Origin of the sequence: Xanthomonas sp. LMG 12461, assembly GCF_009192935.1 — a bacterium.
Classification (GTDB): domain Bacteria; phylum Pseudomonadota; class Gammaproteobacteria; order Xanthomonadales; family Xanthomonadaceae; genus Xanthomonas_A; species Xanthomonas_A sontii.
Window position 1 is genome coordinate 1 of the sequence record NZ_NQYT01000051.1, and the last position, 54072, is coordinate 54072.

A 54072-nucleotide genomic window follows, 5' to 3' on the forward strand; every position below is an offset into this window, starting at 1 on the left:
GGGATTGGGGATTGGGGATTGGGGATTCGCAAGAGCGTAGCGCCAGGCGGTTCGGCGCAATGACCTGCGACGTCATGCCGCAACACGCGCCGCATGCAGCGGGCGACATCCGACCGGACGTGGGGCCTCGCCCTTGCGAATCCCCAATCCCGGCTCTCAACAGCCGCAGGCTGGTCATTCCCGATCCCGCGCTTCAGCGCCGCCGCCGCCCCGGCCCCAGCTTACGGGTGACGGTGTTGCGGCCCACGCCCAGGCGGGCGGCGGCTTCGGCGCGGCGGCCCTGAGTGAAGCGCAGCGCCACTTCCAGCAGCGCCTTGTCGAAGCGTTCGCGGGCCTCGGCATGCAGGCCCTCGGCGCCGTCGGACAGGCGCTGCTGCGCCCAGGCCGACAGTTGCGTGTCCCACTCGCCGCCGTCGCCGCTGCGCTCGCGGCGGCCGCCGCGCAGCAGGGCGGCCTCGACGTCGCCGGCATCGATGATTTCCGCCGGCGCCAGCGCGGCCAGGCGCCAGCACACGTTCTCCAGTTCGCGCACGTTGCCCGGCCACGCATAGGCGCGCAGCGCGTCCAGCGCCGCCGGCGCCAGCCGCTTGGGCGGGGTGTCGAGCTTGCGCGCGGCCATCGCCAGGAAGTTTTCGGCCAGTTGCGGCACGTCGGCGCGACGCTCGCGCAGCGGCGGCAACTGCAATCGCACCACGTCCAGGCGGTGCAGCAGGTCGGCGCGGAAGCGGCCCTGTTCGACCAGCGCTTCCAGATCCTGGTGGGTGGCGGCGATGACCCGCACGTCGACCCGGATCAGTTCGCGCCCGCCGACGCGGAAGAACTCGTTCTCGGCCAGCACGCGCAGCAGCCGGGTCTGCAGCGGCAGCGGCATGTCGCCGATTTCGTCGAGGAACAGGGTGCCGCCGTCGGCCTGCTCGAAGCGACCGATGTGGCGGCGCTGCGCGCCGGTGAAGGCGCCGGCCTCGTGGCCGAACAGTTCGCTCTCCAGCAGTTCGGCCGGGATCGCGGCGGTGTTGAGCGCGACGAACGGTTTGCGCGCGCGCGGCGACTCGGTGTGCAGCGCGTGCGCGACCAGTTCCTTGCCGGTGCCGGTCTCGCCGTTGATCAGCACCGACAGCGGCGCCTGCGCCAGCCGGCCGATGGCACGGAACAGCGCGCGCATCGCCGGGGTGTCGCCGATCAGTTCGGTGCTGCCCTGCCCGGCCGGCGCCACTGGCGGTGCCGCGGCGATGGCGCTGCCGGCATCGGGCAGCGCGCGTGCGGCCAGCGCCACCGCGTCGTCCAGGTCGAACGGCTTGGACAGGAACTCGTGGGCGCCGCCGCGGAACGCGCCGGCGGTGCTGGCCACGTCGGTGTAGGCGGACATCACGATCACCGGCAGTTGCGGGTGCGCGGCCTTGAGCTTGTCCAGCAGCACCAGGCCGTCGTCGCCGGGCATGCGCACGTCGGTGAACAGCAGGTCGGGCATGGGCCGCTGCGCCAGCGCCTGCAGCGCGGCGGCGGCGCTGTCGAAGCCGTCGACGCTGTAGCCGGCGTCGCGCAGCGCGGTGGACAGCACGAAGCGCACCGAACGGTCGTCGTCGACCACCCAGATACGTTGCGTTCCTTGCAGAGAGTCGGTCATCGCAGTGCTCCTAATCGGTGTCCGCTGCGCGCTGCGGCAGCAGCAGGGTGAACACGGTGTGGCCGGGGCGGGAGCGGTAGGTCAGCGAGCCGGCATGCTCGCGCGCCACCTGCTGGGCCAGCGCCAGGCCCAGGCCGCTGCCTTCGGCGCGGCCGCTGACCAGCGGCAGGAACAGGTGCTCGGCCAGTTCCTCGGGCACGCCGCGGCCGTCGTCGACGATCTCCAGGCGCAGGCCGCGCGCGTGCACGCGGTCGCGGATGCGCTGGCCGTGCTCGACGCGGGTGCGCAAGGTGACCTGCGCCGCGCCGGCCTGGATCGCGTTGCGCACCAGGTTCCACACCGCCTGGGTGAGGCGGTCGGCATCGCCGAGGAATTCGGGGATGCTGGGGTCGTAGTCGCGCTGCAGGCGCACCGACCAGCCGCCTTCGTTCTCGGCCAGGCGCAACACTCGCTCCAGCACCGCGTGGATGTTGAGCATGGCGTGCGGGCGCGCCGGCGCCGGCGACAGCAACTGGTCGAGCAGGCTGTTGAGGCGCTCGATCTCCGCGCCGATCAGTTCGATCAGTTCGCGCTCGTCCTCGTCGCGGTGCTGGGCGCGGCGCGCCAGCAGCTGCGCGGCGCCCTTGAGCCCGGCCAGTGGATTGCGCAGTTCGTGGGCCAGGCCCTTGAGCGCCGCGCTGAGCGCGTTCGGCAGGGCCTGCGCCGGGTCCGGCGTGGGGAACTCGTCGACCGGGTGCGCTTCCAGCAGCCAGCCGCCGTCGTCCAGCCGCGACAGCCAGCCCTCGGCGAAGCGCGGGGGTTCGCCGGGCACGGCCAGGGCCATGCGGTGCAGGCGCAGCACGTCGCGCTCGTCGTTGCGCAGGAACCGGGCCAGCGCATCGCCCTGTACTTCCAGCGAGGCCAGCGGCTGGTCGAGCAGGCGCCGCACGCTGACCCCGAGCCAGCGCGCGAAGGCGGGATTGGCGCCGCGCAGACGGCCGTCTGTATCGGCCCAGACCACCGGGGTGCCAAGGGCGGAAAGCGGGGGCGGCGTGGTGTTCATGGCCATTGCACCAATGTAGTGCAAAGCCGAGCAGGCGGCACGGGCGAGCGGCGCATGGCGCGGCCGCTGCCCTCGCGGATGGCGCGTCGCGCAGCCGCCTGACGACCAGTGGGTGGTGCCACCCGGCCCTGCATCGCGACGCAACCAGGAATCTTGCGGAAAGCCGGGGGTGTGGCGAGGCGAGTGGCCACGCGGAATACCTCGATCTTTTGAGAATGGCCGGCGCTTCCCCCCAGGAAGCGCCGGCGAAGGCCGCGGCCGCGTGGACCGGCCACCAGCGCCGGCCACACGTCCTGCGACAAGGCCCGCGACCGCCGTCGCGGGCCGGCGAACCTCACAACTCGTAGGCGGATTCGCCATGCGAGGTGATGTCCAGACCCTCGCGCTCGGCGTCTTCCGGCACGCGCAGGCCGATCACCAGCTTGGCGATCAGGAAGCCGACCACCGAGACCACGCCGATCCAGCCGACGGTGATCAGCACGCCTTCGGCCTGCACCAGCACCTGGTGGCCCATGGTCACGCCCTCGGCGTAGCCCATGCCGCCCAGCGCCTTGTCGGTGAACACGCCGGTGAGGATCGCGCCGACGATGCCGCCGACGCCGTGCACGCCGAACACGTCCAGGGTGTCGTCGGCATTGAGCAGCTTCTTCAGCCCGGTCACGCCCCACACGCAGATCACGCCGGCGGCCACGCCGATGGCGATGGCGCCGAACGGCCCCACGGTGCCGGCGGCCGGGGTGATGCCGACCAGGCCGGCGACCATGCCCGAGGCCACGCCCAGCGCCGAGGACTTGCCCTTGATCACCTTCTCCGTCAGCGACCAGGCCAGCACCGCCGCGGCGGTGGCCAACAGGGTGTTGAGGAAGGCCAGTGCGGCGGTGGCGTTGGCTTCCAGCGCCGAGCCGGCGTTGAAGCCGAACCAGCCCACCCACAGCAGCGAGGCGCCGACGAAGGTCAGGGTCACGTTGTGCGGCTTCAGCGCGGTGTGGCCGAAGCCCAGGCGCTTGCCGACGAAGTACGAACCGACCAGACCGGCCACGCCGGCGTTGATGTGGACCACGGTGCCGCCGGCGAAGTCCAGCGCGCCCTTGCCGAACAGGAAGCCGGGGGCCGACCACACCATGTGCGCCAGCGGCAGGTAGCCGAAGGTGAACCAGATGACCACGAACAGCAGCACCGCGGCGAACTTCACTCGCTCGGCGAAGGCGCCGACGATCAGCGCGCCGGTGATGCCGGCGAAGGTCAGCTGGAAGGCGACGAACACGTACTCCGGCAGCTTGAAGCCCTTGGAGAAGGTGTCGGCCAGCGTGGTGGTGTCGACGCCGGCCAGCAGCGCCTTGTGCAGCGTGCCGATGAACGGACCGCCGTCGGCGAACGCCAGGCTGTAGCCGTACACCACCCACAGCACCGCGATCAGCGAGAACACCACGCCGACCTGGATCAGCACCGACAGCACGTTCTTGGCGCGGACCATGCCGCCGTAGAACAGCGCCAGGCCGGGCACCACCATCAGCAGCACCAGCAGCGTGGAGGTGAGCATCCAGGCGACGTCGCCCTTGTCCACCACCGGCGCCGGCGTGGCCGCGGCCGCGGCCGGCGCGGCGGCCGGTGCAGGCGGCGGCGTCAGTTGTTCGGTGACCACGTCCGGCGTCGGCGCCGGGGTGGTTTCGGCCTGGGCGAAGGCCTTGCCGGGAATGCCGACCGCCATCGCGCTGACCAGCATCAGCATGCATACCGCGTAGAACCGGGCCTTCCACCCGGCGAACAGACCTGTCTTCATGAAGGGCTCCAAGGTGGGGTTAGAGCGCATCGGCGCCGATTTCGCCGGTACGGATGCGGACGACCTGCTCGATGGCGGTGACGAAGATCTTGCCGTCGCCGATCTTGCCGGTGCCGGCCGCGCCCTGGATCGCCTCGACCACGGCGTCCAGACGCTCGTCGGTCACCACGGTCTCGATCTTGATCTTGGGCAGGAAGTCGACGACGTACTCGGCACCGCGATACAACTCGGTGTGGCCCTTCTGCCGACCGAAGCCCTTGACCTCGGTGACGGTGATGCCGGACACCCCAGCCTGCGACAAGGCCTCGCGGACCTCGTCGAGCTTGAATGGCCGGATGATGGCGGTGATCAGTTTCATGCGCATACCCCGTTGGTGGAAGGAACCGGCCGCCGAAGGCCGACCGGCACTGGGCTCATCGACCGCGCCGCGAACGGCGCGGGTGCTGCTGCGCGATGCGTTCCGTGGATCACGCCGTGGCCCACCGCACCCAAGGTGCGGCGGCGACGGCGACGTGGGAGGGAACGTGGCCCACGGCACGCAAGCGCTCTGTTGCGCGGTCCATCCCCTGGACACTCGATGACGCGATGGTGGGCGCGGACCACCTGCGCGGCTCCCCAGCCGGGCAGGTGGCGGCGATGGCGAAGGAGGGAGGGGAAGCCTTCGCCATCGCCGCGCGTGGAACTCAGTTGGCGTAGTACAGCTGGTATTCCAGCGGGTGCGTGGCCGCGCGGAACTTGGTCACTTCCTGCATCTTCAGCGCGATGTAGCCGTCGATGAAGTCGTCGGTGAACACACCGCCGGCCTTGAGGAACTCGCGGTCGGCATCCAGCGCTTCCAGCGCCTGGTCGAGGCTGGAGCACACCTGCGGGATCTGCTTCTCCTCTTCCGGCGGCAGGTCGTACAGGTCCTTGTCGCTGGGCGCGCCCGGGTCGATCTGGTTCTTGATGCCGTCCAGGCCGGCCATCATCAGCGCGGCGAAGGTCAGGTAGCCGGACTGCAGCGGATCCGGGAAGCGGATCTCGATGCGGCGCGCCTTCGGGTTGGACACCCACGGAATGCGGCACGAGGCCGAACGGTTGCGCGCCGAGTAGGCCAGCATCACCGGCGCCTCGAAGCCCGGGACCAGACGCTTGTAGCTGTTGGTGCCGGAATTGGTGAAGGCGTTGATCGCCTTGGCGTGCTTGAAGATGCCGCCGATGTACCACAGCGCCATCTGCGACAGGCCGCCGTAGCCGTCGCCGGAGAACAGGTTGGTGCCGCCCTTGGCCAGCGACTGGTGCACGTGCATGCCCGAGCCGTTGTCGCCGACGATCGGCTTGGGCATGAAGGTCGCGGTCTTGCCGTTGCGGTAGGCGACGTTCTTGATGATGTACTTCATCATCATCAGCTCGTCGGCCTTCTTCACCAGCGAGTTGAACTTGGTGCCGATCTCGCACTGGCCGGCGGTGGCCACTTCGTGGTGGTGCACTTCGACTTCGATACCGACCTGCTCCAGGGTCTTGCACATCTCGGCGCGCAGGTCCTGCAGCGAGTCGGTCGGCGGCACCGGGAAGTAGCCGCCCTTGACCGCCGGACGGTAGCCGCTGTTGCCGCCTTCGATCTTGCTGCCGCTGCTCCAGGCCGCCTCTTCCGAATCGATCTTGAAGAAGGTGTGGCCCATCTCGTTGCCGAAGCGCACGCCGTCGAAGATGAAGAATTCCGGCTCCGGGCCGAAGAACGCCTGGTCGGCGATGCCGCTGGACTTCAGGTAGGCCTCGGCGCGCTTGGCCACGCCGCGCGGGTCGCGGCCGTAGCTCTGCATGGTGGCCGGGTCGAGGATGTCGCAGGTCAGCACCAGGGTCGGATCGGCCATGAACGGATCGACGAAGGCGGTGTCGGCGTCGGGCAGCAGGACCATGTCCGACTCGTTGATGCCCTTCCAGCCGGCGATCGAGCTGCCGTCGAACATCTTGCCTTCCTCGAACAGCGCCGGCTCGATGATGCTGACCGGGAAGGTGACGTGCTGCTGCACGCCGCGCATGTCGACGAAGCGCAGGTCGACGAACTCGATCTTGTTGTCCTTGACCAGCTTCTCAATAGTTTCCGCAGACATTCGATGCAACCTCGGGTTGTGAAGGGCGTGGGCGAGTATCAGCAATCGCCATGCCAAGCGTGTGGCACTCACAAGCCCTTGATTCTGCTGAAGCGTGCACGCGAAGGATGCAAATGCACTGCACTTTAGTGGTGCATTCACACCTGAACGCACCAAATTTGTGCGCGAGGCGGATGCTCTATCCTTGCGCAGCTTCCCCTCCCCCAAAGCGACCCTCTCCTCCATGAGCGATCTGTTGTCGGCCCTGCTGCTGGGCATCATCGAAGGCCTGACCGAATTCCTGCCCATCTCCAGCACCGGGCACCTGTTGATCGCCGAGCGCTGGCTCGGCCACCGGTCCGACTTCTTCAACATCGTGATCCAGGCCGGCGCGATCCTGGCCACCACCCTGGTGTTCCGGCAGCGCCTGTGGGATCTGGCCACCGGCCTGGGCGACCGCGCCAACCGCGACTACGCCTTCAAGCTGGGCGCCGCCTTCCTGGTGACCGCGGTGGTCGGTCTCATCGTCCGCAAGGCCGGCTGGCAGTTGCCGGACAGCGTGCAGCCGGTGGCCTGGGCGCTGGTGATCGGCGGCGTGTGGATGCTGGTGGCCGAGTACTTCGCTGCGCGCATGCCGGAGCGCGAGACGGTGACCTGGACGGTGGCCATCGCGGTCGGCCTGGCGCAGGTGGTGGCCGGCGTGTTCCCCGGCACCTCGCGCTCGGCGGCGACGATCTTCCTGGCGATGCTGCTGGGCCTGAGCAAGCGCTCGGCCGCGGCCGAGTTCGCCTTCCTGGTCGGCATTCCGACCATGTTCGCGGCCAGCGCGTATTCGTTCCTGGAGCTGTACAAGGACGGCGGCCTGGGCAGCGAGAACTGGGGCGACGTGGCCCTGGCCTTCGTCGCCTCGATGGTCACCGGCTTCGTGGTGGTGAAGTGGCTGCTGGGCTACATCAAGTCGCACCGCTTCACCGCGTTCGCGGTGTACCGCATCGTGCTGGGCGCGGCGTTGCTGCTGTGGTTGCCGGCGGCGTGAGGGGTTGAGTCGGCGGGGCGCTGCGCGCTCCTTACCCTCACCCCAACCCCTCTCCCGAAGGGAGAGGGGCTATGGCTTCTCCCTTCTCCCCTCGGGACCATGGCCCCCTTTTCGGGGGAAGGTGCCCCGAAGGGGCGGATGAGGGTACGGGCGAAGCCTCGCAATGACAGATCGGCGAGGCGCTGCGCGCCCCGACCCTCACCCCAACCCCTCTCCCGGCGGGAGAGGGGCTCTGGCTCTTCCCTTCTCCCCCCGGGAGAAGGTGCCCCGCAGGGGCGGATGAGGGTGCGGGCGAAGCCTCGCAATGACAGATCGGCGAGGCGCTTCGCGCCCCGACCCTCACCCCAACCCCTCTCCCGGGGGAGAGGGGCTTTACGGCTTACTTCGCCGCCGGATTGAGGCTGTAAGTGCCGTGCAGGCTGGCTTCGGCCAGCACGTGGCCCTGCATCGCGCGCAAGGCGTCGGCGGCGGTGAAGCGTGCCGGCACGTCGAGCTGCGCCACGTCCAGGGCGAACAGGCGGAAGAAGTACCGGTGCACGCGCAGGTCGTTGGCCGGCGGATACGGGCCGTCGTAGCCGTGGTAGTCGCCGCCCATCGCCGCGTCGCCGGCGAACCAGTCGGTGTAGCTGTTCAACCCCTGCCGCGCGCCGTCCAGGCCGGGCGGTTGCTGCTTGCCCTTGGCCACCACGCCGTCGCTGGCGCTGCCTTCGGCGATCTCGCGCAAGTCGGCCGGCAGGTCCACCGCTACCCAATGCACGAATTCGGTGCGCGGTTGTTCGACCGGGATCTGCACGTCGTCGCGGCCGACCATCTCGGCCACGGTCGGCACGTCCGGATCGACGCACAGCAGCACGAAGGACTGGGTGCCGGCCGGCACCGCGTCCCAGGCGAGGTGGGGATTGCGGTTGCCGCCGAAGCCGTCGGCCTGGCCCATCGCGTAGGTCGCGGCGATGGGCTGACCCGGCTGGATGCTGTCACTGCGAAGACGCATGCGTGAATCTCCTTGGGGAATCAGGTTTCAGGGTAGCCAAGGCGCACCGCGACCGGCGTCAGCAACGCGAACGCGGCGGCCAGCGGCGTGGCGTAGGCGCGCCAGTGGCCGGCGGCCAGGCGCGGCGGGCCGACCGTGGCGATGGTCGGGAACGCCACGCCGAACGCCTGCTCCAGCGCCGCCGCCACGCCAGCCGGATCGTGCTCGGTCCCGTCCAGGCGCACCAGGTGGTGCGGATACAGGTCTTGCTCGTGCAGGTCGGCGACCTGCGCCAGCACCGCCGCCAGCCACTGCGCACCGGTCTCCGGCGAGGCCAGGCCCAGCGGTGCCGGGGCGCCATTGGCCAGCCAGTCCAGCAGCATGTCGCGTGGGTCGCGCAGCACGATCAACAGCCGTCCTTCCGGCAGGTGCGGGCGCAGCGCGCGCAGCAGCGCGTTGTCCCACCACAGCAGCCAGTCGACGATGTTGCCGTCGCCGACGCCGCGTGCCGGCAGTTGCGCGCGCCACTCAGCGACCAGCGCCGCACCGTCCAGGGCGCCGCTGTCCAGTTCCTCGACGCTGCGGAAGCGCTGCAGGCCGTCGGTCGGCGGCTGCGGACCGAAGCGGTCGCCGCGCAATACCGGGCTGGCCGCGTCGATCACCGCGATCACCCGCTCCACGCCGCTGCCCGGCGGACCCCAGACGAACAGCGGGCGGGCCTGGTTCTGCGGGTCGACAGTGCCCAGCGGCGGCCACTGCGCCGGGGCCTGGCCCAGCGGCGGCAGCGGCAGGCGGTGCGACAGCTGTTCCTCCTGGAAGGCCACCCAGGTCGCCAGCGCGTCGTCCGGGCGCCCGGCCGCATCCTGCACCGCCGCCAGCCAGGGCCGCACCACGGTGCGGTCGCGTTCGGGCATGCGCTGCATCAGGCCGTGCACGTGGGCGATGGCGGCGTCGTGCTCGCTGCGCTCCAGCAGCGCCTCGACCAGGCGTTCCTCGCCGCTGAGCCGGCCCGGTTCCAGCGCCACGATGCGCTGCGCCACGGCCTCGCCCTGATCGCGCTCGCCGGCCATGTCGTGCACCCGCAGCTGCGCTTCCAGCGCCGGCACGTGCGCCGGCATCGCCGCCTGCCAGCGCGCGATCAGCGCGCGTGCCTCGGGGCCGCCCACCGGCTCCAGCGCCAGCCGCGCCAGCCACAGGTCGTGGGCGTCGGTGGTGGTGGCCAGCGCCGCTTCCAGGGTGGCGCGGGCATCGTCGATCGTGCACAGGCGCTGCCAGGCGATCAGCGCCGCATGCAGGGTGCGGCGGTCGGCCGGGGCCACCGCCAGGGTGCGGCGCAGGTGGTCCAGCGCCTCGGCCGGGCGGTCGGCCTGCAGGGCGTACTCGCCGGCCAGCCGGCGCATGTTGGCGGTATCGCCGGACGGATCGGCCAGCACCGTCTCCAGCGCGGTGATGGCGTCGTCCAGGCGGCCCTGGCGGTAGGCCAACTGCGCGACCAGCGCCATCATCGCCGCGCCGGTGCCCGGAGTGAGCGCGGCGACGCGGCGGAATGCGGTCTCGGCGAAGGCGAAGTGCTGCTTGTCCAGATAGGCGAAACCCAGCGCGTAGAGCAGGCGGGGATCGTCCGGCAGCGCGTTGCTGGCGCGCGAGAGCAGCGCCAGCGCGCGGTCGGCGTCGCCGCGGCGCAGCGCCAGCATGCCGTCCACGCCGAGCAACTGCGGATGCTCCGGTTGCAGGCGCGCGGCGGTGCGGCTGAGCCGCTCCACTTCGTCCAGGTCGCCGCGGCCCAGCGCCAGGTGCGCGCGCATCACATAGGCGAGGAATTCGTTGGGATCCAGCGCCGCGGTCTGCGCCAGGGCGTCCTCGGCCTGGGCCAGGTCGTTGGCGCTGACCAGCATGCCGGCGTGCAGCAGGTGCAGGCTGGCGTCTTCCGGCGCCAGCGCAATCGCGCGGCCGATGCTGTCCAGGGCGGCGGCGGTCTCGCCGTGCTGCTGCTGCGCCAGCGCCAGCCAGCGGAAGGCCTGCGGGTCGTCGGCGGCCTCGGCGGCCCAGGTCTGGGCGAGACGCAGCGCGTCGGCGGTGTCCTGGCGGCGCAGGGCGTCGAGAATGGGCTGGTGCATGTGGGTCCGGCGTTGGGGCAAACCCGCATTGTAGCGGGAGCGCCCGGCCGCTCTGCGGTGGCGCCTGCGGGCACGGCGGGCGGCGTCGGACCGCGCTGAAGCTGCGTTGTCGCCGGACGCTGCGGGCGGACTGAGGCGACGCGCCTGCGAGGTTTGCCGAGCATGCCGGCCGCGTAGATGACCCGTGCGCCGGGCAGCGCTACGTGGCGGCGGCGGTGATGGTGCGGGAACGGCGGAAGGAGCATCGACGCGTGCCACACCCGGGAATCCCGGTGCGCCCACCTTGCTGACCGCCTGCCGCACGCCGGCGCGGGCGAGGTCGCCCGCCGGCCTGCGCGCAACGCCGCTTAGGCCTCCACCAACCCCTCGGTCAGCCGTTCGGCCACCCAGCGTTCGGCGAAGCCGTCGCCGCGCGCGTTCTCGATGAAGCCGCAATGCCCGCCCCAGCGGGCGATTTCCAGCCGGGCGATGTCGGGCAGGCGCCAGCTGCGGAAGTCGTCCAGGGGAATCACTGGGTCGTCCTCGGCCATCAGGATGTCGGCCGGCACGCGCAGGCCGAGCAGGCGCTCGCCGGCAATGCAGTAGCTGTCGAAATAGGCGTCCAGGCTGGCGAAGCCGGCATGGCGCTCGGCCAGCCAGGCCATCAGCCCGCGCATGTCCAGCGCCAGGGTGGCGTCGTCGTAGCCGTGGCGGTCGGGGAACAGTTCGCGCTTGCGCAGCAGCGACTCGCGCCACTTGCGGCGGAAATACCAGTCGTAGAACTGCGGGCCGTTCTCGATCCGCTGCATGGTGGTGGCCGGGTCCAGCAACGGGCACACCGCGGCCACGTGCTGCAGCGGCAGCCCCGCCGCCGGCGCGCGCAGCGCCAGGCGCAGGGCGAAGTTGCCGCCCAGCGAGTAGCCGGCGGCGAGCAGGGTCGGCGCCGGGAAGCGCCGCCACAGGTCGCAGGCGGCGTTGACCACTTCATCCAGCCGCTCGGAGTGGAACAGGTCCACGTTGAGGTGGTGGGTACCGCCGTGGTCGCGGAAGTTGAGCCGGAACACCTGGTAGCCCAGCGCCAGCATCTTCGCCGCGGTCAGGCGCATGTAGCTGGAATCGGCGCTGCCTTCCCAGCCGTGCAGCAGCAGCACCGTGCCGCGCGGCGCTTCGCCGGCCGGCACGCTGAGCCAGCCCTGCAGGCGCACGCCATCGCCGCCGTCGAGGATGTGCGAGGTGGTAGTGGCGCCGCTGGCGGCGAGCAACTGTTCGCCACGGCGCACGCGCAGCAGGCTGGAACCCAGTACCGATTGGACGTGCGGGTTGCGCAGCCAGCGTGGGGGGGAGTAATCGGTTGCGTTCATGGGCAGCGAGCTTGCACCCGTCGACTGGAGTAATCGGTCAGGAGCGGCGTGGTCGGTGTCCCGCTGTTCAGGGTTGTGCCATCGCCGTGACGATGCGCGCGCGCGAGATCTCGGCGATGCGCCGGCGCCCTTCCACGTCCTGCAGCCGGATCGGTTCCAGGAAATGCACCTCGGCCACCCGCCCCGGCTCGCCGAGCAGGCGCAGGAAGTTGGCGAAGAAACTCTCGTGAGGACCGAACGCGACGATCTGCTGCGCAGAGCCGCCGGCACCGTAGCGCAGCGCCACCGGCTGCACCGCCACCTCGGCCTCGACCGCGGCCTGGAAGATGCGCGCATGGAACGGCCCCACGTCCTGGCCGCCGCGGGTGCGCCCTTCCGGGAACACGCCGACCGAGCACCCGGAGCGCAGCCGCTCCAGCATCGCCTGCAGCACGCCGCCCAGCGACTCGGTGCTGCCGCGCTGGTGGAAGATGGTCTGCCCGCGCGCGGCCAGCCAGCCGACCAGCGGCCAGCCGGCGATCTCGCGCTTGGCGACGAAGCCCATCATGCGCTGGCTGTGCAGCATCACGATGTCGATCCAGCTGACATGGTTGGCGACGAACAGCACCGGATTGGGCAGCGGCGCGCCGATGCGGCGCACGCGCAGGCCGAAGATGCGCAGCAGCCAGGTCGACCACCAGCAGACCATGCGGTCGCCGAAGGATTCGGTGCCGGCGCGGCCGGGCGACAGCGCCATGCACACCAGCAGGAACGGCAGCGACAACAGCACGTGCAACGCCAGCAGCGGCACGCGGTAGCCGTAACGAACCCAGCGCAGCGCCCCACCGTATTGGCGCATGGCGGGTGGGGAGAACTCGCTCATTCGAACAAGGGTACCGGAAGCGGGGGCCTAGCGGACAATTGTGTCACCCCGAAGACGCGGCCGCAGACACGTCGCCCGTGACCGCCGAGGCAGGGTTCAGCCCGGGACCGGGCTCAGCCGCGGTCGACCACCGCCAGGGTCAGCCGCGACACGCACACCGGCTTGCCGGCCGCGTCCTCGATGTGGATCTCCCACACCTGCGTGGTCCGGCCCACGTGCAGCGGCCGCGCGGTGCCGGTGACCACGCCGCTGCGCGCGGCGCGCAGGTGGTTGGCGTTGATTTCCAGGCCAACGCAGATCCGCCCCGGCTCCACGCACAGGTTGCCGGCGGTGCTGCCCAGGGTCTCGGCCAGCACCACCGATGCGCCGCCGTGCAGCAGCCCGTACGGCTGCCGCGTGCGCGCGTCCACCGGCATCGTCGCCCGCAGCCAGTCCGGCCCGGCCTCGGTGAAGACGATGCCCAGGTGCGCGATCAGGGTGTCGCGGCAATCGGCGTTGAGGACGGCGAGATCGGCAGGTTCGCGGAAGGGCATGTGTTGGACTCCATGCAGGGGGAAGAATGTCGAAGTGCCGGGACTCGGGGCCCGGGACCCGGAACCCGGGAGAAGCAAGCGCCAAGGCATGCGCCGCATCCGGGCCGACTCCCCCAACCCCCGACGCACTGCACAGTGATGCGCCCGGCGTCCGCTTTTTGCTTATCCGGGTCCCGGGCCCCGGGTCCCGACCTTTCAGAGAATCGGCACCAGCCCCGAGCCGAACGCGGTCAACATCCGCACCAGCAGCCACTTCGGGCCGACGTTGACCTCGGGGAAGTCGCCGACCGCGCTGTAGCAGCGGTGGAAACCGGGGTCGCGCCGGGTCAGCGGCGCCGGGCAGTCGGGGCCGGGCTGGAATTCGTAGTCGGTGGCGTAGCGCCATGGCCAGAAGTCCAGCACCGGCAGCGCCTCGGAAACCTTGCCCATGCTGTAGTTCAGGCCCGACAGCACCGGCGGCTTGACCCGCGGCGCCACCACCCAGGAGTTCTCCGGCTCGATGTCGCGGCCGATGCTGGCCGCCAGCGCCTGCGCGAACGCCGGATCGTCGACGATCACCGCACCCTCGGTGTTGTAGGTCTCGCTGCGCGGGTCGAAGTTGTGGGTGCCGATCACGCCGACGCGGCGGTCCACCACCAGCGACTTGGCGTGCAGGCCCATGCGCGCGCCCTCGCGGGTCACCGGCAGCGGCCGGTTGGCGATGCGCCGGCTCAGGTACGATGGACGGGTCTCGGTGCGCAGCACGCGGCGCGCGACCTGGCTGCCGTCGCCGCGGCTGCCGGACGGCCCGCCACTGCCGCTGCCCAGCAGCGAACTGCGTCCGGCCGCGCTGCCGCCCAGCAACGTGGTGCGGCCGCGGCCGGGATCGCCGGCGCTCTCGCCTGCGTTGTCGCCGCTGGCCGGCGTGGCCGGCACCTCGCCCTGCAACGGCGCCGGCAGCAGGTTGGCGTAGTCCACCGGCGCATCCAGCGGGAACGGCTTGTACTCGTAGATGTCGAAGCCCAGTTCGCGCAGGTTGCGGCGCTTGTACTTGTAGGACAGTGCATACACCACCGGGTTGTCGGTGGCGGCCAGGCTGTTGGTGGCCACCACCACGCGCGGTGGCGGGGTGCGCTTGCGCAGGTCGCGGAAGATCTCCTGCGCGGGGTCCGACAGCACCAGGTACGGCGTCTGCAGGATGATCTCCTGGCGTGCGTCGGCAATCAGCCGGTCGAGCTTGGGCGCGGTGGAGATGGCCTTGGGGCCGTGCTCGCGGCGGTGCTTCTGCGGCAGGTCGGCGACGTAGTCCACATGCTTCACCGGCAGCGCCGGCAGCACGAAGGCGTTCTCCACGAAGGCCGGATCGGACGCCTCCTCGCTGACCCGCTGCACCCGCTCCGGGCGCAGGAACTGCGCCGGCGGCATCGCCGGCACGCCCTGGCGCAGCAGCAGCTTGCCGACGTCGTTGAGCCGCGCCACCGGCACGCTGCGCCGGGCCGCCCAGTAGGCGTCGAAATTGGCGGCCATCGACCGCGCCACCGGGCCGGCGACCAGCACGTCGCGGTCGCGGAAGTTGTACTCGGCGTCCCAGTCGAAATAGTCGTCCTGGTAGTTGCGCCCGCCGACCACGCCGATCGCATCGTCGATCACCAGCAGCTTGTTGTGCATGCGCTGGTTGAAGCGGCGGAAACAGCACAGCACGCTGGCGGCGTAGTGGAAGTAGTTGGGCTTGGCCAGGCCGAAGGTGGGGTTGTAGATGCGCAGCGAGAAGTTCTCGTGCGCGCCGGCCAGCGCGCCGAGGATCTGCAGGTCGGAGATCGCCGAGAGCTGGTCGATCAGCACGCGCACCTGCACGCCGCGCCGCGCCGCGGCCAGCAGCTCGTCCATCACCAGCCGCGCGCTGTCGTCCTTGTCGAAGATGTAGGTCTGCAGGTCGATGCTGCGGCTGGCGCTGCGGATCAGGTTGACCCGCGCCACCAGCGCTTCTTCGCCGTGGTCGAGGATGGTGGCGTAGTGGCGCGGCGCGCCGTCGCCGGACTGGGCGAAGGCCTTGCCGGCCAGCCCGCGCAGCGGCGAGGCCAGCGCGCAGTGGTCCCCGCGCGTGCAGTCGACCTGGCGGTCGCGCGCGGCCTCGGCGATCGCCACGGCGCGGCCGTGCTGCGCCTGCGACAGGCTCGCGCAGCCGCTGCCGAGCAGCAGCGCCACCACCACCAGCACCCGCATCAATTTCGATATCACCGAGTGGCCGCCTCGGTCAGGCGTGCGCGCAGCACGAAGGTGACCCGGTCGCTCAAGGCCAGATCCCACTTGTCCATTCCGTAACGTCCACGCAATACCGTACCGCGGCTGATGACGTCGCAATCATAGCCTGCGCGGGCGCATGCGGCCGGCATGACGGTCAGCGTCTCGGCGTGGCTGATCCCGCGGATGCTCAGGATGCCGGGGATCGGCCCGCCCTTGCCCAGCACCTGCGGCGAGAACGGCTGCGAGTCGAAGGACACGGTGGGGTAGCGCGGCGCGTCGAAGAAATCCTCGCCGCGCATCCAGCCGGTGTAGCGCGGCTTGCCGGGGATTTCCACGTAGGCGGTGAACAGGCGCAGGTGCACCTGATGGCGGCCGTCGGGCAACACGTGCACGGTGCCCTCGTAGCGCGGGAAGAAGCCTTCGATGCGCTGGCCGAAGCGGGTGCGGATCTCGAACCCGAAGCGCGACTGCGCCGGGTCCAGGGCGTATTCGCCGGGCGCCAGCAAGGCCGGCGTCACCTGCGCGTGGCCGACGGCGCACCACAGACACAACGGCAGCAGCGCGGCGCACAGCGCCGGCCGCAGGAGCCTGCGCAGCGGGCTCAGGGCCACCAGAACGCGGTCAAGCGCGCCACGCCCGGCTCGATCGCCGCGTCGTGCGGGACCCCGAGTACGGCGACGCTGGCGGTGGGCATGCCGCGGTAGTCGCCGGACTGGCCGCTGTGCATCAGTGCCGCCAGCCGCTCCAGGCCCGGGTTGTGGCCGACCAGCAACAGCCGCTCGACGTCGCGGTGGCCGTCCAGCAGATCGGCCAGGGTGCCCGAGGTCGCCTCGTAGATGCGCGGCTCCAGGCGCTGCTCGACGTAGCCGGTCAGCTCCAGCACCGCCTCCAGGGTTTCGCGCGCGCGCCGCGCCGGCGAACACAGCACCCGGTCCGGCACCAGCCGCTGCTCCAGCAGCCAGCGCCCGGCGGCTTCGGCCTCGGCCAGGCCGTGCGGCGACAGCGGCCGGTCGAAATCGGCCTGGCCGGTGTCGGCCGGTTCGGCGTGGGCATGGCGCAGCAGGATCACTTCTCGCAAAACGATGGTCATCGGTCAGGCCTTCTTGAGCCACTTGAGCAACGGTTCCCAGTCCTGCTGGTGGTCGCGGACCTGGACGGAGTGGTAATCGAACAGGCTGCGGCCCAGCCCCACCAGCACCACGTAGGCCTGGCTGTCGCGCAGTTGCGCCACCACCGGGTAGGGCCATTCGGCGAGCATCTGCAGCGCCTGCTGGGTGGCATTGGTCCAGGGTTTGCTGCGGTTGAGCACCAGCCCGACCGGCAGCTTGCGCTGGTGCACCCGCGGCACCTTGGCCAGGGTGTTGAGGAAGCCGACGGTGGCCTCGATGTCCAGCGCCGAGGGCATCACCGGCACCACCACCGCGTCGGCCTCGTCGAGGAAATGGGTCAGGTCCTCGGCCATGGCGCCGGCGGCGGCGTCGACGATCACCCGCTGCGCGTCGTCGGGCAGCGCCGCGCGCCAGCTGCGCTTGCGGCTGGCGTCGATCGGCAGCACCGCGCTGTCCAGGCCGGCACGGCGTTCGGCCCAGCGGGTCGAGGAGCCCTGCGGATCGGCATCGGCCAGCACCGTGCGCTTGCCTGCCAGCGCGTAGGACGCCGCCAGGTGCGTGGCGACCGTGGTCTTGCCCACGCCGCCCTTGGAGCCGGCCACCAGGATCGTCTTCATGCACGCCTCGCTTCCGGGGGAAGAAGCCGGAGCGTACACCGGCCCTACGTCAGCCGGTAGTCAACGCGCAGCACGCCGCCAGCCGCCGGGCTTGCTATCGTGGCGGCCCCCTTCGCCTTCCGATGCCATGAGCGAGCTGCAGGACCTGGTCGCGCTGATCCGCGCCAACACGCCCCTGATCGTGATCGAGACGCAGGAGGAGGCGCGCATCGTCGACCTGTTCCGGCAGGCATTGATGCAGGTCTGGCGCGCCCTGCACCGCTGGTCGATCACCGAGGGCCTGCGCCGCATCGACCTGGACCGCGAGGACCCGCCGAGCGGGCCGCCGGACGCCAGCGCGGTGCTGCAGGCGATCAAGCAGGCCGATCAGCGCGGCATCTACCTGCTGCTCGACGTCACCCCGTACCTGGGCTACGCCAGCCACCAGCGCCTGCTGCGCGACATCGTCGAGCGCCGCCACTGCCAGCCGCACGTGCTGGTGCTGATCGGCACGCGGATCGAGCTGCCGGCCGAGCTGGAAGCGCTGGCGACCCGCTTCAATCCGCGCCTGCCCGACGCCAACGCCCTGCTGAAGATGGTGCAGGAGGAAGCGCTGGGCTACGCGCGCGAGTTCGGCGGACGCCGGGTCGAGGTCGACGGCGAGGCGGTCAAGCAGATCCTGCGCAACCTGCGCGGGCTCAGCCTGATCGACGCGCGGCGCATCGCCCGGCAACTGATCTACGCCGACGGCGCGCTCACCGCATCCGATCTGCCGCAACTGGCCAAGCTCAAGTTCGAACTGCTCAACCGCAGCGGCCACCTGCAGTACGACAACGATGCCACGCGCTTCGAGGACGTGGCCGGTGCGCGCCGGCTCAAGCAGTGGATCGCACAGCGCCGCGCGGTGTTCGCCGGCACCGCGCCACCGGGGCTGGACCCGCCCAAGGGCGTGCTGCTGCTCGGCGTGCAGGGCTGCGGCAAGTCGATGCTGGCCAAGGCCACCGCGGCGGGGTTCGGCGTGCCGCTGCTGCGCCTGGACATGGGCGCGCTGTACGCCAAGTACCACGGCGAGACCGAGAAGAACCTGCGCGACGCGCTGGCCGCGGTCGAGCAACTGGCGCCGTGCGTGCTGTGGATGGACGAGATCGAGAAAGGCCTGGCCAGCGGCGGCGAGGACGGCGGCGTATCGCGGCGCGTGCTCGGCACGCTGCTGACCTGGATGGCCGAACGCGGCAGCGCCGACGGCAGCGCCGCGGTGTTCATCGTCGCCACCGCCAACCAGGTGCACGAGCTGCCGGCGGAACTGCTGCGCAAGGGCCGCTTCGACGAGATCTTCTTCGTCGACCTGCCCGACCCGCAGACGCGCGTGGAGCTGTTGCGCCTGCACCTGACGCGGCGGCAGCTGCATGCGGACGCGTTCGCGCTGCCGGCCTTGGCTGCCGCCGCCGACGGGTTCTCCGGTGCCGAGATCGAGCAGGCGATCGTCTCCGGGTTGTATGCCGCGCACGCCGAACAGCGACCCCTGGACACCGATCTGCTGATGCAGGAGATCCGCACTACCCGACCGCTGTCGGTGCTGATGGCCGAACAGGTGCAGGCGCTGCGCAGTTGGGCCAGCGGGCGGACGGTGCCGGCGGATTAGCGGCGGGCGGTTGGTGAGATCAGGGGATGCCGCTGTGCGAGGCTGCGCCCGACCCTCACCCCAACCCCTCTCCCGGGGGGAGAGGGGCTTACGCTTCTCCTTCTCCCCCCGGGACCACGGCCCCCTTTTTGGCGGAAGGTGCCCCGCAGGGGCGGATGAGGGTACGACGCGCGCACCATCCCACACTCGCCAATCCAGGCACCGCCCACGGCGCAGGCTCAACGCAACGCCCCCAACAACCACGCCCACGCCGGCAACGTGACCAGCGACAGCAGAATCCCGTAGCCGACCAGGGCCGCGGCCAGGCGCGGGGCCAGGCGATGCGAGATCGCCAGCAGCGCGGCGGTGATCATGGTCGGCATCGCCGATTCCAGTACGTTGGCCTGCAGCGCTTGCCCGCGCAGGCCCAGCACCCACGACAGCGGCCAGGCCAGGGCCGGCAGCGCCAGCAGCTTCAACACCAGGCCGGCGGCCAACGGCGCCAATTCTTCGCGCGGCAAGCGCAACTGGATCGAGAATCCCACCGCCAGCATCACCAGCGGCAACATCGCGTCGGCCAGGTGCTGCAGGCCGGAGGCGATCCACGCCGGCGGCTGCGCCGGCATCAGGGTCATCGCGAACAGCAACGCCCACAGCGGCGGGAACCGCGCCATGCGCAACAGCGTCTGCCGCGGCGATGGCGGCGCCTCGCCGCTGTAGCGCGCCAGCACGTACAGGCCGAAGCTGGACAGCAGCACGAAGGTGCCGAACTGGTCGTAGACCACCGCATACGGCAAGGCCGCCTCGCCGAGCAGCGCGCGCACCATCGGGTAGCCGATGAAGCTGGAATTGCCCAGCGCCACGCACAGCAGCAGCACCGCCTGCTGATCCCGGCGCAGCCGCAACGGCCGGCGCAAGCCCAGCATCGCCAGCGCGCTCACGCCGGTCAGCAGCCACGGCGTCAGCATCAATCCGAGCAGTTCCAGATTGAACTGCAGGCGCGGCACGTAGATCAGCACCGAGGCCGGCAGGCACAGGTACAGCACCACCCCGTTGAGCACCTCGGTGGTGTTGGCCGGCAGGACGCGCTGACGCGCGAACAGCTTGCCGAGCGCCAGCATGACCAACATCAGGGCGAACGCATCGAAAGCCATCGGCACAGCACGAAATCAGCGGGTACGCGGCATCATCGCATGGCATGTGCACGCAGGCCGTCGAGGCATCGCGCGACCGAAGCCGCACCAGGCCTGCGCCCAGCACGGGCCGGCGCTCCGCGCAGGCGCGGCGACACAGTGCGCTGCGCGACCGGCCACACCCGGACCCTAGATTGCGCCGGCCACCCGCGCAGGCCGCGTCGTGCTCCTGGACCCGCGTGCCTCAGGGCCAGGCCGGCGGCGCGGCCTTCCAGGCGGCCTGCACCTCCGCCAGGGTCGCGCGCTCGTCGTCGCGCCAGGCCGGCAGCAACGCCGCGAAATCGGCATTGGCGCCCCACTTGTCCGGCCAGGTGCGCGCCGCCGCGGCGTACCACTTCACCGCCTCGTCCTTGCGCTGCAGGCGCCACAACGTCAGCGCCAGGGTCGGCGGCAGCCAGTCCGGCGCCGCCGGGCGGCCGTTGACCAGTGCGCTCCACTGCGCCAGCGCGCGCGCCGGATCACCTGCGCGCAGCAGGTCCCAGCCATAGTTCCACTGCACCTGGCGCCGCTGCACGCCGGCGGGCAGCGCATGCAACGCGGCCTGATACAGCTGTTCGCCCAGTTCCTGGCGGCCGCCGGCCATGGCGATGCCGGCCAGCTGCGCGCGCGCCTCGTTGGCGTTGGGATCGCGCTGCACGGCACTGGCCAGACGATCCACCAGGGCCTCGCCGCTGCCGGCGATGGCGGTGACCGGACGGGTGGTGCCGCGGTCTTCGTCGAAGTAGAACTCTTTCGGTGCCGGCAATGCCTGCGCCCGCACGCTGGCCGCGGTGGCCAGGCCGATGCAGGCCAGCATCGCGGCCACTGCGTATGTGTATGCCTTCACTGCTGCAATCCCCTGGAGTGATCCCCTCACCCGGGTCCCATCCTACCCCGCCACGGCCGGCGTGGACGAGAACGGGTGCAAAAATCGCCGCTGATACAATCGGGGCGATCGCGCGCGGCAGGCGCTGCGCGCCCGCCAGCCTTCCATTTCCGGGCAAGCCATGAACCGCATCGCCGATCCGCGTCCGTCGTCCTCCCTCGCCGCAGCGGCCGCCGACGGCATGGACACCCGCTATACGCTGGAAGACAAGTACACCCGCACCGATGGCCGCATCTATCTGTCCGGGGTGCAGGCGCTGGTGCGGCTGCCATTGATGCAGCAACTGCGCGACCGCGCCGCCGGGCTGAACACCGGCGGCTTCGTCAGCGGTTACCGCGGCAGCCCGCTGGGCGGTTTCGACCTGGAACTGTGGCGCGCGCGCAAGCATCTGGACGCGGCCAACGTGGTGTTCAAGCCCGGACTCAACGAGGACCTGGGCGCGACCATGGTCTGGGGCACGCAGCAGACCAACCTGTTCCCCGGCGCGCGCGTGGATGGCGTGTATGCCATGTGGTACGGCAAGGGCCCGGGCGTGGACCGCTGCGGCGACGTGTTCAAGCACGGCAACGCCGCCGGCACCTCGCGCCATGGCGGCGTGCTGGCGCTGGCCGCCGACGACCACGCGTGCCGCAGCTCGACCCTGCCGCACGGCTCGGAAGACGAGTTCGTCAGCGCGATGATGCCGGTGCTCAATCCGGCCGGGGTGCAGGACATCCTCGACATGGGCCTGCTCGGCTGGGCGATGAGCCGCTACACGGGGCGCTGGATCGGCTTCAAGACCATCGCCGAGACCGTGGAATCCTCGGCCTCGGTGCAGGTGGATCCGTTCGCGCGGCAGATCGTGCTGCCGGAGGATTTCGAGCTGCCGCCGGGCGGCCTCAACATCCGCTGGCCGGATCCGCCGCTGGACCAGGAAATGCGCCTGCATCGCTACGCGGTGCGCGCGGCGCAGGCCTTCGCCCGCGCCAACGGCATCGACCGCACGGTGATGGATGCGCCGCAGGCGCGGCTGGGCATCGTCACCACCGGCAAGAGCTACCTGGACGTGCTGCAGGCGCTGGAATACCTGGGCCTGGACGCGGACGCCTGCGCGCGCATCGGCATCCGCGTGTACAAGGTCGGCATGACCTGGCCGCTGGAGCCGCTGGGCATCGCCGCGTTCGCGCGCGGGCTGCAGGACATCGTCGTGGTAGAGGAGAAGAAAGCCTTCATCGAGCGGCAGATGAAGGAGCAGTTCTACAACTGGCCGGCCAGCGCCGGCCCGCGCCCGAGCATCGTCGGCAAGTACGACGAGGCCGGCGAATGGATCCTGCCGTCCACCGGCGAACTGACCCCGGCCACCATCGCCGGGGTGATCGGCCGGCGCATCCTGCGCCTGCCGCAGTCGGCCGCGGTGAACACCGACTCGATCGAACAGCGGCTGCGCTGGATGGAAGCCAAGGAAGCCGAGATGGCGCTGCCGCGCGCCAACTTCCCGCGCGTGCCGCACTATTGCTCGGGCTGCCCGCACAACACCTCCACGGTGGTGCCGGAAGGCTCGCGCGCGCTCGGCGGCATCGGCTGCCATTACATGGTGACGTGGATGGACCGCGCCACCGACACCTTCACCCACATGGGCGGCGAAGGCGTCACCTGGGCCGGGCAGGCGCCGTTCACCGACACCCCGCACGTGTTCCAGAACCTGGGCGACGGCACCTATTTCCACAGCGGCTCGCTGGCGATCCGCCAGTCGATCGCCGCCGGCGTCAACATCACCTACAAGATCCTCTACAACGACGCGGTGGCGATGACCGGCGGACAGCCGGTGGACGGCACCCTCAGCGTGCCCGACATCGCCCGGCAGATGCGTGCCGAAGGCGTGCACACCATCGCCCTGGTCAGCGACGACATCGGCAAGTGGACGCGGCGCCGCGAGCTGTTCCCCAGCGAGGTGGACTTCCACGACCGCAGCGAGCTGGACGCGGTGCAGCGGCGGCTGCGCGAGGTCAAGGGCACCAGCGTGCTGATCTACGACCAGACCTGCGCCACCGAGAAGCGGCGCCGGCGCAAGCGCGGCAAGCTGCCCGATCCGCCCAAGCGCGTGCTGGTCAACTCGCTGGTCTGCGAAGGCTGTGGCGATTGCGGCGAGAAGAGCTTCTGCGTGTCGGTGCTGCCGAAGGAGACCGAGTACGGGCGCAAGCGCCAGATCGATCAGTCCAGCTGCAACAAGGACTACTCCTGCGTGTCCGGGTTCTGCCCCAGCTTCGTCACCGTGCACGGTGGGCAGCCGCGCAAGGGCCGCAAGGCCGACGCTGCGGCGCTGCTGGAGCAATTGCCGACACCAAGCTTTCGCAGCGACCTGAGCCAGCCCTGGAACATCCTCATCACCGGCGTCGGCGGCACCGGCGTGGTCACCATCGGCGCGCTGCTGGGCATGGCCGGGCACCTGGAGGGCAAGGGCGCCAGCGTGCTCGACCAGACCGGCCTGGCGCAGAAGGGCGGCGCGGTCACCACGCATATCCGCATCGCGCGGCAACCGGAGGACCTGCACGCGGTGCGCATCGCCGCCGGCGAGGCCGACCTGGTGCTGGGGTGCGACATGGTAGTGGTCAACGACTACTGGGCGCTGTCCAAGGTGCGCGGCGATCGCTCGCAGGTGGTGCTGAACAGCTACGAGGCGATGCCGGGCACCTTCACCACGCACCCGGACATGCAGTTCCCGGCCGCCGAGATCATTGCCGGCGTGCGCCTGGCGCTGGGCGGGCGCGATCCGCTGTTGCTCGACGCCACACAGCTGGCCACCGCGCTGCTCGGCGACGCCATCGCCAGCAACCTGTTCATGCTCGGCTACGCCTGGCAGCAGGGCCTGGTGCCCTTGTCGCACGCGGCGCTGATGCGCGCGATCGAACTCAACGGCGCGGCGGTGGCGATGAACCAGCAGGCCTTCGCCTGGGGCCGCCTGGCGGCGCTGGACCTGCCGGCGGTGCGACGCGCGGCGGGTCTCGCCGATCCGGCCGCGGACGAACGCGAACGCCAGGCGCCGGGGCTGCAGCAGCTGCCACCCGGCGAGTGGGAAGGCCACGAGGCCGGCGCCAGCGCCGCGCCGCGCAATCCCGCCAATCCGCGTCCGGCGCGCGAGCTGCCGGCCGCCGCCGACAGCGGCGAGGCCGGCCACGCGCCGCTGGACGACAGCCGCCTGTCGCGCTCGCTGCCCGAGCTGGTCGCGCGCCGCCACGCCTTCCTGGTCGACTACCAGGACGCCACCTACGCCGCGCGCTACACCGCGCTGGTGGAGCGCGTGCGCGCTGCCGAGCAGCGCGTGGCGCCGACCTCGACCGCGCTGACCGAAGCGGTGGCGCGCTACGCGTTCAAGCTGATGGCCTACAAGGACGAGTACGAGGTGGCGCGGCTGTACACCAGCGGCGCGTTCGCGCAGCAGTTGCAGGCGCAGTTCGAGGGCGACTACCGCGTGCGCTTCCACCTGGCGCCGCCGCTGCTGGCGAAGAAGGACGCGCAAGGCCGGCTGCGCAAGCGCGAATACGGCCCGTGGATGTTCACCGCGTTCAAGTGGCTGGCCAAGCTGCGCCGCCTGCGCGGTGGCGCCCTCGACGTGTTCGGCTACAGCGCCGAGCGGCGCGGCGAACGGCAGTTGATCGCCGACTACCTCGCCACCGTGGACGAACTGCTGCAGCGGCTGCAGGCGGACAACCTGGCGCTGGCGGTGCAGATCGCCAGCATTCCGGAGCACATCCGCGGCTACGGCCACGTCAAGGAAGCGCACCTGCACGAGGCCAAGCAACAGGAAGCGCGGCTGCTGGCGACCTGGCGCAATCCGAAGGCGCTGCATATCGTGCAGGCGGCCTGAGCGGGAGACGAACGCCTGCCGCCGTGCAGCGGCGGCGCAGTGGCGGCATCGGGGGCGTCTGACCGAACGCGGCGCGGCTGGCGCTGCGCCTGCAGCCTTCCCGCGTTCCCTGGCGTCCATGCATCTGCCGCAGAAGCGGCTGCAGCCGCGACCCGACTCCAGCCGCACGCAGGACAGCAGCATCGCCCAGGGCGCCCAGCCTTGGGCATCATCCGCACGTTGCGTGGATCGCCAGCGATCCACGGCCGCATCACCCTCGAAGGAACATCGCGTGAAGCGTTTGCTCAAACTCGCATGCGTGGCGCTGGTGGGCGCCATCCTGCTGTTCTACCTGCTGGCGGAGCACGCCGGCCCCTGGATCATGCCGCGGTTCATCACGATCCGTGTCGTGGCGGGACCCGATCGGCCACTCTCGGGCGCTAGGATCCGCGTCCAGCAGGACGTGTGGTCGATTCCGTGTCTGAGCTACATGGGGATCTCCGGCGCGAGTTGCGCGTCGGGCAAATGGACGGTCTTCCATGGCCGCCTGGATCGCAACGGCGAAGCGCGGGTGTTGGTCTTTCAGGCAGCCGGGCTGCGGGCGGATTCGTATATCGCCTGCATCAATGGGAACCAGTACGAGGGCTACTTCGCCTACACAGAGTGGCCAGAGCAACAGGACGTGCAGCGTCTCACCCTGGACTACAAGCGCCTGGAGCAACAACGAACAGGTTGCATGAACGGCTATGGAGAAGAACGGCTGGCGGCGCCGGCCTGGTGGGATGCCGCCTTGAAGGAAGATGCGGAGGCGGAGGCGGAGGAGGACGATTCGTCGCAATCGACGGCTCAACAACCTCCGGATAGCTCACCGACATCGGACGGACCGTAGGAACCAGGCTGCAGGAGCGGCTTCAGCCGCGACCTGCCATGTCACCAGGTGGCGATGCAGCCTATGCCCAACGGTTTGCAGCGCACTACTACCATGCAGATGGATCCCGGTCGATCGCGATGCTGCCGATGACGGAAGGGTCTGCGCGTCGGGATTGAAGTCCCTCCCACACGGTCGCTTGCGTACACTTCGCATACGACACAGCGGCCCTGGGCGAGCGGCCGCTGTGTCGTATCAGGATGCGATTCGATCGAGTGCCAGGTGGCAACTCGACCGAGTGCCATTCAACGCAACGAACGTCGAATCAGACCCGCGGATCAGGCGGGTTGCCGCGGCCCGGGCGATCGTAGCGATCCGAATCGAAGGCCTCGCGTACGGCCGCCTTGGCCTGTGCCCAGCTCAGCCGCGAGCGATCCTTGGCGCGCTCCCAGCCGCTTTCCAGGTCCGTGTCCAGGCGGTCGTCCCAGACCCGGTCGCGGTAGCGGCTGCGCGCCTGCACGCCGTAGCGGTAGGCCGGGCGGTAGTCGTCGTAGCTGCTGTCGGTCTCGCGGTAGTCCACGGTGTCGAAGCGATCGGCGTAGTAGCGGTCGCTGTCCTCGTAGGTGCGGTAAGTGGCGTCGGCACGCTCCCAGGAATCGCGCGCGGCCAGCCGCGCCTCGTCCCACTCCAGGCGCGAGTCGCCGCGGCGCGTGCCCCAGTCGTGAGACAGTTCGCGCTCGTGTTCGTCCCAGGTGCGCGAGGGATACTGCTCGCGCGCCTGCAGGCCGAGCCCATAGGCCGCGGCGTAGTCGCGGTCGTAGTCGTAATCGGCCTTGGCGTAGTCGCGGTTGCGGTATTCCTCGCGCCAATAGGCGTCCTCGCCGGTGGGATCGATGCGCTCGGCCACGCCCTTGCCCGCGGCTGCGCCGGCGACCACGCCCACCGCCGCGCCGATCAAGGTGCCGAGCGGCCCGAACACGGTGCCGGCCAGCGCGCCCGCGGCCACGCCGCCGGCGGTGCCGCCGATGCCGACCCCGACCGGATGCGAACCCGGGGTGCCGGAAATCGGATCGCGATTGAGATCGCGGGCTTTGTCGTTGTTGTCCATGGGTATGCTCCGTGGCGAAGGAAGGAAGCACCGGCTGCAGGCCCGTTCGGCGGCGGCGGGTGTCGGCGCACAGTCGCAAGCGCGTGGTGAATCCGCCGTGGCACGGCGGTGAACCCGTGATGAGGGAGAGAGTGCGGCTTCGTCACCTGGACACAACGCCTACTGCGTCGCCCACCATGCAGCGCAGGCATGCAACCGGCCAAGACAGTGCTGCATCAAGCACGTCGGCGTATTCGGTACGACCACGCACTCCGCGTCGCTGACGCATGCACAGTCACGACATGGCTGACGCAGTCAGATTGGGCGCCCACGGCGTATCCGCCTGCGCGATCGCGCTCCCGCACGGCGCCAAGGCATCGCCGGGTGGCACTGCTGCCTCAGCCGCGCCGCCAGACCAGGCAGCGGTTGTTGGCCGGCATCGCCACGTCTTCCTGCAGCGCCAGTCCCTGCGCCTGCGCCAGCGCGTCCACCGCCTCGGCATCGCGGATGCCGCTGGCCGGGTCGCGCGCCTTCAGCCACGCATCGAAGTCGCGATTGCTGTCGCTGGTGAAGGCACCGCCGTAGTTGAAGGGGCCGTAGACCACCAGCATGCCGTCGGTGCTGTTTGCCAGCAGTTGGCCGACGCCGGCGAAGAACGCCTGCACCGCGTCCCAGCCCATGATGTGCAAGGTATTGGAGGTGAACACCGCATCGTAGCCGGTGCGCGGCCACGGCCCCTCGCGCACGTCCAGGGCCAGCGCCGGCGGCGTGTTCGACAGCGCCGCCACCTCCAGCCACTGCGCGATGCCGGGCAGGTGCTCGGCGCGCTCGCTGCATTGCCAGGTCAGCTGCGGCAGCGCCGCGGCGAAATGCACCGCGTGCTGGCCGGTGCCGCTACCGATCTCCAGCACCTGGCGACGATCGGCGAACTGCCGCTGCAGCACCTGCAGGATCGGATCGCGGTTGCGGTCGCAGGACGGGGCGTAGGGTCGATCGCTCATCGTGTCGTGCACCTGTATGTGCCATTGCGCGCCACGACGGCACGCACCAGTGCGAATGGCAGCGGCGGACGGCTCATCCGCGCGAGCGCACGAAGATGCGCTTGCCGCCGCCCTCGTTGCCGCGCTCCTCCAGTTCGAAGTGCGACGACAGCCGGCGCAGCAGGTCGCTGAGCTTCTTGTGCCCGTACAGGCGCGGATCGAAATCCGGCCGCACCTTGTTCAGATAGCTGCCGACGCTGCCGAGCCCGGCCCAGCCCTGGTCGTCGGAGGCTTCCTCGATGGCCTGGCGCAGCAGGGTCAGCGGCGCCTGCTTGGTCTCGGTGGCGACGGGCACGGGCTCGGGCTTGGCCGGCGTCGCGGCCGGCTTCTTGCGGCCCTTGGCCGCCGGCTTGGCGGCCGCAGCGGCAGGCTTGGCCGGTTCGGCGGCGCTGGCCTCGCTGCGCAGCACTTCGGTGTAGATGAACTTGTCGCAGGCCTGCACGAACGCATCCGGGGTCTTGCGCTCGCCGAAGCCGTACACGGTCGGTCCTTCCTCGCGCAGGCGTTGCGCCAGGCGGGTGAAGTCGCTGTCGCTGGAGACCAGGCAGAAGCCGTCGAAGCGGCCGGTGTAGAGCAGGTCCATCGCGTCGATGATCAGCGAGCTGTCGGTGGCGTTCTTGCCGCTGGTGTAGGCGAACTGCTGCACCGGGCTGATCGAGTGCTTCAGCAGCGCCTGCTTCCACTGGGTCATGCGCGTGCTGGTGAAATCGCCATAGATGCGCTTGACGCTGGCCAGGCCGTACTTGGCGACCTCGGCGAGCAGGCCTTCGATCACAGAGGGCTGCGCGTTGTCGGCGTCGATCAGCACCGCCAGCCGTGGCTGGTCGTCGTCGCTGTCGGAACGGTGGCGGGTTTTCATGGCGTGCACCTGCGGCAAGGAAAGATCGGGAGAAGCGTGGCGGCGGCCACCACTGTGCCAGCGCGCGCTGCCCACAGCCAGCGCAACGCGGCGACCGCCATGGCTCATCGCCCGGCCGGCAACGCCTCGTAGGCCTGGCGTACCGCCGCCTCGCCGTAGCGGCGCTCCAGCCGGCGCACGATGAAGTGGCCGCGCGCCATCGCCTGGAAGTGCGAGATGAACACCGTGTTGAGCAGCGCGCCGCTGGCCGCGCCGACCAGCGGCACCGCCTGCGCCGCCAGCTTCTCGCTGACCGTGACCGAGAACTTGGCGGCGATGCGCGACAGCAGCGACACCAGCACCGGCGCACCCTTGCTGCCCAGGCCATGCGCGGCGATGTACTGCGCCGCGGCGCTGAGTTGCTGCGCCATCGCCGCGCGCACCGCGAAGTAGCCCGATTCGCTGCCGTCGTCGCGGTGGCTGCGGCCGCCGTGCGCCAGCACCTCCAGACACGCGAGGGCGGTCGCCGGGTCGTCCAGGCGCTCGCCCTCGGCGCGGGCGATGTCGGCGATCGAACGCAGCATCAGGGTCGTGGTCAGCGGCAGTTCCACCACCAGCCCGGGCAGGCCGAAGAAGCCGCCGGCCGCACCGGTCGCCGCCACCGCGGCGCCATGCAGGCGCGGCCGTGCGCGTTCCGGCGCCTGCTCACGCAGGGTCAGCAGCGCCGAGCGCAACGCCACCCGCAGCGCGCGCTGGCTGACCGCATCGATGCGCGAGGACAGCAGTTTCGGCAGGCGCTTGTTGATCAGCGCCTCGATCGGCGCGCCCACCGCATTGGCGATCTTCGCCGCCAGGCCTGGGTGTTCCAGCAGGGCGCGCGCCTGGGCCAGGTCGCGGTGATCGGCGGCATCCATCACGGGGACGGGCAATAGCGAGGTCATGGCTGAAGCTCGTGGCGAGGGAGGCGACAGCATGCACCGGGCCGCCCCGGCATGGTGTCGAGGGACGATGACCGGTGCGGGACGTTAAGGAATCGCGCGGCCGGAACGCGTGATCGGGATTGAGGCAGGCCCCTGCCGCACACCGCGCCTGCGTCTGGCCCACGCGGCGCCGGGCGCGGTCCAGACAGGACGGCCGGTCCACCGCCAGGCCAAGCGTGGCGCCCTGGCCCCGGCGACATCGCGCCGGTCCACCGAACTGGCCATGGCCCAAGGTGGCAGGACAGGATCGGCGCTGCAGAGGCAGCCGTCATAGCGGCGGTTGCATGCCCCGCGACGCACGCTGTAAACCCGCTTCTCGTATCGCAGGCAACGACTGGCCGGCCAGACCAGCTACCCCTGCACGCACTGAGCCAGGTAGTCGCGCAGGCGCTCCTGCAGATGGGGCACGGCCTGGGGATGGGCGAGAAATTCGGCCACGGGCATCAGCAGCCACCCCCGGCCTTCATCGCCGAAGCGGATGCTGGCGATCTCGGCACAACTCAGGCGGCCAACGAACAACCAGCTCGGCAGGCACCCGGGCTGCAGGGACGGATAGCAGCGGCCCCAGGTCAGCCTGTCTTCCTCCAGCACTAGGCCGAACTCCTCCTGCAGTTCGCGCAGAGCGCAGCGCTCGGGGCTCTCGTCGTCCTCGCGGCCGCCGCCAGGCAGGTCCCAGAGTCCCGGCCAGGGAATCTCCGGCTTCACATCGCGCTGGTACACCAGCAGCGCGTCGTCGCACAGCAGCGCCAGCTTGGCGCCGTTGAACGGTTGCATGGCGTCCTCCGCGGTAGGTAAAGGGCCAGTCTGGACGCGATACACGCCTCGATGTGCGCCAGGCCACTTCGCGCGCGTCTCAACATATCCCACACGCCTAGATCCGCTCCAGCGCGCGCTGGTGGGTGCGCGGTCCGAACCGGCCCACCACCGCGGCGGCCATCAGCAGGCTGGCGGCGATGCAGGCGAGCACGCCGCGGTGGCCGGTGCGCTCCAGCAGCATGCCGATCAGCAGGCTGCTGGAGGCCGTGGACAGGCGGCTGAAGGAGTAGCAGAAGCCGACCGCGCGGGCGCGCAGCGCAGTGGGAAACAGTTCGGCCTGGTAGCCATGGTAGGCGAAGCTCATCCAGGCATTGCAGAAGGTGACCGCCGCGCCGCAGGCGATCAGCAGCAGCGGCTGGCTCTGCCAGGCGAACAGCAGGCCGAACAGCATCGCGCCCAGCGCCGACACCACCACCTGCCACTTGTTCTCCCAGCGCTGCGCCACGCCGATCAGCAGCAGCGGCGCCAGTGGATACGCCAACGAGATGGCGAAGGCGTAGCCCAGGCCGTGCACGCTGTCGGCGCCCTGCCGCGCCAGCAGCGCCGGCAACCAGTTGCCGAAACCGAAGAAGCCGATCGCCTGGAAGATGTGGAAGCTCACCAGCATCGCCATGCGGCGCCGGTACGGGGGCTGCCACAGCGCGGACAGTTGCGGCGTGGGCGCGGCCGGCGCCGAGGCCGGCTCGGGTGCGGGCAAGGGCCGCCCCAGGTCGGCGGTACAGCGCGCTTCCAGCCGCTGCAGCACCGCGTCGGCCTCGGCGTGGCGGCCCTGCGTGGCCAGCCAGCGTGGCGACTCCGGCAAACGGCTGCGCAGCCACCACACCGCCAGCGCGAAGCCACCGCTGAGCAGCGCCACCCAGCGCCAGCCGCTCAGGCCCAGCGGCGCGTGCGGCACCAGTGCCCAGGCGCTCAACGCCACCGCCGGCACCGCCAGGAACTGCAGGCAGAACGCCAGCGCGAACGCGGCGCCGCGCATCTGCCGCGGCACTATCTCCGACAGATAGGTATCGATGGTGACCAGTTCCACGCCCAGGCCGATGCCGACCACGCCGCGCCACAGGATCACCCCCAGCGCGCTGTGCTGCAGGCCCATCGCCACCGTGGCCACGCAGTACCAGAGCAGCGCGAAGGAGAACACCGCGCGGCGTCCGACACGATCGACCAGCGGGCTGAGCAGGCTCGCGCCGAGGAACAGGCCCAGGAACGTCGCCGAGGCGAACGCGGCCTGGTCGGCGATGCCGAACACGCCGGCCGCGCCCTCGGCGAAGATGCCGTCGCGCAACAGGCCGGGGCTGAGGTAGGCGGTCTGGAACAGGTCGTACAGTTCGAAGAAGCCGCCCAGCGCCAGCAGCGCGACCAGGCGCCACAGGGTGCGGGTGGGCGGCAGGCGTTCCAGGCGCGCCGCGACCAGGGCGACGGGATCGGAAGCGGCAACGGCGGCATCGCGCATGCGGGTGGGTCCTGGGGGGAGGAAACGCGCCGCCGCATGCTGCCCGATCCGCCGCCGCGCGCGCCACCGCGTCGGGTCGAAACTGCCGACCGCGCCGCATCGGCGTTCAGCCGGATGTCGGCTTCGGCGCGACCAGCCGCTGCGGGCGCCGATTACGCGTCAGCGCAGGAACAGGATGTCCAGGTCGCGCTCGGGCACGAAGTCGCGCTGGCGAAACTCGAAAGTGAGCGCATCGGTGCGCTGCAGTTCGCCGTCGAAGCACAGGCTGAGCAGGTCGCCGGGGGCGCGCTTCTTCAGGGTCAGGTGGAAATCCTGGATCGGGCCCTTCCAGTTGGCGCCGGTGCGCAGCACGTAGCGCAGGTTGCTCCACTGCAGGCCGTTGCCGCCGGCGCGGCGACGCAGGCGCTGTTGGGTGGCGGCGTCCAGGCAGGTGGATTTGGCGTACTCGCCGATCAGGTCGCTGGCCGGCATCGGCACGCCGGTGGCGACGCTGGGCACGTAGCTGTGGCGGATCGCCACCGTGCCGCCGGCGGGAAAGCGCTGCTGCCAGACGAAGTACTCGCTGAGCGTGAAGCGCGGCTGCCCGTCGGCGTCGAACCAGCGCGCGGGCAGCGGCGTGCGGCCGGCCGGGACGGTGCCGCCCTCGACGTACTCGGCCAGGTCGTCCGGCGTCCAGCCGCTGGCCGCCCAGGCGCGCGAGATGTCGCTGCCGTCCAGCTTCGCCACCAGCTTGCGCTCAGTGCGCACCGGCTTGCCGTCTACCCACAGCCTGAAGTCGGTGAGCGCGCTGTGGTCGGCCATGCCGAAGTACATCGGCGGCATCGGGAAAGCGATCGGCACCAGCAGCTCGCGCGTGCTGGTGTTGGTGAACACGTAGTCCACCTGCACCCGCTCCTCGCTGATGAACAGGTCTTCCTTGCTCATGCGGATGTCCGGCTGGCGGATCAGTTCGATGGAGCCATTGGCGTCGCCGATGCTGCTGTCGTTGGCGAAGGCGGCAGCGGCCGCGAGCAGCAAGGACGAGAACAGCAGGGGCAGCAGGCGGCGCGGCGAGACGTTGGCGGTCATGGAGTCGACGGTCGGCGAGGGAAGGCGCCGCGGCCGCAGCACGGCAGCGGGGAACGGGCGGGCGCCATGGTAACCGCGGCGGCATGGCCTGCCGCATCGCGCCCTGCCGCTGCGTTTGCTACGGTAGCCGGCGCCGCCACGGGGGGAAGGCCATCGCCATGTTCAGAGCATTCGCAACGCTGGCGCTGCTGGCGTCCGCCGGGCTGGCCGCGGCGCAGGCGCCAGGCCAGCGCAGCTACGCCAATCCGATCGACCTGGATTACCGCTACAACTTCGAGCAACTCAACGAAGGCATTTCCTATCGCACCGGCGCCGACCCGGTGTTCGTGCGCTTCGGCGACGCCTACTACCTGTTCCAGACCCTGGCCGACGGCTACTGGCGCTCCAGCAACCTGCTCGACTGGCAGTTCGTCACGCCCAGCCGCTGGCCGTTCGAGAGCATCGTCGCGCCGGCGGTGGTGGCCGACGGCGACCGCCTGGTGATCATGCAGTCGGCCTTCGAACCGCGCCCGCTGCTGCAGACCCGCGACCCGGCCAGCGGCAAGCTCGACTTCCTGACCCGGCTGCTGCCCAAGCTGCCGCGCGCCCAGCCGATCGGCACTGAGATGAAGGGCCGCCCGCTCAGCGACGTGCCGCCCGGCCCCTGGGACCCGGACCTGTTCATCGACGACGACGGCCAGTGGTACCTGTACTGGGGCTCGTCGGACCGCTATCCGCTGTATGGCATCGCCATGGATCGCAACGCGCAGGGGTTCGCCTTCCGCGGCGTGCCGACGCCCTTGCTCGCGCTGGACCCGGCGCAGCACGGCTGGGAGCGCTTCGGCCCCGACCACCGCGGTGCCCGCTTCCCCGACGGCAGCCCGATCGGCAGCTACCTGGAAGGCGCGTGGATGACCAAGACCGGCGGCCGCTACTACCTGCAGTACGGCGCGCCCGGCAGCGAGTACAACGCCTACGCCAACGGCGTGTACGTCGGCGAGCACCCGCTCGGCCCGTTCGTCTATGCGACGTACAACCCGGTGGCCTACAAGCCCGGCGGCTTCATGCAGGGCGCCGGCCACGGCTCCACCTTCCAGGACGCGCACGGCAACTGGTGGAACAGCGGCACCGCCTGGATCGGTGCCAACTGGACCTTCGAACGGCGCATCGTGCTGTTCCCCGCCGCCTTCGCCGCCGACGGGCAGATGCGCGTGTCCACCCGCTTCGGCGATTTCCCGCACTGGATGCCGGACGGCCCGGTGGCCGACCCGGAGGCGCTGTTCACCGGCTGGATGCTGTTGTCCTACCGCAAGCCGGCCACCGCCTCGTCCACCCTGGACGGCTTCGCCGCCGACCGCGCCACCGACGAGGACCCGCGCAGCTACTGGGTGGCCGCACGCAACACGCCCGGCGAGACCCTCACCGTGGACCTGGGCGGGGAACGCAGCGTGCGCGCGGTGCAGGTCAACTTCGCCGACTACGGTGCCGGCCGCTACGGCGATGCGCCGGACATCTACACCGCGTTCCGGCTGCAGCACTCGCGCGACGGCCGCCACTGGCTGCCGCTGGCCGAGGTCGGCGACGGCGCCGACCGCCGCGACCGGCCCAACGCTTACCTGCAACTGCCCGCGCCAGTGCGCACCCGCTACATCCGCTACGTGCACGGCCACGTCGGCGCCGCGCACCTGGCGATCAGCGACCTGCGCGTGTTCGGCAACGCCGACGGCGCCCCGCCGCCGGCGCCGACCGGTGTTGTCGCGCAGCGCGAGGCCGACCGCCGCAATGCCCGCGTGCACTGGCAGGCGGTGCCCGGCGCCGTCGGCTACAACGTGCGCTGGGGCCTGCGTGCCGACCGCCTCAACCTCACCTACCAGGTGTTCGCCGACCGCGGCACCGACCTGGAGATCCGGGCGCTGAACCGCGACCAGGACTACGTGTTCGCCGTCGAAGCCTTCGACGAGCGCGGTGTCTCCCCGCTGAGCGCCCGCATCGCCGTGCCATGAAGCCATCACCGCCTTCCCGTATGCTTGGCCCCACCTCGACCGCGCACCGGCGATGCGGCGCGCGGCAGGATCGGTTGCCGATCGAAGGAGAAGGACGATGCACCAGCACCAGGGAACCCAGCACCAGCGCCGGCTGCGCGCCTGGCTGATCGCCGCGATGGTCGCCGGCGTGTGCGGCAATGCCGCCGCGCAGCAGACCGACCCGCGCGATGCGCAACTGCAGCAACAACAGCGCCTGCTGCAGCAGCAGGCCCAACAGATCCAGCAGATGCAGCAGCAACTGCAGCAGATGCCGCCGGCCGGCGCCGAAGCCGCTGCACCGAGCGATGGCCTGTCCGCCGCCTACCACGACTGCCGCAAGCAGGCCCAGGGCCTGGACGAGAACCGCCGCTGCATCCAGCGCGAACAGCGCGTGCAGCAGGAGCGCCTGGACCGCGCCTACGACAAGCTGCGCTACCGCATCAGCGGTACCGACCGGTCCCGCCTGATGGACGCGCAGTCCACCTGGCAGCAGTCCAACGACCAGGCCGCACAGCTCGACCGTGCGTTCGGCGCACGCGGCCAGGAGGCGGGCCTGCAAAGCGCCGAAGCCACCCTGCGCCGGATCAGCTCCCGCGCCGACGAACTGGAAGGCTATACGCGCGGCGGGCGTTGAGGGCAGCGACAGGCAAGTTGTCGGACGATACGCGGCAGCGTGTTGCGGTGCCGAGCGGGCGATTGTCCCCGGCAGCAGCGCACGGTTGAGGTCTTTCAAAGGCGTTGCATGGAGGCCGGAGATGGCAGGCATGGAACAACGGGATCGGATTCGTAAGCGGAGCACGTCGCCACAACTGCCGCACCCTGGCCTTGTCTCATCGTTCAAATGGGCGCACGCGCGCTGGCTCGGCACCCGGTGCCTCGGGGCCCTGTCCGCGATCGTGCTAAGTGGCGCAGTCGCGGCGGCTCCGTCCTTGCCGTCGGGCGCGGAGTTGTTGGCGTTGCAGAAGGACGCGCTGCGTCCGACATATTCGCAGTGTCTCTCCAAGGCGATGCAGCAGGAGGCGCGGGAACGCTGCGTGGACGAGGAGTTCGCCTACCAGGACGGCGAGTTGAACAGGGTCTACCGCGCCCGCATGGCGGCCCTGCTCTCCGCGAAAGAGCGATCGACCTTGCAAGCCGCGCAGCGCCAGTGGATCGCGCAGATCTACCAGGACCGTTGCAAGCTGCCAGAGCAGGCAAGCCCGACGATGCGCCTGGATGCCAAGCAATGCAGACTGGCCACGACGATCGGCCGACTGCGCCAACTGAACGATCCGCAGTTCGTCGCGTCGATCAGTGCCGCCAGGCCGATCACGCCGTCGCCCGATGCAGGCTCGGTGGCGAAGGTGTTTACTGCGACTGGGCTGCCGGATGCGGCGGGACAGGTCGCGTTTTCCCTGGGAGATCTAAGCCTGCAGGTCGCAGACGCGCATTGTCGCGACACCGGCGGGCTACTCCTGCGCTGCGCGCCCGCGACGGTCGTGGTGCAGCGTCAAACAGGTAAACAGTCCATCCCTGTCCCGTCGCTGGTCTTTTTGAACAAGACAGCGGATCAACAGGACTATGTCGCCGCCTACCGCGGCCCCATCGCCCAACAGGGCGAAGAGAGCGAGGGCCTGCGCTATACCGCGATCGTCTCGGACATCAATGGTGACAGCTACGACGATCTGCTGTTGTGGACCGACTTTTCCGGCCGCCTCGGCGCGCCCGCCTATACCTATTATCTATTCGATCCAAAGGCCAAGCGCTTTGTGAAGAGCGAGAAGCTCGCGCAGGCGACACGCGGCCTCACACTCTCCGGCATCAGCGGCACGACCCTGCACCTGTGGTCGGAAGAAGGACAATGCAAACGCACCATGGTGACGCTTGCACTGCGTGGAACGACACCGACGCGGCATTCCAGCAAGACCCTCGATTTCTGCGAGTAGCCAGCCAGTACGGCGCAGCCCTCGCACGCCCCAGAGAGACAAGGACTTCCCATGAGCGACGGATACGGCAAGCAGAACGCAGGATTCGGGCTGACACGCGAACAGTCGGTCGACCTGATCGTCCGCAGCTGCCTGGATCACGGTGTCACCGACACCCGGCAGATCGCATATGTGCTGGCCACCGCACAGCACGAATCCAGAGACTTCCAGGCACCTGAAGAGGACTGGGGGCGAAAGCAGGCCGTGACGCTGTCCTATCACGGTGGCGAAGCCTATTACGGCCGCGGCTATGCACATCTCACCCATGTCGAGTTGTACGAAAAGCTTGGCGAGAAGGCCGGGCTAGGCCGAGAACTCGTGCAATCGCCAGGCCGGGCTGCGGAAGCCGCCATTGCGACGAAGATTCTCGTCGCCGGCATGCGCGATGGCGACTTCGTGCCGGGACAGACCCTGGCCGCCCATATCAACGCCGACAAGCAGGATTATGCCGGCGCACGCGCGATCATCAATCCCCGTGATGCGGCAAGCGTGCAAACCATCGCCGGCTATGCGCGCACGTGGGAAGCTTCGGTACCGGCGCTGGTAGAGCGCGCCCAACGCGAGGGCGTGGCGCCCGCGCAAGCGCCGGCTGCATCCAATCCGCCGGTATCTGTCGGCAAGGGCGATGCGAATCAAACCGTCTTCGAAGCACAGCAGTATCTGGCGGCGTTGGGGATGACCGATGGCAAGGGCAAGGCCATCTCGCCCGATGGTGATTTCGGCGCCGGGACCGAACATGCGGTCAAGCAGTACGAACGCAGCAAAGGCGTGGCAGAGCCAACCGGCCGCGTCGATGCCGCCATGCTGGCCGAACTGCGCGCCGATACCTTGCAGGCACAGCCGCAATTCAAGCGCCAGACCATGACGGACCTATACGGGCCATTGAAGGACGGGGAGCTCCGCCGAGGCGAGAAGGGTGAACCCGTCTATGAACTGCGCCGGCAGTTGCAGGGCCTGGGCTACATCCAGAATGCGCCTCCGAACTGGAGCGGCGACCGCCTTTACGACGAGCACATCGAAACCGGCGTCCGTGCGTTCCAGAAAGCCAATGGGCTACAGGAGACCGGACGCGCCGATACGGAGACGCGGCGACAGTTGAATGCGTTCGCGGTGAGCCAGCATCTAGCGCCGACCACCGAATTCGACCGTCCGGAAAATTGGCCGCCGCAACCGCCGCCGTATACCAGGGCCGAGTACCAGACCCGCCAGCAGGCACCAGGCCAACCCGCCCAATCCGCACCTGCAGCGCAAGAACCATCGCCAGATCGCCGACAAGGCCAGGCACCGACGTCGGCAACGCCTGGTGCCATGCACAGTTCGCTGTATCAGGACTGCTCCAACGGCGTAGACGCACTTGACCGGCAACTGGGCCGCGCGTCCGACACGGCGAGCGCATGCATGAAGGCGAGCCTGACCGAGCTCGCCACACGCAGCGGCCTTACCCGGGTCGATCATGTGCTGCTCAGCGAACGCGGTCGTCAGGCCGAACCAGGGCAGTACGTCTTCGTCGTCGAAGGCGATCCACGCAACCCCGCCAGCCTGCGCGCGCACATGCCGACCGACCAGGCGATCAAGACACCAGTGGAGGTGTCCTTCGGTGCCCTGGCGCAATCGCAGCAACGCCAAGCCAGCGTGCAGGCCGAGTTGGGCGGCGAGCAACAGCTCGACGCGCAGGTGCGTCAAGCACAAGGCAAAGGCATGGGCTGACACGTCACCCGCAGATGGCATCGCGACGTTGGACCCTGCAGTCTCACCACACCTTGGAGAACGTTCCGATGCACGCCTACGACATCGAACCCGGAGATTGGCAGGACGGCGCGCCCGCTCCCGACAGCGACGGCTGGTGTTTCGGCCTGCCGCCGGGCATCGCCGCGGCGCAATGGCCGCTGGATCCGTGGAGCGGCTATCCGATGCAGCACGGCTTCACCCTGCGGCTGCCACCGGACTACCGCGTGCACGGCCCGGACATCGTCGCGGTGTCGTTCTTCGCCACCGCGCCGGACCATAACGACGGCGGCCCGGCCGGAACAGTGGACGGGATGCACGCCGCGATCGCCACGCCTGCGCAGGCGCTGGCCGACCCGGCGCTGCAACCGTTCCGCGAACGCGCGCTGCAGGCCCACCCGCGGCTGCGGCGCATGCAGGACCTGCTGGACTGCGCCTATGCGCTGATCCTGCTGCGGCAGGAAGAGGTGGATGGCGCGCCATGCCGACCGCCGCCGCTGGTGGACAGCCCGTTGCTGCAGCAGACGCCGCCGCCGGAATGGTTGCAGGTCGGAAGCGCGACAGTCTGCGAAGCGTGGGACGCGCGCAGCGTGCCGCTGCCGCAGGCGCCGGACCGTTTCGCCCTGCATCGTCCGCTGCGGCTGCGCCTGCGCGAGCACGATCCCAATGCCGGCGTACCGCCGCGCGAGACGTTCGGCGACGCGCCCGATCCCGGCGGCTATCAGCCGTTCTACTACTGGCAGGACGGCGTGGTCAGCCGCGAGCACTACCGCGAACACGACTGGGCCGCCGGCCACGCCATCAACCACCTCGGCGGCACCATGCGCCCGATACAGGGCATCCCGGACTTCAGCCCGTACTACATCGAGTTCGACGAGGCCTTCGGCGGCTACAACTTCGGCGGCGGCATCGCGCAACTGGACATCCAGGACCTGCGATTGGACTGGGCCTGCGGCTGAGGTCGCCGAGGTGGGCGACGCTTGCGCGGCGGCGCGCTCACGGCCCCGCTGCGCAGCCCCCGCCCTGTTCCGCGCACACCTTCATGGCGCGTTGCAGTTCGGCCTCGCTCAGCTGTGGAGGTGGCCGCGCGACGGCAGCCTGGACCTGCTCGGGGCCGCCGGTCAGCGCGTGCAGGCCCTTGGCCGCCTTGCCGGCCAGGTAGTAGACACCGAGCGCGATGTAGCCGCCGCTCTGGCTGACCTGCTCCACCGAGGGCGGCGGCCGCCAGTCCTTGTCGAAGCGGTTGGGCGGCGGCGACACCGGATTCTTGAAGCGATACAGGTCCAGCGGCTCGCCCTCGTCCGGCGGCAGCGCGCGCACTTCGCCCAGGGTCTGGATGTCGGGCTGCGCAGCGGCGTCGGATGTGGACGGCGGTGCGACCGAGGGCGGCGGCGGCGCAGCGGCCGGTGCGGCGGGCGCGGCCTGTTGTGCCTGCACATTCGCGCACGTCGCCAGCAAGGCGATTGCCAGCATCGTGCGCAGGCGCCGGCCGTTCGGATCCGCTGTGTGCATGCTGTCCATGACGCCCGAGCTTACGGACGCGGCACGGCCATCTCTAGCGCATCGGCGCCACCGTTCACGTCGCCGACAGCGGGCGCAGGCACAGCCAGATCGCGCACCAGTGCGCCAGTGCGCCGCCCAGCACGTGCGCATGCCAGATCGCACGGTTGTAGAGCATCGACTTGCGCACGTAGAACGCCACGCCCACCGTGTAGATCGCCCCGCCGGCAGCGATCAGCCACAGCACCGGCGTGTCCAGCCCGGCCACGATCGGCTTGACCGCCGCCATGCCCGCCCAGCCCAGCAGCAGGTAGATCGCCACCCAGAAGCCCTTGGCGATGCCGGGCAGGAACAGCTTGGCGAACACCCCGAACAGCGCCACGCCCCACACCGCCAGTGTCATCGACCAGACCCAGGCGCCGGACAGCGCCAGCACGAAGAACGGCGTGTAGGAGCCGGCGATCATCACGAAGATGCCGGCGTGGTCGAGCTTGCGCAGCACCGGCTGGCGCTGCGGCGGGGCGAAGTTGTACGCCGCCGAGCAGGCGAACATGGTCAGCAGCCCCAGCGCGTAGATGCTGGTGGCCACGATCAGCGCGTCGTTGGCATGGGCGCGCCAGACCAGCAGCGCGCCGCCGACCACGGCCAGCAGCAGGCCGGCGGCATGCACGAGCAGATCGGCGCGGCGCGCGGCGGCGGTGCGGTAGTGCGGGGCTGGCGAGGAAGTCGATGCGGACAAGGCGATCTTCGGCACTCCGGGAAGCGGTGCCTTGGTGCTGGGGGACGCACAGGATACGCGCGTAGCGGCTGATCCCTGCTTCGCCACGCGCAGCATCCTGCCAAGACCGCGCTGGCGATTAGTTACCGAGCGGATAGCGCGTGTCCAGATCGTCGAGTGCGCGCTTGTTTCCTGCCGGCGAAGGATGGCTATCGGCACCTTCGCGCTCCAGTGCCTGCTCCCATTGCCGCACTTGTTCCTTCAGCTTACGTGCATAGGTCTTGAGCTGGGACGGGGTGACGCCGCCCTGCTCCTGCCAAAAGGCGGCTTCGACCGACGTGCGGAACGTGCTATCCGCGTACACCCACAGAGCGCGACCGATGGTGCTGTCGTCGCCACTACGTTTGCCCAATGCCTGCGCGTCTGCGTCGACGCGGATAGTGCCGTGGATCTCGAACGCCACCCGCTGCGCATCGGCAAATGTGACCTTCAGATGCGCATGCAGGTTGCCGGAAGACGGCAGGGCCTTGGTGACATCCTTGATGTAGACGTTGGCGTCGACCGACGCCTTGTTGCTGAAGCCGTTATCCTGCAGAAATTCGGCGGTGACCATGGTATTCGCTCCTGAGTGTGTGAACACGGTCCGTCATTGCACGACGGGTAGCGAAAGCCTCGCGCCGCGCGCGGGACACGGCCATCGGCACAAGCCTGATCTGCGTAGTACGCGCTGCCGAGGACGTGGCATCGGCACAGATGGCTGCTTTGTCGGTATAGACGCGCAGGACCGGCACGCATCGCCAACCGGCCGCCGCATGCAGTGCGAACAGCGATGCGTTCCCCATGCAATCACCCAGCCTGAATCCGCTCAGCCTGCCCGCCTCGCCTCGACGGCTTCCGTCTCATACCCTGAGACGCGATTTCGCTTCCCTGTTCCGCTTTGAGAGCCGTGCCGATGCCCGCCCACGCCTTAGCCCCGCGCACCGAGGACGCCGAGCGCGCCCTGTCCACCACCGACGGGATGCCCTCGCGCGATGGCGCCCTGCTCAGCGCGCGGCTGGAGCGCCGCTACCACGACCGCATCACCGGCAGCTTCACCATCCCCGGCCAGGCCGGCCGCTACGCGCCGATCCCGGACGACGTGCCGCCGGCGCTGGCCGCGGCATTGCGCGAACGCGGCATCGCGCAGCTGTACAGCCACCAGGCCGAGGCCTGGGACGCGGCGCAGCGCGGCGAGCACGTGGCCATCGTCACCCCCACCGCCTCGGGCAAGTCGCTGTGCTACACGCTGCCGGTGGTGGCCGCGGCGATGACCGCGCAGGCCAAGGCGCTGTACCTGTTCCCGACCAAGGCGCTGGCGCAGGACCAGGTTGCCGAGCTGCTGGACCTCAACCGTGCCGGCGACCTCGGGGTGAAGGCCTTCACCTTCGACGGCGACACCCCCGGCGATGCGCGCCAGGCGATCCGCCTGCACGGCGACATCGTGGTCAGCAACCCGGACATGCTGCACCAGGCGATCCTGCCGCATCACACCAAGTGGGCGCAGTTCTTCGAGAACCTGCGCTACGTGGTGATCGACGAGATCCACACCTACCGCGGCGTGTTCGGCAGCCACGTCGCCAACGTGCTGCGCCGGCTCAAGCGCATCTGCGCGTTCTACGGCGTCACGCCGCAGTTCATCCTGTGCTCGGCCACCATCGGCAACCCGCGCGCGCATGCCGAGGCGCTGATCGAGCAGCGCGTGCACGCCATCACCGATTCCGGCGCGCCCAGCGGCGACAAGCACGTGCTGCTGTGGAACCCGCCGGTGGTCAACGCCGACCTGGGCCTGCGCGCCTCGGCGCGCTCGCAGAGCAACCGCATCGCGCGCATCGCGATCAAGTCCGGGCTCAAGACCCTGGTGTTCGCGCAGACCCGGTTGATGGTGGAGGTACTGACCAAGTACCTGAAGGACATCTTCGACCACGACCCGCGCAAGCCGCCGCGCATCCGCGCCTACCGCGGCGGCTACCTGCCCAGCGAGCGCCGCGAGGCCGAGCGGGCGATGCGCGCCGGCAGCATCGACGGCATCGTCTCCACCTCGGCGCTGGAACTGGGCGTGGACATCGGCGCGCTGGACGTGGTGGTGCTTAACGGCTACCCCGGCAGCGTCGCCGCCACCTGGCAGCGCTTCGGCCGCGCCGGACGTCGCCAGCAGCCGGCGCTGGGCGTGCTGGTGGCCAGTTCGCAGCCGCTGGACCAGTACGTGGTGCGGCACCCGGACTTCTTCGCCGATGCCTCGCCGGAACACGCCCGTATCGCCCCGGACCAGCCGCTGATCCTGTTCGACCACATCCGCTGCGCCGCGTTCGAGCTGACCTTCGTCGCCGGCGAGGCGTTCGGCCCGGTGGACCCGGCGGTGTTCCTGGAAGCGCTGGCCGAGAGCGAGGTGGTGCACCAGGAAGGCGACCGCTGGGAGTGGATCGCCGACAGCTACCCGGCCAATGCGGTGAGCCTGCGCTCGGTGGCCGACGGCAACTTCGTGGTGGTGGACAAGACCGACGGCAAGCAGCAGATCATCGCCGAGGTGGACTATTCCGCCGCCGCGCTGACCCTGTACGAAGGCGCCATCCACATGGTGCAGAGCACGCCCTACCAGGTGGAAAAGCTGGACTGGGAAGGCCGCAAGGCCTACGTCACCCGCACCCATGTGGACTACTACACCGACAGCATCGACTTCACCAAGCTCAAGGTGCTGGACCGCTTCGACGGCGGCGCGGCCGGGCGCGGCGACGCGCACCACGGCGAGGTGCACGTGGTGCGGCGCGTGGCCGGCTACAAGAAGATCCGCTACTACACCCACGAGAACATCGGCTACGGCCCGGTCAACCTGCCCGACCAGGAACTGCACACCACCGCGGTGTGGTGGCAGTTGCCGCAGGCGACCCTGCTCAAGGCGTTCGGCAGCAAGCAGGACGCGCTGGACGGTTTCCTGGGCGCGGCCTACGCGCTGCACGTGGTGGCCACGGTGGCGGTGATGGCCGACGCACGCGATCTGCAGCAGGCGGTGGGCGACGGCGACGGCGCCTGGTTCGCGGTGGCCGACGCCAAGGGCCGCGGCCAGTTGCGCGGTGGCGACAGCGGCGAGCCGGCCAGCGTCGAACTGCAGCAGTTCGTGCCCACCGTGTACCTGTACGACAACTTCCCCGGCGGCGTCGGCCTCAGCGAGCCGTTGTGGCGGCGCCAGGCCGAACTGGTGCAGCGCGCGCGCGAACTGGTGCAGGGTTGCGACTGCGTGGCCGGCTGCCCGGCCTGCGTCGGCCCGGTGCTGGCCGCGCAGGAGGAAAGCGCGACCACGCCTCGGGCGCTGGCGTTGCGCGTGCTGCGCTTGTTGCTCGACGGCGAGGACGACACGGCGCTGGACGCGCACGGCGCAACCACGATCGCCATCGATGCCGATGCCGATGCGCTGCCGGAGTGGAGCGCATGAGCATCAGCCTGGAGCGCCTGCGCGCGCTGCGCCGGCAGGCCGGCGATGCCAGCGCCGAGCGCACGCCGGCGTACTCCGGCAATCCCACCGCAGCCGACGCGCCGCGTGCGTCGCGCACGGACGCTGTGGCGGCGACGCCCACGCACGCGCCGCGGCAGGCAGCGCCGCAGCCGCGCGAGGTCGTATCGCAGGCAACTGCAACGCCGGCCCCACGCACGCCACCCGCTCCCCCGCGCAGCGGCGGCGCCGATACCGCGGTAGCGCCGCCCATCGCCATCGCCCCGTTCGACCGCGGCGGCACCGATGTGTCCGCGCTGCGGCGCCTGCTCGGCCTGCGCGAGCGTGCGGTCGCGCCCACCGCGGCTGCATCCCCACGCAAACTGGCCGCGGCGCCGGACCGGCACCTGCCCGGGGTGGAGATCGCACCCGGGCTGCACCTGATCGAGGCGTTCCTGCCGCAGCCGATTCCCGCCGGCGCGCTGTCGCTGGCCTTCGCCCGCCGCGAGGACGCGGTGGACCCCACCGACCTGCTGTTCTTCGACACCGAAACCACCGGCCTGGCCGGCGGCACCGGCACCCGTGCCTTCATGATCGGCGCGGCCGACTGGAGCGTGCATCCGGCCGACGGCCCGGGCCTGCGCATCCGCCAGTTGCTGATGACCACGATGGGCGCGGAGAAAGCGATGCTGGAAGCGTTCCGCGCCTGGCTGCGGCCGGGCACCGTGCTGTCCAGCTACAACGGCCGCTGCTACGACGCGCCGTTGCTGAAGACCCGCTACCGGCTGGCGCGCTGCGCCGATCCGCTGTCGGCGCTGGACCACGTGGATCTGCTGCATCCCACCCGCCGCCGTTACCGCGGCACCTGGGAGAACTGCAAGCTCGCCACCATCGAGCGGCAATTGCTGCGGGTGGTGCGCGAGGACGACCTGCCGGGCTCGGAAGCGCCAGCGGCGTGGCTGAGCTACCTGCGCGGCGGCAACGCGCGCAACCTGCGCCGCGTCGCCGCGCACAACCACCAGGACGTGGTCACGCTGGCGCTGCTGCTGCAGCGCCTGGTCGCCGCCGAGGCCGAGGAACGCGCGCTGGCGGCTGCGGCGTCGGCGTAGGCGCTGCGCACGCCGCCGGCGACATCACTCCAGCCGCTGCGCATTGCCCGCGGCGATGGCGGCATCGAACAGGCGGTCGACCTCGCGATCGATCTGCGCGCTCAATTCGCCCTGACGCGCACCCAGTTCGCCCTGCTGCCGGCCCAGCGCGGCCTGCTGTTCGCCGAGCGCGCGCATCTTCGCCGACAGTGCATCCTGGCGCTGCGCCAGTTCGGTCTGGGCACGTGCTTGCGCCTTGGCGGCAATGCCGTTGGAGTCCATGCGGTCCGCCGCCAGCGCAATGCTCTCCCGGACCAGCTTGCCCTGTTCACGACCCAGCTCGCCCTGCTCTCGGCCCAGTGCTCCCTGGCGCTTGCCGAGCTCGCCCTGCTGCGCGCCCAGCTTGCCGATCGGCTCGAATAGCGCGTCGAAGCGGGCCAGCAGCGCAGGATCGTGCACCACGTAGCGCTTGCCGCCGCGGCGGAACCACAGGCCATCGCCCTGGGTCTCGCGCTTCATGCTGGCGAGTTCGTCGCTGCTGCCGCTCATCGTCGAATGGTTGCCCTTGACCCGGACATACGACTGTTCGAGTTGACCGTTGTGGGTTTTCTGCATCGACCGCGTGCTGATCCGCGAGCCGATGGCCGGCGGCGGCGCGGGGACCGCCGGGACCGCCGGGACCACCATTGCAGGCCGCGCAGGCCGCGCAGGCGGCGCGGGCGGCGGCGGCGGCGGCGGCGGTACTGCGGGCACGTTGGCGGCGCGGGCGGCGGCACCGGCGTCCCCCATATCGACCGCATCGGCCGCCTCCGCGGCCGCCGCGTTCGCGGCTTCCATCTCAGGCTCCTGCGCCGCTGCGCTCGCGTCGGCTGCCTGCTTCGCTGCATCTGCAGCCGCCATGGCAGCCTGCGCCTCCGCCGCCGCAAGCGCCGCTTCGCGGGCCGCGTCATCGGCAGTGTATTCGCTCGGTGGCGCCGCGGCCTGCGCCGGGGAGACGGGAGCCGGCTTGCCGGCGGCAGGCAGCGCATGGCCGGGCTGGGCCACCAGGCGCAGCGGCGCCACGCCGAGCACGGCCACCGCGGTCAGGATCAGGGCCGCGCCCAGGCGCGGAAAAGCGGACGTGGTCTGCAGCATCAGCAATCTCCGTTTCAGGCTCAGGAAGGTCGGCGAAGCGCTGGCCAGGCCGGCGCTGGGCCGCGGTGCCACACCCAGCTGCACCAGCAGCCGCGCGTAGTCGTGACGGCAATGGCGGTGGCCGGCGACCACGGCCGCATCGCAGGCCGCCTCGCGGGCCAGGGCGTACTCGCGGTTGGCCAGGTGCACCAGCGGATGGAAGAAGAACAGGTGCTGCGCCACCGCCGGCAGCAACCCCCACCACAGGTCGCGGCGCTGCAGGTGCACCAGTTCGTGGGTCAGCGCCATGTCCAGATCGTCGGCGCGCAGGCTGTCCATACGCCGCGCCGGCAGCAGCAGCACCGGCTGCCACGGCCCGATCAGTTGCGGCGAATCGATGCGCTCACACAGCCGCAGCTGCGGCGGCTGGCGCAGGCCGTGGGCCTCGGCCGCCAGGCGCAGCGCACCGAGCAGGGCGGTGTCGGTGCACGGCGCCGCCTCGCGCGCACGCTGGCGGCTGCGACGGTAGGCCAGCACGCTGTGCGCGGCGCAGACCAGCACGCCGGCCAGCCACAGCGCCACCAGCGCCTGCGCCCACGGCAAGGCGGCCAAGGATGTCGTGGCCGGGGGGGCGGCGATCGCCGCGGTGGCAGCGGTGGCGTTGACGTTGATCTGCGCGGGCACCGCAGCGGACATGCGCGGCGTCGCAGCGCCTGCCGGCGTCGCCAGCACCGTGGCGACGGCCGCCGGTGCCGCTGCCACCGACGCCGGCGCGGCCGGCAGCACCGGCAGCTGCACCGCCCCGGCCCACAGCAGGCCCAGCACGCTCTGCGCAGCGACCAGCCACCACAACCGGCAACGCGTCGCCGCCGGCAGGGTCGGCAGCCAGCGGCACAGCGCCCAGATCAGCGCGACCAGCACCAGCGTCTGCACGCTGGTCGCCAGCAGCCGCGACAACAGAGTCTCGAACACGTCCGTCCCCAGCAGGCTGTGCATGGCTCAGTCCTCCCGCCGTTGCGATTGCAGTTTGGCCACCAGGGCCTCCAGTTCGGCCAGTTCCGTGTCGCTGACCTCGGCGCGCTGCGACATCCAGGCCACGAACGGCGAGACCGAGCCCTGCAGGGTCTTCTCGACGAAGCTGCCGACCGCGCTGCGCACCACGTCGTCCTGGCCGCTGGTGGCGGCATAGCGGTACACGCCCTGCACCTGGCGGCGACGCAGATAGGCCTTGGCGCGCAGGCGCTCCATCATGGTCAGCACGGTCGAGCGCGCCAGCCCGCGCGCCTCGCCGAACCCGGCGGCGACCTCGCCGACACTGGCATCGCCGTGTTCGGCGATGTACTGCAGCAGGGCTAGTTCCTGATCCCCGATCGATTTGCGGCGCATCCGCCCACTCCGATGACTACACGTGTCGGCAAAGCTACCCATGACGACAACTGTCGTCAATAGGTCGCAGGTCATGGGCGGCAGGCGTCTGCAAGCCTGGCGATGGCGCCCCTCCGCGAGGCCAGCCGCACCCGGCGTCTGCCGGTGGAGCCGCATCGGTCCTGAGCATTCGACCCCATGTCTCGCGCACGCGTGCAGCAGCATGAGGTCGGCCCCCCGGCCACCGTGCATGCATTCGCCGTAGACGTCGGCGCTGATCCAGCCTCGTTCGCGCAGCGGCACCAGCGCCCTATACCCAGGTATCGCACCACATACGCGCAGCAGGCAGCGCTGTACCAATGCGCAATGGTGCAAGCGCACATGCGATGCAAGAATTTCCCGCATCGCTTCACGCCGCTGTATTCACCGCGGGAAGCGCGCTGCCGCAGCTGCGCCGTTCTCTCCATCGATCCGGAGCGGGGCGCCGCACCTGCCGCGCGCCATCTTCCCGGGTCCGCGCCGCAGCGCCGGCGCACTGTCATCGCAACCGCACAGCCAGCCGGACGCCGCCGCGAACAGGCGGTCCTGCGCTGGGTGCGCGCGTGCGCCACCGCTTCCCACTCCACGCCGGATCCAACCATGCACGCGACCTCCTCCCGTCTCCGCGCCGCCACCCTGCCGATCTCTGCACCGCATCGCCTCAGGCACAAGTGCGCGCCGTCGTTGTTGTCTGCGGCGCTGGTCGCCGGCCTCGCCGCCTCCACGGCGCACGCCGCGGACGAGGCTGCCAGCAGCAATACCGACACCACCCCAACCACGTTGTCCGCACTGGACGTGGTGGCCTCGCCGCATGCGGCCGCAGTGGCGCCCACCCAGGTGGTGGGCCCGAACCGCTATGTCATCAATGCCGGCGACATGGACGCCGACCTCGCCGGCAGCAACGGCCTGGCGCGGCTGAAGACCGTGCCCGGCGCCAGCTACACCGCCACCGACGGGCTGGGCCTGGACGTCTCCGCCACCAGCCTGTTCGTGCGCGGGTTCCGCATGAACGAAATGGGCATCACCTTCGAAGGCGTGCCGTTGAACGACAGCGGCTTCCTGTCGTTGACCGGCACCAGCGTGGTCAACGTCGGCGTGCCGGACGCCATCGGCACCATCACGGTCAGCCCCGGCGCGGCACCGGTGAGCGTGTTCTCCAGCAGTGCCAACGGCGGCGCGCTGGAGTACCGCCTGGGCGAACCGAAGGACACGCCCGGCCTGCGCGTCAAGCAGGGCGTGGGCAGCGACGCGACCCGGGTCACCACGGTCTCCGCGCAGAGCGGGCAGCTCGGCGCCAACGGCCCGAAGCTGCAGGTCGACCTGCAACGGCTGGGCGCGGACAAATACCAGGGCGGCGGCACCCAGCGCTTCCTGCGCGGCGACGTGAAGGCGACCCAGGACGTGGCCTGGGGTACGTTCACCGTGTTCCTGTCGGCCAGCCACGCCGCGATGTGGGGCTACAACAACCTGTCCTTCGACATGCTCGGCAAGCTGGGCTGGCGCGCCGACAGTCTCTATCCCGACTACGCCAGGGCCTATGCCGTCGCCCTGCCGCAGAACGCCGACGCCTCCTGCGGCACCTACCGCTGCGGCGCGCTGGCCGGGCTGTTGCCGTACGACACCGGCCAGGTCACCGACGACCGCATCGCCTCGCTCTCGCACGACTTCCATATCTCCGACACGCTCAGCGGACACGTGCAGGTCTACAGCGCGCGCAGCCACACCCGCGCCACGCTGAGCGATCCCACCACGCCTTCGCCCGACGCTGCGCCGTTCTCCGAGCAGGTGCAGGCGCCGCACCTGCGGCGTACCGGCGGTCTGCTCAGCCTGACCTATGTGCATGGCCGGCACACGCTCAGCGCCGGCCTCTGGCAGGAGCACAGCAGCGCCGACGCGGCGACGTCCTGGTACACCGAGCCGCTGCTGGGGCAGGGCCGGCCGCTGCGCACCACCGGGCCGTGGGATGTGTACGGCCCGGCGTTCAAGACCGACAACGTCTCGCAGTGGACCACCCGCGCGCGCCAGGTGTACGTGCACGACGACGTCGCACTGAGCGACACGCTCGTGCTGGGCCTGGGGGCAAAGGCGGTGGATTTCCGCACCAGCGGCGGCGGTGTCGGCGATGCGCCGGACCGACCGGCGGCCGGCACGCTGCGCGCGAAGAGCGCGTTCCTGCCGCACCTGTCGCTGTTCTGGAGCCCGACCACGCAGACCGATGGCTTCATCGACCTGGGCAGCGCGATGAACGGCTTCCGCGTCGCCCAGCGCGGCAACATCGGCTACACCGCCTCGGCCTGGACCGTGCCCGACCAGGCCAGCTTCGACCGCCTCGCCCGCCACCTGCAGCCGGAACAGGACTGGAACCTCACCGTCGGCGGCACCCATCGCTTCGACCGCGCCACCGTCACCGCGGACGTGTTCTACGGCGACATCCGCCATCGCCTGCTGTCGGCCGCGGTCGGCACCCAGTTCGCGCAGGTCAACACCGTGCAGGTGATGCCGAAGATGCACACCTTCGGCGCCGACCTGGGCGTGACCGTCGACCTCACCCCGCACCTGCAGTTCTACCAGGGCGTGGCGCTGGCGCGCTCGGTCTACGACCGCGACGTCGTCGTCGACGGCAACGTCTATCCGATCCAGGGCAAGGCGCAGCCGGGCTATCCGCAACTGTCGCTGGTCAGCGACCTGTCGGCGCATGTGCGCCACTGGCGCTTCGGCGCCACCAGCACCGAGTACCTGCATCAGCCCTTCACCTACGAGAACGACCTGCGCGTACCGGCGTTCTGGCAGGTCAATGCGTACACGGCCTACACGCTGGGCGCGGACAGCCGGCTGCCGGGCCTGGAACTGCGCCTGGACGTGAGCAACCTGCTCGATCGTCACAACATCGGTACCGCCAACATCGCGGGCTCGGCCTTTGCCGGTGACTACCAGACGCTGCAGCGCAGCGCGCCGCGGCAGGTGTTGTTCAGTACCTCGCTGGCGTTCTGAGCATGCGGCGCGCATGCATGGGGCAGACACGGCGTTCACAGCGATGCCACGCCGGCGCGACTAGAAGTTTCCGAACCGGTCCGCCGACGCATGCCGCGTCCGTCGGCCCTCGCCGCCACACGCGGCGCCCCACGACCGCAGCGGCTTCTGCACAGCAGGACATCGGCATGAGCGACGACACCCGCAACATCGGTTCGCCCGATCGCGACCGCATCAACCTCCACGAAGACGACGAAGTGCGCGACTGGACGCAGGCGCTGGGCGTCTCCGCCGACGAGCTGCGCGCCGCCGTGCAGGCCGTGGGCAGCAGCGCCGCCGCGGTCCGCGCGCGCCTGCGCACGTGACGCGGGCCGGGCCCGCGCCATGAGCCTCGCCGACTACCGCCGCAAGCGCCGCTTCGACAAGACCCGCGAGCCGGAGCCGGGCAAGCCGGTGCCGGCGGGGCAGCGGCCGATCTTCGTCGTGCAGCTGCACCACGCCAGCCGCCGCCATTACGATTTCCGCCTGCAGGTCGGCGATGCGCTGAAGAGCTGGGCGGTGCCGAAAGGGCCGAGCTACGACCCCAAGGTCAAGCGCATGGCGGTGGAAGTGGAAGACCATCCACTGGACTACGCCACGTTCGAGGGCGAGATCCCGCAGGGCGAATACGGCGGCGGCCACGTCGCCCAGTTCGATCACGGCGTGTGGAGCAGCGCGGACGATCCGCAGGCGCAACTGGCCAAGGGCCATCTGCGCTTCGAACTGTTCGGCGACAAGCTCAAGGGCGGCTGGCACCTGGTGCGCTCGGGCAAGCCGGCGCGGCAACCGCAGTGGCTGCTGTTCAAGGAGGACGACGCCTTCGCCAGCGACCTGGAGGCCGACGACCTGCTGGCCGATGTCACCGCGGCGCCGGCGCGGGACGTCAAGCGCGCCGGCGCCGGCAAACCCGACAAACGCAAGGCCACGGTCGTGGCTGCGCCGGTACGCAAAGGCCGCCGCACGAACTGGGCCAAGTTGGCCGAGGCGCTGCCCGGCGCGGTGCCGGCGGCGGCGCCGGACGGGCCGTTCACCGCACAACTGGCCCGGCTCGGCGACGCGCCGCCACAGGGCGCGCAGTGGATCCACGAGATCAAGTGGGACGGCTACCGGATCCTGGCCACCGTCGCCGACGGCGTGGTGCGGCTGTGGTCGCGCAACGCGATCGAGTGGACCGACAGGATCCCCGAGATCCGCGACGCCATCGCCGCACTGGGCCTGCGCTCGGCGGCGCTGGATGGCGAATTGATCGCCGGCAAGGGGACCAAGGAGGACTTCAACCTGCTGCAGGCGGTGCTGTCCGGCGAGCGCCAGGGCACGCTGGCGCTGGCCCTGTTCGACCTGCTGCACCTGGACGGCATCGACATCGCCGCCGCACCGCTGTCCGCGCGCAAGGCGTTGTTGCAGCGGCTGCTGCAGGGCGCCGATACGCACCTGGCCTTCAGCTCGCATATCGACGGCGACGGCGAAGCCGCATTTCAGCTCGCCGGCGCGCAGCACTTCGAAGGCATCGTCTCCAAGCGCGCCGACCGCGGCTACCACGGCGGCCGCAGCGACGACTGGCGCAAGACCAAGCAGCTGCGCTCGGACGAATTCGCGGTGGTCGGCTACACCGCACCCAAGGGCAGCCGCAGCGGCTTCGGCGCGTTGCTGCTGGCGCGGCCGGATCCCGAGCATGGCTGGCTGTACGTCGGGCGGGTCGGCTCCGGCTTCTCCGACGCGCTGCTGCGCGAGCTGACCGCGCTGATCGGCAAGGCCGGCAGCGCCACGCCCAGCGTGCACGTGCCCACCACCGAGACCGACCTGCGCAGCGCGCGCTGGTTCGCGCCGCGCTTCGTGGTGGAGGTGTTCTACCGCGGCATCGGCGGACAGCAGTTGCTGCGCCAGGCCTCGCTGAAGGCGGTGCGCCCGGACAAGGACATCGCCGACTTGGGCGATGCCGACGCACCGGCACCGCGCGCGGCGGCGGCGCGGGCGACGCCGGCGGCCAGGAAAGCCAAGGCAGACGCAACGGCCAAAACAACGAAGGCAACCAAGGTGGCGAAGGCGGCGAAGTCGAGCGAAACCAATATCAGCGACCCTCGGCGCAGCAAGCGCGACGTCGCGACCACGGGCACCGCGCGCACGCCGCCGACCCTGTCCAGCCCGGGCCGCGTGGTCTTCCCCGACATCGGCGCGACCAAGCGCGAGGTCTGGGACTACTACAGCGCGGTGATGGATCACCTGCTGCCGGAGATCGCCGGTCGCCCGCTGTCGATCATCCGCTGCCCCGCCGGTGCCGAACGCGCGTGCTTCTTCCAGAAGCACCACACCGCCGGGCTGGAACTGGTGTCGTCGGTGCGGTTGAAGGAAGAGAGCGGCACCCAGGCCGAGTACCTGGTGGTCGAGGATGCGGCTGGGCTGCTGGAACTGGTGCAGTTCAATGCGTTGGAGTTCCACCCGTGGGGCGCGCATGCCGCGTCCCCGGAGCGTGCCGACCGCGTGGTGTTCGACCTGGATCCAGGCCCGGACGTGCCCTTCGCCGAGGTCAAGCGCGCCGCCACCGACATCCGCAAGCTGCTCGCGCAACTGGAGCTGGAATCGTTCCTGCGCGTGTCCGGCGGCAAGGGCCTGCACGTGGTGGTGCCGCTGGCCCCGGGTTGCGACTGGGACCTGACCAAGCGCTTCGCCCATGGCTTCGCCGACGCGCTGGCGCAGTCGCAACCGGACCGCTTCCTCGCCACCGCCAGCAAGCGCCTGCGCAACCAGCGCATCTTCGTCGATTACCTGCGCAACGGCCGCGGCGCCACCGCGGTGGCCTCGTACTCGCTGCGCGCCCGCGCCGGCGCCCCGGTGGCGATGCCGCTGGCCTGGAGCGACCTGTCCAAACTGCACCGCGCCGACGCCTTCAAGCTGCGCGACGTCCCCGCCAAGCTGAAACGGCGACGCAAGGATCCCTGGGCCGGCATCGACGCGCTGAAGCAGAACCTGTCGCGCTGGGCCGAAACGGAGTGAGCAAAGCCCCTCTCCCCCCGGGAGAGGGGTTGGGGTGAGGGTCGGAGCGCGAAGCGACTCGCTGACATTGATCGCGAGCCACCCGTACCCTCATCCGCCCCTGCGGGGCACCTTCTCCCGAGGGGAGAAGGGAAAAGCCGA

At 70.4% G+C, this 54072-nt stretch carries 41 protein-coding genes and 1 pseudogene; 14 read left to right on the forward strand and 28 right to left on the reverse strand.

Annotated elements, in window-relative coordinates:
- Positions 1 to 193: 193 nt before the first annotated feature.
- The 5 genes from ntrC to glnA all read right to left on the reverse strand — a co-directional run bounded on the left by ntrC (position 194) and on the right by glnA (position 6539).
- Positions 194 to 1624: a nitrogen regulation protein NR(I) gene (gene ntrC, locus CEK68_RS13705; protein WP_152239699.1), complete on the reverse strand. Its 1431-nt coding sequence runs from the start codon at positions 1622 to 1624 to the stop codon at positions 194 to 196.
- A gap of 10 nt (positions 1625 to 1634) precedes the next feature.
- Positions 1635 to 2672 (reverse strand): ATP-binding protein, encoded by a 1038-nt coding sequence (locus CEK68_RS13710; RefSeq protein ID WP_193314201.1) that lies wholly within the window; start codon positions 2670 to 2672, stop codon positions 1635 to 1637.
- Between the two features lie 328 nt (positions 2673 to 3000).
- Entirely contained in the window at positions 3001 to 4446 is a 1446-nt protein-coding gene (gene amt / locus CEK68_RS13715; RefSeq protein ID WP_170268085.1) for an ammonium transporter, read from the reverse strand.
- A gap of 19 nt (positions 4447 to 4465) precedes the next feature.
- Positions 4466 to 4804 (reverse strand): P-II family nitrogen regulator, encoded by a 339-nt coding sequence (locus CEK68_RS13720; RefSeq protein WP_010341076.1) that lies wholly within the window; start codon positions 4802 to 4804, stop codon positions 4466 to 4468.
- Positions 4805 to 5129: 325 nt separating this feature from the next.
- Positions 5130 to 6539 (reverse strand): type I glutamate--ammonia ligase, encoded by a 1410-nt coding sequence (glnA, locus tag CEK68_RS13725; protein ID WP_017908900.1) that lies wholly within the window; start codon positions 6537 to 6539, stop codon positions 5130 to 5132.
- A 223-nt stretch (positions 6540 to 6762) separates the two neighbouring features.
- Here glnA and CEK68_RS13730 point away from each other — a divergent pair, with 223 nt between their 5' ends.
- Entirely contained in the window at positions 6763 to 7554 is a 792-nt protein-coding gene (locus CEK68_RS13730) for an undecaprenyl-diphosphate phosphatase (RefSeq protein ID WP_017908899.1), read from the forward strand.
- 379 nt (positions 7555 to 7933) lie between these two features.
- Here CEK68_RS13730 and CEK68_RS13735 read toward each other — a convergent pair whose 3' ends face one another.
- The 9 genes from CEK68_RS13735 to CEK68_RS13775 form a co-directional block, all read right to left on the reverse strand.
- Positions 7934 to 8545, reverse strand: coding sequence for a YbhB/YbcL family Raf kinase inhibitor-like protein (locus CEK68_RS13735; RefSeq protein ID WP_152239700.1), 612 nt, complete (start codon positions 8543 to 8545; stop codon positions 7934 to 7936).
- Between the two features lie 20 nt (positions 8546 to 8565).
- Positions 8566 to 10641 carry a tetratricopeptide repeat protein gene (locus tag CEK68_RS13740; RefSeq protein ID WP_152239701.1) on the reverse strand — a complete coding sequence of 692 codons (2076 nt, stop codon included), beginning with the start codon at positions 10639 to 10641 and terminating at the stop codon, positions 8566 to 8568.
- 347 nt (positions 10642 to 10988) lie between these two features.
- On the reverse strand, positions 10989 to 11981 hold the full coding sequence (locus tag CEK68_RS13745; RefSeq protein WP_010340927.1) for an alpha/beta fold hydrolase: 993 nt from the start codon (positions 11979 to 11981) through the stop codon (positions 10989 to 10991).
- A 67-nt stretch (positions 11982 to 12048) separates the two neighbouring features.
- Complete coding sequence (locus CEK68_RS13750; protein ID WP_026143382.1) at positions 12049 to 12843, reverse strand: lysophospholipid acyltransferase family protein; 795 nt, start codon at positions 12841 to 12843, stop codon at positions 12049 to 12051.
- Positions 12844 to 12956: 113 nt separating this feature from the next.
- Positions 12957 to 13376, reverse strand: a complete 420-nt coding sequence (locus CEK68_RS13755) for a hotdog fold thioesterase (RefSeq protein ID WP_017914155.1) — start codon at positions 13374 to 13376, stop codon at positions 12957 to 12959.
- 195 nt (positions 13377 to 13571) lie between these two features.
- Positions 13572 to 15590: a phospholipase D family protein gene (locus tag CEK68_RS13760; RefSeq protein WP_152237352.1), complete on the reverse strand. Its 2019-nt coding sequence runs from the start codon at positions 15588 to 15590 to the stop codon at positions 13572 to 13574.
- On the reverse strand, positions 15590 to 16144 hold the full coding sequence (locus tag CEK68_RS13765; RefSeq protein WP_226977881.1) for a YceI family protein: 555 nt from the start codon (positions 16142 to 16144) through the stop codon (positions 15590 to 15592). The genes CEK68_RS13760 and CEK68_RS13765 overlap by 1 nt, the downstream gene beginning before the upstream one ends.
- 56 nt (positions 16145 to 16200) lie before the next feature.
- Positions 16201 to 16677, reverse strand: coding sequence for a histidine phosphatase family protein (locus CEK68_RS13770; RefSeq protein ID WP_010340932.1), 477 nt, complete (start codon positions 16675 to 16677; stop codon positions 16201 to 16203).
- Positions 16678 to 16692: 15 nt separating this feature from the next.
- On the reverse strand, positions 16693 to 17325 hold the full coding sequence (locus tag CEK68_RS13775; protein ID WP_017913046.1) for a ParA family protein: 633 nt from the start codon (positions 17323 to 17325) through the stop codon (positions 16693 to 16695).
- Between the two features lie 127 nt (positions 17326 to 17452).
- Between CEK68_RS13775 and CEK68_RS13780 the strand changes: the two genes are divergently transcribed.
- A complete protein-coding gene (locus CEK68_RS13780; protein ID WP_152239703.1) occupies positions 17453 to 18946 on the forward strand; it encodes an AAA family ATPase in 1494 nt (497 codons plus the stop codon).
- 218 nt (positions 18947 to 19164) lie between these two features.
- Here CEK68_RS13780 and CEK68_RS13785 read toward each other — a convergent pair whose 3' ends face one another.
- Entirely contained in the window at positions 19165 to 20079 is a 915-nt protein-coding gene (locus CEK68_RS13785) for an AEC family transporter (protein WP_152239704.1), read from the reverse strand.
- Between the two features lie 223 nt (positions 20080 to 20302).
- Positions 20303 to 20914, reverse strand: coding sequence for a tetratricopeptide repeat protein (locus tag CEK68_RS13790; RefSeq protein WP_152237351.1), 612 nt, complete (start codon positions 20912 to 20914; stop codon positions 20303 to 20305).
- A 250-nt stretch (positions 20915 to 21164) separates the two neighbouring features.
- Between CEK68_RS13790 and CEK68_RS13795 the strand changes: the two genes are divergently transcribed.
- On the forward strand, positions 21165 to 24827 hold the full coding sequence (locus CEK68_RS13795; protein ID WP_226977882.1) for an indolepyruvate ferredoxin oxidoreductase family protein: 3663 nt from the start codon (positions 21165 to 21167) through the stop codon (positions 24825 to 24827).
- Between the two features lie 271 nt (positions 24828 to 25098).
- Entirely contained in the window at positions 25099 to 25695 is a 597-nt protein-coding gene (locus tag CEK68_RS13800) for a hypothetical protein (RefSeq protein WP_226977878.1), read from the forward strand.
- 304 nt (positions 25696 to 25999) lie between these two features.
- On the opposite strand, the gene CEK68_RS13805 is transcribed toward CEK68_RS13800, so the two are convergent.
- From CEK68_RS13805 to CEK68_RS13835, 7 genes are all read right to left on the reverse strand, one after another.
- Positions 26000 to 26782: a hypothetical protein gene (locus CEK68_RS13805; protein WP_010340940.1), complete on the reverse strand. Its 783-nt coding sequence runs from the start codon at positions 26780 to 26782 to the stop codon at positions 26000 to 26002.
- Positions 26783 to 27159: 377 nt separating this feature from the next.
- Entirely contained in the window at positions 27160 to 27762 is a 603-nt protein-coding gene (locus tag CEK68_RS13810) for a DUF938 domain-containing protein (protein ID WP_152239706.1), read from the reverse strand.
- A gap of 73 nt (positions 27763 to 27835) precedes the next feature.
- Positions 27836 to 28660, reverse strand: a complete 825-nt coding sequence (locus tag CEK68_RS13815) for an NYN domain-containing protein (RefSeq protein WP_152239707.1) — start codon at positions 28658 to 28660, stop codon at positions 27836 to 27838.
- A gap of 104 nt (positions 28661 to 28764) precedes the next feature.
- Positions 28765 to 29580 (reverse strand): EcsC family protein, encoded by an 816-nt coding sequence (locus CEK68_RS13820; RefSeq protein WP_193314202.1) that lies wholly within the window; start codon positions 29578 to 29580, stop codon positions 28765 to 28767.
- Between the two features lie 390 nt (positions 29581 to 29970).
- Positions 29971 to 30393: an NUDIX hydrolase gene (locus CEK68_RS13825; RefSeq protein ID WP_152239708.1), complete on the reverse strand. Its 423-nt coding sequence runs from the start codon at positions 30391 to 30393 to the stop codon at positions 29971 to 29973.
- Positions 30394 to 30490: 97 nt separating this feature from the next.
- Positions 30491 to 31885: an MFS transporter gene (locus CEK68_RS13830; protein ID WP_152239709.1), complete on the reverse strand. Its 1395-nt coding sequence runs from the start codon at positions 31883 to 31885 to the stop codon at positions 30491 to 30493.
- Between the two features lie 159 nt (positions 31886 to 32044).
- On the reverse strand, positions 32045 to 32953 hold the full coding sequence (locus CEK68_RS13835) for a DUF4424 family protein (protein WP_152239710.1): 909 nt from the start codon (positions 32951 to 32953) through the stop codon (positions 32045 to 32047).
- 158 nt (positions 32954 to 33111) lie between these two features.
- On the opposite strand from CEK68_RS13835, the gene CEK68_RS13840 reads away from it, so the two are divergent.
- From CEK68_RS13840 to CEK68_RS13860, 5 genes are all read left to right on the forward strand, one after another.
- A complete protein-coding gene (locus tag CEK68_RS13840; protein ID WP_193314203.1) occupies positions 33112 to 34935 on the forward strand; it encodes a family 43 glycosylhydrolase in 1824 nt (607 codons plus the stop codon).
- Between the two features lie 97 nt (positions 34936 to 35032).
- A complete protein-coding gene (locus CEK68_RS13845) occupies positions 35033 to 35590 on the forward strand; it encodes a lysozyme inhibitor LprI family protein (RefSeq protein ID WP_152239711.1) in 558 nt (185 codons plus the stop codon).
- A 121-nt stretch (positions 35591 to 35711) separates the two neighbouring features.
- Complete coding sequence (locus tag CEK68_RS13850) at positions 35712 to 36881, forward strand: lysozyme inhibitor LprI family protein (RefSeq protein WP_152239712.1); 1170 nt, start codon at positions 35712 to 35714, stop codon at positions 36879 to 36881.
- A gap of 51 nt (positions 36882 to 36932) precedes the next feature.
- Positions 36933 to 38627, forward strand: coding sequence for a peptidoglycan-binding protein (locus CEK68_RS13855; RefSeq protein WP_152239713.1), 1695 nt, complete (start codon positions 36933 to 36935; stop codon positions 38625 to 38627).
- 68 nt (positions 38628 to 38695) lie between these two features.
- Complete coding sequence (locus CEK68_RS13860; RefSeq protein WP_152239714.1) at positions 38696 to 39604, forward strand: hypothetical protein; 909 nt, start codon at positions 38696 to 38698, stop codon at positions 39602 to 39604.
- Positions 39605 to 39641: 37 nt separating this feature from the next.
- On the opposite strand, the gene CEK68_RS13865 is transcribed toward CEK68_RS13860, so the two are convergent.
- The 3 genes from CEK68_RS13865 to CEK68_RS13875 form a co-directional block, all read right to left on the reverse strand.
- Positions 39642 to 40118 carry a hypothetical protein gene (locus CEK68_RS13865; protein ID WP_193314204.1) on the reverse strand — a complete coding sequence of 159 codons (477 nt, stop codon included), beginning with the start codon at positions 40116 to 40118 and terminating at the stop codon, positions 39642 to 39644.
- Positions 40119 to 40221: 103 nt separating this feature from the next.
- Positions 40222 to 40884, reverse strand: a complete 663-nt coding sequence (locus CEK68_RS13870) for a hemolysin III family protein (protein ID WP_153751676.1) — start codon at positions 40882 to 40884, stop codon at positions 40222 to 40224.
- 118 nt (positions 40885 to 41002) lie between these two features.
- Positions 41003 to 41476, reverse strand: coding sequence for a hypothetical protein (locus CEK68_RS13875; RefSeq protein WP_152239715.1), 474 nt, complete (start codon positions 41474 to 41476; stop codon positions 41003 to 41005).
- A gap of 339 nt (positions 41477 to 41815) precedes the next feature.
- Between CEK68_RS13875 and CEK68_RS13880 the strand changes: the two genes are divergently transcribed.
- Together CEK68_RS13880 and CEK68_RS13885 are read left to right on the forward strand one after the other, a co-directional pair.
- The gene (locus tag CEK68_RS13880; RefSeq protein ID WP_150410059.1) at positions 41816 to 44329 is read left to right on the forward strand and encodes a DEAD/DEAH box helicase; all 2514 of its coding nucleotides are present in this window, start codon (positions 41816 to 41818) and stop codon (positions 44327 to 44329) included.
- On the forward strand, positions 44326 to 45435 hold the full coding sequence (locus tag CEK68_RS13885) for a ribonuclease H-like domain-containing protein (RefSeq protein ID WP_343194013.1): 1110 nt from the start codon (positions 44326 to 44328) through the stop codon (positions 45433 to 45435). The genes CEK68_RS13880 and CEK68_RS13885 overlap by 4 nt, the downstream gene beginning before the upstream one ends.
- A 906-nt stretch (positions 45436 to 46341) precedes the next feature.
- On the opposite strand, the pseudogene CEK68_RS21465 reads toward CEK68_RS13885, so the two are convergent.
- Positions 46342 to 47523, reverse strand: a pseudogene (locus tag CEK68_RS21465) (M56 family metallopeptidase); the annotation flags it as partial.
- Positions 47524 to 47526: 3 nt separating this feature from the next.
- The gene (locus tag CEK68_RS13895; RefSeq protein WP_017909741.1) at positions 47527 to 47913 is read right to left on the reverse strand and encodes a BlaI/MecI/CopY family transcriptional regulator; all 387 of its coding nucleotides are present in this window, start codon (positions 47911 to 47913) and stop codon (positions 47527 to 47529) included.
- A gap of 618 nt (positions 47914 to 48531) precedes the next feature.
- Between CEK68_RS13895 and CEK68_RS13900 the strand changes: the two genes are divergently transcribed.
- From CEK68_RS13900 to ligD, 3 genes are all read left to right on the forward strand, one after another.
- Positions 48532 to 50922 (forward strand): TonB-dependent receptor, encoded by a 2391-nt coding sequence (locus CEK68_RS13900; RefSeq protein WP_226977880.1) that lies wholly within the window; start codon positions 48532 to 48534, stop codon positions 50920 to 50922.
- A 167-nt stretch (positions 50923 to 51089) separates the two neighbouring features.
- A complete protein-coding gene (locus CEK68_RS13905; protein ID WP_152239716.1) occupies positions 51090 to 51266 on the forward strand; it encodes a DUF3606 domain-containing protein in 177 nt (58 codons plus the stop codon).
- Positions 51267 to 51285: 19 nt separating this feature from the next.
- Complete coding sequence (ligD, locus tag CEK68_RS13910) at positions 51286 to 53931, forward strand: DNA ligase D (protein WP_152239717.1); 2646 nt, start codon at positions 51286 to 51288, stop codon at positions 53929 to 53931.
- The last annotated feature ends 141 nt before the right edge of the window (positions 53932 to 54072 follow it).

Excerpts from the sequence above, each read along its gene's own strand:
- ntrC (WP_152239699.1), bottom strand. The coding sequence starts at position 1,624 with ATGACCGACTCTCTGCAAGGAACGCAACGTATCTGGGTGGTCGACGAC.
- CEK68_RS13710 (WP_193314201.1), bottom strand. The coding sequence starts at position 2,672 with ATGGCCATGAACACCACGCCGCCCCCGCTTTCCGCCCTTGGCACCCCG.
- amt (WP_170268085.1), bottom strand. The coding sequence starts at position 4,446 with ATGAAGACAGGTCTGTTCGCCGGGTGGAAGGCCCGGTTCTACGCGGTA.
- CEK68_RS13720 (WP_010341076.1), bottom strand. The coding sequence starts at position 4,804 with ATGAAACTGATCACCGCCATCATCCGGCCATTCAAGCTCGACGAGGTC.
- glnA (WP_017908900.1), bottom strand. The coding sequence starts at position 6,539 with ATGTCTGCGGAAACTATTGAGAAGCTGGTCAAGGACAACAAGATCGAG.
- CEK68_RS13730 (WP_017908899.1), top strand. The coding sequence starts at position 6,763 with ATGAGCGATCTGTTGTCGGCCCTGCTGCTGGGCATCATCGAAGGCCTG.
- CEK68_RS13735 (WP_152239700.1), bottom strand. The coding sequence starts at position 8,545 with ATGCGTCTTCGCAGTGACAGCATCCAGCCGGGTCAGCCCATCGCCGCG.
- CEK68_RS13740 (WP_152239701.1), bottom strand. The coding sequence starts at position 10,641 with ATGCACCAGCCCATTCTCGACGCCCTGCGCCGCCAGGACACCGCCGAC.
- CEK68_RS13745 (WP_010340927.1), bottom strand. The coding sequence starts at position 11,981 with ATGAACGCAACCGATTACTCCCCCCCACGCTGGCTGCGCAACCCGCAC.
- CEK68_RS13750 (WP_026143382.1), bottom strand. The coding sequence starts at position 12,843 with ATGAGCGAGTTCTCCCCACCCGCCATGCGCCAATACGGTGGGGCGCTG.
- CEK68_RS13755 (WP_017914155.1), bottom strand. The coding sequence starts at position 13,376 with ATGCCCTTCCGCGAACCTGCCGATCTCGCCGTCCTCAACGCCGATTGC.
- CEK68_RS13775 (WP_017913046.1), bottom strand. The coding sequence starts at position 17,325 with ATGAAGACGATCCTGGTGGCCGGCTCCAAGGGCGGCGTGGGCAAGACC.
- CEK68_RS13780 (WP_152239703.1), top strand. The coding sequence starts at position 17,453 with ATGAGCGAGCTGCAGGACCTGGTCGCGCTGATCCGCGCCAACACGCCC.
- CEK68_RS13785 (WP_152239704.1), bottom strand. The coding sequence starts at position 20,079 with ATGGCTTTCGATGCGTTCGCCCTGATGTTGGTCATGCTGGCGCTCGGC.
- CEK68_RS13790 (WP_152237351.1), bottom strand. The coding sequence starts at position 20,914 with ATGCTGGCCTGCATCGGCCTGGCCACCGCGGCCAGCGTGCGGGCGCAG.
- CEK68_RS13795 (WP_226977882.1), top strand. The coding sequence starts at position 21,165 with ATGGACACCCGCTATACGCTGGAAGACAAGTACACCCGCACCGATGGC.
- CEK68_RS13805 (WP_010340940.1), bottom strand. The coding sequence starts at position 26,782 with ATGGACAACAACGACAAAGCCCGCGATCTCAATCGCGATCCGATTTCC.
- CEK68_RS13810 (WP_152239706.1), bottom strand. The coding sequence starts at position 27,762 with ATGAGCGATCGACCCTACGCCCCGTCCTGCGACCGCAACCGCGATCCG.
- CEK68_RS13815 (WP_152239707.1), bottom strand. The coding sequence starts at position 28,660 with ATGAAAACCCGCCACCGTTCCGACAGCGACGACGACCAGCCACGGCTG.
- CEK68_RS13820 (WP_193314202.1), bottom strand. The coding sequence starts at position 29,580 with ATGACCTCGCTATTGCCCGTCCCCGTGATGGATGCCGCCGATCACCGC.
- CEK68_RS13825 (WP_152239708.1), bottom strand. The coding sequence starts at position 30,393 with ATGCAACCGTTCAACGGCGCCAAGCTGGCGCTGCTGTGCGACGACGCG.
- CEK68_RS13830 (WP_152239709.1), bottom strand. The coding sequence starts at position 31,885 with ATGCGCGATGCCGCCGTTGCCGCTTCCGATCCCGTCGCCCTGGTCGCG.
- CEK68_RS13835 (WP_152239710.1), bottom strand. The coding sequence starts at position 32,953 with ATGACCGCCAACGTCTCGCCGCGCCGCCTGCTGCCCCTGCTGTTCTCG.
- CEK68_RS13840 (WP_193314203.1), top strand. The coding sequence starts at position 33,112 with ATGTTCAGAGCATTCGCAACGCTGGCGCTGCTGGCGTCCGCCGGGCTG.
- CEK68_RS13845 (WP_152239711.1), top strand. The coding sequence starts at position 35,033 with ATGCACCAGCACCAGGGAACCCAGCACCAGCGCCGGCTGCGCGCCTGG.
- CEK68_RS13850 (WP_152239712.1), top strand. The coding sequence starts at position 35,712 with ATGGCAGGCATGGAACAACGGGATCGGATTCGTAAGCGGAGCACGTCG.
- CEK68_RS13855 (WP_152239713.1), top strand. The coding sequence starts at position 36,933 with ATGAGCGACGGATACGGCAAGCAGAACGCAGGATTCGGGCTGACACGC.
- CEK68_RS13860 (WP_152239714.1), top strand. The coding sequence starts at position 38,696 with ATGCACGCCTACGACATCGAACCCGGAGATTGGCAGGACGGCGCGCCC.
- CEK68_RS13865 (WP_193314204.1), bottom strand. The coding sequence starts at position 40,118 with ATGCTGGCAATCGCCTTGCTGGCGACGTGCGCGAATGTGCAGGCACAA.
- CEK68_RS13875 (WP_152239715.1), bottom strand. The coding sequence starts at position 41,476 with ATGGTCACCGCCGAATTTCTGCAGGATAACGGCTTCAGCAACAAGGCG.
- CEK68_RS13880 (WP_150410059.1), top strand. The coding sequence starts at position 41,816 with ATGCCCGCCCACGCCTTAGCCCCGCGCACCGAGGACGCCGAGCGCGCC.
- CEK68_RS13885 (WP_343194013.1), top strand. The coding sequence starts at position 44,326 with ATGAGCATCAGCCTGGAGCGCCTGCGCGCGCTGCGCCGGCAGGCCGGC.
- CEK68_RS13895 (WP_017909741.1), bottom strand. The coding sequence starts at position 47,913 with ATGCGCCGCAAATCGATCGGGGATCAGGAACTAGCCCTGCTGCAGTAC.
- CEK68_RS13900 (WP_226977880.1), top strand. The coding sequence starts at position 48,532 with ATGCACGCGACCTCCTCCCGTCTCCGCGCCGCCACCCTGCCGATCTCT.
- CEK68_RS13905 (WP_152239716.1), top strand. The coding sequence starts at position 51,090 with ATGAGCGACGACACCCGCAACATCGGTTCGCCCGATCGCGACCGCATC.
- ligD (WP_152239717.1), top strand. The coding sequence starts at position 51,286 with ATGAGCCTCGCCGACTACCGCCGCAAGCGCCGCTTCGACAAGACCCGC.